The organism is Pseudomonas sp. NBRC 100443, assembly GCF_030268185.1.
In the GTDB taxonomy this organism is placed as follows: Bacteria; Pseudomonadota; Gammaproteobacteria; order Pseudomonadales; family Pseudomonadaceae; genus Pseudomonas; species Pseudomonas citronellolis.
Genome location: NZ_BSQE01000014.1, coordinates 111,325 through 166,568 on the forward strand (window position 1 = coordinate 111,325; position 55,244 = coordinate 166,568).

51 protein-coding genes and 1 pseudogene (2 of these 52 only partly in view) are annotated in these 55,244 nt (G+C 67.1%); 17 read left to right on the forward strand and 35 right to left on the reverse strand.

The annotated features are described in order from the left end of the window. The 5 genes and pseudogenes from QSJ95_RS33025 to xdhA all read right to left on the reverse strand — a co-directional run. A protein-coding gene (locus QSJ95_RS33025) for a methyl-accepting chemotaxis protein (RefSeq protein ID WP_371857803.1) crosses the window boundary here: on the reverse strand, positions 1-219 show its 5' end (the start). It extends 519 nt beyond the left edge of the window; 219 of the gene's 738 nt are visible here — the first part of the coding sequence; the start codon lies at positions 217-219; its stop codon lies beyond the left edge, outside the window. Between the two features lie 129 nt (positions 220-348). Next, positions 349-1,410, reverse strand: a pseudogene (locus QSJ95_RS33030) (HAMP domain-containing protein); the annotation flags it as partial. A 228-nt stretch (positions 1,411-1,638) separates the two neighbouring features. After that, complete coding sequence (gene xdhC / locus QSJ95_RS19045; RefSeq protein WP_285644560.1) at positions 1,639-2,475, reverse strand: xanthine dehydrogenase accessory protein XdhC; 837 nt, start codon at positions 2,473-2,475, stop codon at positions 1,639-1,641. Next, entirely contained in the window at positions 2,472-4,976 is a 2,505-nt protein-coding gene (gene xdhB, locus QSJ95_RS19050) for a xanthine dehydrogenase molybdopterin binding subunit (RefSeq protein WP_285644562.1), read from the reverse strand. Before xdhB ends, xdhC begins: the two co-directional genes overlap by 4 nt. Further along, positions 4,969-6,393: a xanthine dehydrogenase small subunit gene (xdhA, locus tag QSJ95_RS19055; RefSeq protein ID WP_285644564.1), complete on the reverse strand. Its 1,425-nt coding sequence runs from the start codon at positions 6,391-6,393 to the stop codon at positions 4,969-4,971. The genes xdhB and xdhA overlap by 8 nt, the downstream gene beginning before the upstream one ends. Before the next feature lie 714 nt (positions 6,394-7,107). Between xdhA and ahpC the strand changes: the two genes are divergently transcribed. Further along, entirely contained in the window at positions 7,108-7,671 is a 564-nt protein-coding gene (gene ahpC, locus QSJ95_RS19060; RefSeq protein WP_009614349.1) for an alkyl hydroperoxide reductase subunit C, read from the forward strand. Between the two features lie 276 nt (positions 7,672-7,947). Next, positions 7,948-9,513 carry an alkyl hydroperoxide reductase subunit F gene (gene ahpF / locus QSJ95_RS19065; protein WP_285644565.1) on the forward strand — a complete coding sequence of 522 codons (1,566 nt, stop codon included), beginning with the start codon at positions 7,948-7,950 and terminating at the stop codon, positions 9,511-9,513. Positions 9,514-9,931: 418 nt separating this feature from the next. Here ahpF and cls read toward each other — a convergent pair whose 3' ends face one another. The 11 genes from cls to choX form a co-directional block, all read right to left on the reverse strand. Next, positions 9,932-11,356: a cardiolipin synthase gene (cls, locus tag QSJ95_RS19070; RefSeq protein WP_009614345.1), complete on the reverse strand. Its 1,425-nt coding sequence runs from the start codon at positions 11,354-11,356 to the stop codon at positions 9,932-9,934. A 549-nt stretch (positions 11,357-11,905) separates the two neighbouring features. Further along, positions 11,906-12,154 carry a hypothetical protein gene (locus QSJ95_RS19075; RefSeq protein WP_009614343.1) on the reverse strand — a complete coding sequence of 83 codons (249 nt, stop codon included), beginning with the start codon at positions 12,152-12,154 and terminating at the stop codon, positions 11,906-11,908. A gap of 135 nt (positions 12,155-12,289) precedes the next feature. Further along, positions 12,290-13,117 (reverse strand): iron uptake system protein EfeO, encoded by an 828-nt coding sequence (efeO, locus tag QSJ95_RS19080; RefSeq protein ID WP_285644567.1) that lies wholly within the window; start codon positions 13,115-13,117, stop codon positions 12,290-12,292. Positions 13,118-13,146: 29 nt separating this feature from the next. Further along, entirely contained in the window at positions 13,147-14,427 is a 1,281-nt protein-coding gene (gene efeB / locus QSJ95_RS19085; protein WP_269962004.1) for an iron uptake transporter deferrochelatase/peroxidase subunit, read from the reverse strand. Positions 14,428-14,442: 15 nt separating this feature from the next. After that, positions 14,443-15,630, reverse strand: a complete 1,188-nt coding sequence (gene efeO / locus QSJ95_RS19090) for an iron uptake system protein EfeO (protein ID WP_285644570.1) — start codon at positions 15,628-15,630, stop codon at positions 14,443-14,445. Beyond that, on the reverse strand, positions 15,627-16,457 hold the full coding sequence (gene efeU / locus QSJ95_RS19095; protein ID WP_043270199.1) for an iron uptake transporter permease EfeU: 831 nt from the start codon (positions 16,455-16,457) through the stop codon (positions 15,627-15,629). Before efeU ends, efeO (QSJ95_RS19090) begins: the two co-directional genes overlap by 4 nt. 630 nt (positions 16,458-17,087) lie before the next feature. Beyond that, the gene (locus tag QSJ95_RS19100; protein WP_285644573.1) at positions 17,088-18,017 is read right to left on the reverse strand and encodes an alpha/beta hydrolase; all 930 of its coding nucleotides are present in this window, start codon (positions 18,015-18,017) and stop codon (positions 17,088-17,090) included. A 2-nt stretch (positions 18,018-18,019) separates the two neighbouring features. Beyond that, positions 18,020-18,490: a thioesterase family protein gene (locus QSJ95_RS19105; RefSeq protein ID WP_043270204.1), complete on the reverse strand. Its 471-nt coding sequence runs from the start codon at positions 18,488-18,490 to the stop codon at positions 18,020-18,022. An 86-nt stretch (positions 18,491-18,576) separates the two neighbouring features. Next, the gene (locus QSJ95_RS19110) at positions 18,577-19,542 is read right to left on the reverse strand and encodes an L-carnitine dehydrogenase (RefSeq protein WP_285644575.1); all 966 of its coding nucleotides are present in this window, start codon (positions 19,540-19,542) and stop codon (positions 18,577-18,579) included. Between the two features lie 109 nt (positions 19,543-19,651). Then, positions 19,652-20,539: a 3-dehydrocarnitine:acetyl-CoA trimethylamine transferase CdhC gene (cdhC, locus tag QSJ95_RS19115; RefSeq protein WP_276214243.1), complete on the reverse strand. Its 888-nt coding sequence runs from the start codon at positions 20,537-20,539 to the stop codon at positions 19,652-19,654. 75 nt (positions 20,540-20,614) lie between these two features. Then, positions 20,615-21,553, reverse strand: a complete 939-nt coding sequence (gene choX, locus QSJ95_RS19120; protein ID WP_061563151.1) for a choline ABC transporter substrate-binding protein — start codon at positions 21,551-21,553, stop codon at positions 20,615-20,617. Positions 21,554-21,763: 210 nt separating this feature from the next. Here choX and QSJ95_RS19125 point away from each other — a divergent pair, with 210 nt between their 5' ends. Together QSJ95_RS19125 and QSJ95_RS19130 are read left to right on the forward strand one after the other, a co-directional pair. After that, entirely contained in the window at positions 21,764-22,753 is a 990-nt protein-coding gene (locus QSJ95_RS19125) for a GlxA family transcriptional regulator (protein ID WP_285644579.1), read from the forward strand. A gap of 273 nt (positions 22,754-23,026) precedes the next feature. Further along, entirely contained in the window at positions 23,027-23,497 is a 471-nt protein-coding gene (locus QSJ95_RS19130; RefSeq protein ID WP_269962009.1) for a nuclear transport factor 2 family protein, read from the forward strand. Positions 23,498-23,542: 45 nt separating this feature from the next. Here the strand turns inward: QSJ95_RS19130 and QSJ95_RS19135 are convergent, their stop codons facing one another. The 3 genes from QSJ95_RS19135 to QSJ95_RS19145 all read right to left on the reverse strand — a co-directional run bounded on the left by QSJ95_RS19135 (position 23,543) and on the right by QSJ95_RS19145 (position 26,247). Then, positions 23,543-24,376: an ABC transporter ATP-binding protein gene (locus QSJ95_RS19135; RefSeq protein ID WP_285644581.1), complete on the reverse strand. Its 834-nt coding sequence runs from the start codon at positions 24,374-24,376 to the stop codon at positions 23,543-23,545. Further along, a complete protein-coding gene (locus QSJ95_RS19140) occupies positions 24,364-25,170 on the reverse strand; it encodes an ABC transporter permease (RefSeq protein WP_061563149.1) in 807 nt (268 codons plus the stop codon). The genes QSJ95_RS19135 and QSJ95_RS19140 overlap by 13 nt, the downstream gene beginning before the upstream one ends. A 93-nt stretch (positions 25,171-25,263) precedes the next feature. After that, positions 25,264-26,247 (reverse strand): ABC transporter substrate-binding protein, encoded by a 984-nt coding sequence (locus tag QSJ95_RS19145; protein WP_285644584.1) that lies wholly within the window; start codon positions 26,245-26,247, stop codon positions 25,264-25,266. A 546-nt stretch (positions 26,248-26,793) separates the two neighbouring features. Between QSJ95_RS19145 and QSJ95_RS19150 the strand changes: the two genes are divergently transcribed. The 3 genes from QSJ95_RS19150 to QSJ95_RS19160 all read left to right on the forward strand — a co-directional run bounded on the left by QSJ95_RS19150 (position 26,794) and on the right by QSJ95_RS19160 (position 29,093). Next, positions 26,794-27,498, forward strand: a complete 705-nt coding sequence (locus tag QSJ95_RS19150) for a sulfotransferase family 2 domain-containing protein (RefSeq protein ID WP_285644585.1) — start codon at positions 26,794-26,796, stop codon at positions 27,496-27,498. Continuing rightward, complete coding sequence (gene cysC / locus QSJ95_RS19155) at positions 27,491-28,102, forward strand: adenylyl-sulfate kinase (RefSeq protein WP_285644587.1); 612 nt, start codon at positions 27,491-27,493, stop codon at positions 28,100-28,102. Before QSJ95_RS19150 ends, cysC begins: the two co-directional genes overlap by 8 nt. A 73-nt stretch (positions 28,103-28,175) precedes the next feature. Then, complete coding sequence (locus QSJ95_RS19160) at positions 28,176-29,093, forward strand: AEC family transporter (protein ID WP_043316008.1); 918 nt, start codon at positions 28,176-28,178, stop codon at positions 29,091-29,093. Between the two features lie 343 nt (positions 29,094-29,436). Here QSJ95_RS19160 and QSJ95_RS19165 read toward each other — a convergent pair whose 3' ends face one another. After that, positions 29,437-30,273 (reverse strand): outer membrane protein OmpK, encoded by an 837-nt coding sequence (locus QSJ95_RS19165; RefSeq protein ID WP_009614309.1) that lies wholly within the window; start codon positions 30,271-30,273, stop codon positions 29,437-29,439. A 455-nt stretch (positions 30,274-30,728) separates the two neighbouring features. Further along, positions 30,729-32,345, reverse strand: coding sequence for a gamma-glutamyltransferase family protein (locus QSJ95_RS19170; RefSeq protein WP_285644592.1), 1,617 nt, complete (start codon positions 32,343-32,345; stop codon positions 30,729-30,731). Positions 32,346-32,422: 77 nt separating this feature from the next. Between QSJ95_RS19170 and QSJ95_RS19175 the strand changes: the two genes are divergently transcribed. From QSJ95_RS19175 to QSJ95_RS19200, 6 genes are all read left to right on the forward strand, one after another. Continuing rightward, positions 32,423-33,220 (forward strand): AraC family transcriptional regulator, encoded by a 798-nt coding sequence (locus QSJ95_RS19175; RefSeq protein WP_024128863.1) that lies wholly within the window; start codon positions 32,423-32,425, stop codon positions 33,218-33,220. 537 nt (positions 33,221-33,757) lie between these two features. Further along, positions 33,758-35,065, forward strand: coding sequence for an MFS transporter (locus tag QSJ95_RS19180; protein WP_009614303.1), 1,308 nt, complete (start codon positions 33,758-33,760; stop codon positions 35,063-35,065). A gap of 197 nt (positions 35,066-35,262) precedes the next feature. After that, positions 35,263-35,886 (forward strand): ABC transporter ATP-binding protein, encoded by a 624-nt coding sequence (locus QSJ95_RS19185; RefSeq protein WP_285644595.1) that lies wholly within the window; start codon positions 35,263-35,265, stop codon positions 35,884-35,886. Further along, positions 35,883-36,683, forward strand: a complete 801-nt coding sequence (locus QSJ95_RS19190; RefSeq protein WP_285644597.1) for an ABC transporter permease — start codon at positions 35,883-35,885, stop codon at positions 36,681-36,683. The genes QSJ95_RS19185 and QSJ95_RS19190 overlap by 4 nt, the downstream gene beginning before the upstream one ends. 41 nt (positions 36,684-36,724) lie before the next feature. Next, complete coding sequence (locus QSJ95_RS19195) at positions 36,725-37,408, forward strand: SDR family oxidoreductase (RefSeq protein WP_285644598.1); 684 nt, start codon at positions 36,725-36,727, stop codon at positions 37,406-37,408. 155 nt (positions 37,409-37,563) lie between these two features. Next, positions 37,564-38,916, forward strand: a complete 1,353-nt coding sequence (locus QSJ95_RS19200) for an 8-oxoguanine deaminase (RefSeq protein WP_285644599.1) — start codon at positions 37,564-37,566, stop codon at positions 38,914-38,916. Between the two features lie 397 nt (positions 38,917-39,313). Here QSJ95_RS19200 and argE read toward each other — a convergent pair whose 3' ends face one another. The 6 genes from argE to QSJ95_RS19230 all read right to left on the reverse strand — a co-directional run bounded on the left by argE (position 39,314) and on the right by QSJ95_RS19230 (position 45,040). Beyond that, complete coding sequence (gene argE / locus QSJ95_RS19205; protein ID WP_285644600.1) at positions 39,314-40,465, reverse strand: acetylornithine deacetylase; 1,152 nt, start codon at positions 40,463-40,465, stop codon at positions 39,314-39,316. Positions 40,466-40,529: 64 nt separating this feature from the next. Next, a complete protein-coding gene (locus QSJ95_RS19210) occupies positions 40,530-41,204 on the reverse strand; it encodes a DUF1028 domain-containing protein (RefSeq protein ID WP_285644601.1) in 675 nt (224 codons plus the stop codon). 10 nt (positions 41,205-41,214) lie between these two features. Continuing rightward, the gene (locus tag QSJ95_RS19215; protein ID WP_043270240.1) at positions 41,215-41,637 is read right to left on the reverse strand and encodes a RidA family protein; all 423 of its coding nucleotides are present in this window, start codon (positions 41,635-41,637) and stop codon (positions 41,215-41,217) included. 3 nt (positions 41,638-41,640) lie between these two features. Then, the gene (locus tag QSJ95_RS19220; RefSeq protein ID WP_052267767.1) at positions 41,641-42,990 is read right to left on the reverse strand and encodes a flavin-containing monooxygenase; all 1,350 of its coding nucleotides are present in this window, start codon (positions 42,988-42,990) and stop codon (positions 41,641-41,643) included. 235 nt (positions 42,991-43,225) lie between these two features. Further along, positions 43,226-43,915 carry an NYN domain-containing protein gene (locus QSJ95_RS19225; RefSeq protein WP_058071608.1) on the reverse strand — a complete coding sequence of 230 codons (690 nt, stop codon included), beginning with the start codon at positions 43,913-43,915 and terminating at the stop codon, positions 43,226-43,228. Positions 43,916-44,119: 204 nt separating this feature from the next. Further along, positions 44,120-45,040 carry a LysR family transcriptional regulator gene (locus tag QSJ95_RS19230; RefSeq protein ID WP_009614289.1) on the reverse strand — a complete coding sequence of 307 codons (921 nt, stop codon included), beginning with the start codon at positions 45,038-45,040 and terminating at the stop codon, positions 44,120-44,122. A gap of 137 nt (positions 45,041-45,177) precedes the next feature. Between QSJ95_RS19230 and aptA the strand changes: the two genes are divergently transcribed. The 3 genes from aptA to QSJ95_RS19245 all read left to right on the forward strand — a co-directional run bounded on the left by aptA (position 45,178) and on the right by QSJ95_RS19245 (position 48,491). Further along, positions 45,178-46,524 carry an omega-aminotransferase AptA gene (gene aptA, locus QSJ95_RS19235; protein WP_285644602.1) on the forward strand — a complete coding sequence of 449 codons (1,347 nt, stop codon included), beginning with the start codon at positions 45,178-45,180 and terminating at the stop codon, positions 46,522-46,524. After that, positions 46,525-46,818, forward strand: coding sequence for a cupin domain-containing protein (locus tag QSJ95_RS19240; RefSeq protein ID WP_069862934.1), 294 nt, complete (start codon positions 46,525-46,527; stop codon positions 46,816-46,818). Between the two features lie 176 nt (positions 46,819-46,994). Further along, a complete protein-coding gene (locus QSJ95_RS19245) occupies positions 46,995-48,491 on the forward strand; it encodes a CoA-acylating methylmalonate-semialdehyde dehydrogenase (RefSeq protein ID WP_058071610.1) in 1,497 nt (498 codons plus the stop codon). Between the two features lie 63 nt (positions 48,492-48,554). Here QSJ95_RS19245 and QSJ95_RS19250 read toward each other — a convergent pair whose 3' ends face one another. From QSJ95_RS19250 to QSJ95_RS19265, 4 genes are all read right to left on the reverse strand, one after another. Beyond that, entirely contained in the window at positions 48,555-48,701 is a 147-nt protein-coding gene (locus tag QSJ95_RS19250) for a hypothetical protein (RefSeq protein ID WP_285644605.1), read from the reverse strand. Then, complete coding sequence (locus QSJ95_RS19255; RefSeq protein WP_285644606.1) at positions 48,698-50,179, reverse strand: anti-phage dCTP deaminase; 1,482 nt, start codon at positions 50,177-50,179, stop codon at positions 48,698-48,700. The genes QSJ95_RS19250 and QSJ95_RS19255 overlap by 4 nt, the downstream gene beginning before the upstream one ends. Positions 50,180-50,261: 82 nt before the next feature. Beyond that, a complete protein-coding gene (locus QSJ95_RS19260) occupies positions 50,262-50,729 on the reverse strand; it encodes a BRO-N domain-containing protein (protein WP_285644607.1) in 468 nt (155 codons plus the stop codon). Positions 50,730-51,105: 376 nt separating this feature from the next. After that, the gene (locus QSJ95_RS19265) at positions 51,106-51,546 is read right to left on the reverse strand and encodes an RDD family protein (protein WP_161796254.1); all 441 of its coding nucleotides are present in this window, start codon (positions 51,544-51,546) and stop codon (positions 51,106-51,108) included. 473 nt (positions 51,547-52,019) lie between these two features. Here QSJ95_RS19265 and QSJ95_RS19270 point away from each other — a divergent pair, with 473 nt between their 5' ends. Beyond that, a complete protein-coding gene (locus tag QSJ95_RS19270; RefSeq protein WP_285644608.1) occupies positions 52,020-52,301 on the forward strand; it encodes a helix-turn-helix domain-containing protein in 282 nt (93 codons plus the stop codon). Positions 52,302-52,351: 50 nt separating this feature from the next. Here the strand turns inward: QSJ95_RS19270 and QSJ95_RS19275 are convergent, their stop codons facing one another. The 4 genes from QSJ95_RS19275 to gbcB form a co-directional block, all read right to left on the reverse strand. Continuing rightward, entirely contained in the window at positions 52,352-52,672 is a 321-nt protein-coding gene (locus QSJ95_RS19275; RefSeq protein ID WP_285644609.1) for a DUF2845 domain-containing protein, read from the reverse strand. A gap of 64 nt (positions 52,673-52,736) precedes the next feature. Beyond that, a complete protein-coding gene (locus QSJ95_RS19280) occupies positions 52,737-53,519 on the reverse strand; it encodes an NYN domain-containing protein (RefSeq protein ID WP_249918357.1) in 783 nt (260 codons plus the stop codon). A 60-nt stretch (positions 53,520-53,579) separates the two neighbouring features. Further along, entirely contained in the window at positions 53,580-54,866 is a 1,287-nt protein-coding gene (locus tag QSJ95_RS19285) for an NAD(P)/FAD-dependent oxidoreductase (protein WP_285644613.1), read from the reverse strand. Between the two features lie 315 nt (positions 54,867-55,181). After that, a protein-coding gene (gene gbcB, locus QSJ95_RS19290) for a glycine betaine monooxygenase reductase subunit (RefSeq protein WP_009614271.1) crosses the window boundary here: on the reverse strand, positions 55,182-55,244 show its final stretch. Its footprint extends 1,041 nt past the window's final position; the window shows 63 of its 1,104 coding nt (coding positions 1,042-1,104); its start codon lies beyond the right edge, outside the window; it ends in the stop codon at positions 55,182-55,184.

The window sequence follows — 55,244 nt, forward strand, 5'->3', positions numbered from 1 at the left end:
CGCCACCTGGGCTGCGAGGTCGCCCACGGCCTCCGCGGCCTGGCCGATCTCGGCGGACATGCGCTCGCCATGCTGCAGCGCGCCGCCCACCACCTGGCGCGCCTGGCCGGCTTCGCCGCGGGCCTGCTGCGAGGCGCTGGCGGCCTGCTCGGCGTTGCGCGCTATCTCCTGCACGGTGCTGCCCATTTCGTTCACCGCCGTGGCCACCATGTCGGTCATCTCCTGCTGACGGCTGGAGCGTTCGGCGGTGTTATCCACAACCCGCGCCACCTCGGCCACGCTGCGTTGCAGTTGCTCGCTGGTGGCCAGCACCGCGCCGATCAGCTGGCGCTGGCCTTCGAGGAAGCGGTTGAAGCCGCGGGCCAGGTCGCCCAGCTCGTCGGCGCGGGCATCGTCCAGGCGGCGGGTCAGGTCGCCGCCGCCGGCGCCGATGTCCAGCAGCGCCGTGGTCACCTGGCGGATCGGCCGCACCAGGCCGCGGGCCAGCAATACCACCAGGCCCAGGCAGAGCAGCGCCACCGCCGCGCCGGCCAGGCCGGACAGGCGCAGGGCCTGGCGTGCGTCGGCGTAGACCTCGGCCTCCGGCACCTCGCTGACCAGCGTCCAGCCCAGGTCGCGCAGCGGCAGGCTGGCGGCCAGGTAGGTTTCGCCGTCGCGCTCGAAGCGGCTGCTCTGGAAGCCCGGATGGCCGAGCAGCGCTTGCGCCGCGTCGCTGCCCACCAGGTCGGCCAGAGCCTTGCCGCGGGCCCGGGCCGGGTCGGGGTGGATCTGCACCTGGCCGTCGTTCTTCACCAGGTACACGCGGCCGGACTGGCCGAAGCGGAAGTCGCGGATCAGCCTGGACAGCTCGTCCATGCGCAGGCCCAGGCCGGCGATGCCCAGCAGCTTGCCGTCGCGCTCGACGCGGCGGTCGATGAACAGCGTGAGTTCGCCGCTGCCGACGTCGGTGTCGATGTTCAGCACCTGCGGCCGGCCGCTGTCGACGAAGCGGAAGTACCAGGCGTCCTGCGGGTTGTCGCGGGACAGGGTGCGTTCCTTGCCCTTGTCGCTGTAGTAGGCGTCGCTGGCCTGGCTGGCGATGAGCGCGGCGAAGGCCCGCTGCGAAGTGCGGATGCCGCCCAGGTAGCGGACGAAATCGGCCTGCCGCGCCGGGTCCTCGCCGGCGGCCAGCCAGTCCTGCACCAGGCTGTTGTCGGCGATGCCGGCGGCGGCGGTGAGCGGGCCGGTGAGCTGGCGCTCGAAGTCGTTGGCGATGGCCTGGATGCTCGCCGGCAGCGCCTGTTCGAGCAGGTAGCGCTCGCTCAGGCGGTTGACCAGCACGGCATAGAGGCCGAGCACGATGAGCAGGCTGAGCAGCAGGGCGCTGCCCATGCTGAGGATGAGTTGGATCTGGATGCTGCGAAGGCGCATGTTCTTGTTGTCCTCTTGGCACGCGGCGAATCCGTTCGCGGTGGGAGACGGGCGTAGGGAAGGGGCCGAAGGGGTTATCGGCGGGTACGGGGAAAACTGTTGTCCCGTCGGTCAGGTTTTTTGGGGTTGGGTGGGGTGGCCGATGCGCGGAGCCCGGAGCATCCCGGACAGACGCTTCGAGGCCGAATCCGGGGCGTGCCTGGGGTCGAGGTCAAACGGCGAGTCGCCCTACGTGTGGTTTGCCTCGCTGCACAGGGCTTTCCACTCGACGCCGCTGCGCGTGGTGCGCGGCGGGGCGTCCTGGTGGTAGCGGGCGATGATCTGGGCGGCCACGGCGATGGCCACTTCCAGCGGGCGCTTGCCGGGCAACCCGGGCAGGCCGATGGGGCAGTGCAGGGATTCGATGGCGGCTGTGGAAAAGCCGCGCTGCTCCAGGCGCATGCGGAAGCGCTGGGCCTTGGTGCGCGAGCCGATCATGCCGAGGAAGCCGGCGTCGCCGCGCTTGAGCACGGCCTCGGCGAGAGCGTAGTCCAGCGGGTGGTTGTGGGTCATGATCAGGTAGTAGCTGCCCGGCGCGGCTTTATCCACAGCCTCCAGCGGTTCGTCCAGCAGGCTGCAGCGCACCCCTGTGGGTAACTCGGCGGGGAATTCCGCGGCGCGGCTGTCCACCCATTCCAGACGCAGCGGCAGCCCGGCCAGCAGCGGCGCCAGGGCGCGGCCGACGTGCCCGGCGCCGAACAGCAGCACCTGCGGCCCGCGCACCGCGAAGCATTCGAACAGCAGGCTGGCGCGGCCGCCGCAGCACTGGCCCAGGCGTGCGCCGAGGGGGAAGTGTTCCAGGCTCTGCGCGTCCTTGCCGGCCAGCAGCAACTGGCGGGCGTGCTCGGTGGCGGCCAGTTCCAGGTGACCGCCGCCGATGGTGTCGTAGCAGGCGTCGGCGGTGACCAGCATCTTGCAGCCGGCCTCGCGCGGGGTGGAGCCCTGCACGCCGATGACGGTGACCAGCACGTAGGGCTCGGCGCCGTCGCGCAGGCGGGCGATGGCGTCCATCCAGGTGGGGGTCATGGGGTGGGCTCCTGGGGGGCTTGTTCGGTGTGTGCGGGGAGATTGGGAGTTTTCCTGTTATCCACAGTGTCCGGCTGACTCCGTTGCTGAGCCCCGCTCAGGACGGTCCCCTCTCCCTCCGGGAGAGGGCTAGGGTGAGGGCATGCCGCGTCTTCCAGCGAACTATCCACAGCCCACCCCTTCAACGCCTCGCACGCCCACAACACCCGCTCCGGCGTAGCCGGCGTATCCAGCGCCGGGCTCACCCGGTAGTCCGCCAGGCTGGCGATGGCGTCGCGCAGGGCCGACCACACCGAGATGGCCAGCATGAACGGCGGCTCGCCCACGGCCTTGGACAGGTACACGCTGTCCTCTTCGTTGGGCCGGTCGAACAGCGCCACGCGGAAGTCTTCCGGCACGTCGCTCACCGCCGGGATCTTGTAGGTTGCCGGCCCCGTGGTGAGCAGGCGGCCCTTGGCGTCCCACTTCAGTTCCTCGCTGGTCAGCCAGCCCATGCCCTGGACGAAGCCGCCCTCGATCTGGCCGATGTCGACGGCCGGGTTCAGGCTGCGGCCCACGTCGTGGAGGATGTCCACCCGCAGCAGACGGTATTCGCCGGTCAGGCTGTCCACTTCCACCTCGGACACCGCCGCGCCGTAGGCGAAGTAGAAGAACGGCCGGCCCTGGCCGGTCTCGCGGTCGTAGTGGATCTTCGGCGTGCGGTAGAAGCCGGTGGCGGACAGCTGCACCCGCGCGAAGTAGGCGGCCTGCACCACCTCGGCGAAGTCCAGCGCCTTGTCCCGGACCTGCACCTGGCCGTGGGCGAAGCGCACTTCCTGGGGCGTCACGCCCTCGCGCGCGGCGAGGAATTCCGCCAGCCGCGCCTTCAGCGTGCGGGCCGCGTCGCGGGCGGCCATGCCGTTCAGGTCGGTGCCGCTGGAGGCCGCGGTGGGCGAGGTGTTGGGCACCTTGTCGGTGCGCGTGGCGGTGATGCTCACGCGCTCCAGCGGCACCTGGAATTCCTCGGCGACGATCTGCGCCACCTTGGTGTTCAGGCCCTGGCCCATCTCGGTGCCGCCATGGTTCAGCTGGATGCTGCCGTCGGTGTACAGGTGGATGAGCGCGCCGGCCTGGTTCAGGTGCTGGGCGGTGAAGCTGATGCCGAACTTCACCGGCGTCAGCGCCAGGCCGCGCTTGAGTATTGGGCTGCCTGCATTGGAGGCAGTGATGGCGGCGCGGCGGGCGCGATAGTCGCTGCTGGCTTCCAGGCGTTCGATCAGCTCGCCCAGCAGGTTGTGTTCCACGCGCTGGTGGTAGGGCGTGAGGTCGCGGCCGCTGCCGCCGTAGAGGTTGAGCTTGCGCACGTCCAGCGGGTCCTGGCCGACGGCGCGGGCGATGTCGTCCATGGCGCGTTCGATCAGCATCATCCCCTGGGGCCCGCCGAAGCCGCGGAAGGCGGTGTGCGAAACGATGTTGGTGAAGCTGCGGTAGCCGGCCACGGCCACGTCGGGGATGAAGTAGGCGTTGTCGGCGTGGAACATGGCGCGGTCGACGATGGCGTCGGAGAGGTCCGGCGAGTGGCCGCAGTCGCCCACCACTTCCAGATGCGCGGCGAGCAGCCGGCCCTCGGCGTCGAAGCCCACGCGGTAGCGGTTGTGGAAGGGGTGGCGCTTGCCGGTGGCGCGCATGTCGTCGGCGCGCGGCAGGCGCAGCTTCACCGCGCACCCGGTCTTGCGCGCCAGCAGCGCGGCCAGGCAGGCCCAGGGCGCGGCCTGGGTTTCCTTGCCGCCGAAGCCGCCGCCCATGCGCCGCACTTCCACGGTGACCTTGGCCAGGGGGATGGCCAGCACCTCGGCCACCAGCTTCTGCACCTCGCTGGGGTGCTGGCTGGAGGTGAACACGAACATGCCGCCGTCGTCCGTGGGCTGCGCCATGGACACCTGGCCTTCGAGGTAGAAGTGCTCCTGGCCGCCGACGAACTGGCTGGCCTGCAGCACGTAGGGCGCGGCGGCCAGGCCGTGCTCGGCGTCGCCGCGGCGCATGAAGTGCGGCGGGCGCACGAAGCGTTCCTCGGCCTTGGCCCGCAGCGGGTCCAGCAGCGGCTGTTCCTCGGCGTATTCCACCTTGGCCAGGCGCACGGCGCGGCGGGCCTGCAGCTGGGTTTGCGCGGCCACGGCGAACAGCGCCTGGCCGTGGTACTTCACCCGTTCGCCGGCCAGCAGCGGGTCGCCGGGGAACACCGGGCCGATGTCGGTGTGGCCGGGCACGTCGTCCAGGGTCAGCACGGCGACCACGCCGGGGGCCTTGCGCACAGCCTCCAGGTCCAGCTTGTGGATAACCCCGCAGGCGATGTCCGTGAGGCCGACGGCGGCGTGCAGCAGCTCGCGCGGTTCCTTGATGTCGTCGACGTAGCGCGCCGCGCCGCTGACGTGCAGCTCGGCGCTGTCGTGGGGCCGGGCCTGGCCGGCGCTGCGGGTTTCGCTGGCGCCGCCGTTGGCGGCCAGGGGAGGCAGGCTACGCATGGCGCACCTCCGCAGGGGTTGCCGTGTAATCCACTAATGCGCGTTGCAGCAGGTTCTGCGCCACCTTCAGGCGATAGGCGGCGCTGGCGCGCAGGTCGTCGATGGGCTGGAAGTCTTCGGCCAGGGCGGCCTGGGCCGCGGCCACGGCGGCGGCGTCGAACGCCCGGCCGCTCAGCGCGGCCTCGCTGCGGCGGCCGCGCAGCGGGGTGGCGGCCATGCCGCCGCAGGCCAGGCGCGCCTCGCGCACCAGGCCCTGGTCGTCGAAGTCCAGGCGCAGGGCCAGGCACACGGCGGAAATGTCGTCGTCGCGGCGCTTGGAGACTTTGTCCACACGGAACAGCTGGCCTTCCCTCAACCTGGGGATAACTATCGCCTCGATGTATTCGCCCGGCTGCAGCACGCTCTGCCGGTAGCCGGTGAAGAAGCCATCGATGGGCACCTCGCGCACCTGGCCGGCGCGGCGCAGGCGCAGCCGCGCATCCAGGGCCAGCAGCACCGGCGGCATGTCGCCGATGGGCGAGGCGTTGGCGATGTTGCCGCCGAGGCTGCCGCGCTGGCGGATCTGCAGCGAACCCAGGCGTTCCAGCAGCTCGGGCACGCCGGGGAAGGCGCGCAGCGCGTCCGTGCAGTCGGCATAGGGCCGCGCGGCGCCGATCAGCAGGTGATCGGGGTATTCCTCCAGGCGGCGCAGCTCGGCCACGCGCTCCAGGTGGATCAACTGCGGGAAGCGCTTCAGCGCCTGGGTCGCTTCCAGGGCCAGGTCGGTGGCGCCGGCCACCAGGCGCGCCTGTGGATAGTTCATCAACAGGGTGTCCAGCTCTTCCAGCGTGATGGGCAGCCAGGCGTGCTGTTCGCCGTGGTCCAGGCTGGCGCCGGCGGGCAGGGCGCGCAGGCGTTCGGCGGTGGCGCGTTCGGCGTCGCTGAAGCGATCCCCGTGCGCGTCGCCGGCGATGCGCCTGGCGGCTTCGAGGATCGGCCGGTAGCCGGTGCAGCGGCACAGGTTGCCGGAAAGGGCCGTCAGCGCGCTCTCGCGGTCGTGGGCGCAGGCCGCGTGGCGCCAGGCGAACAGCGACATGACGATGCCCGGGGTGCAGAAGCCGCACTGCGCGCCGTGGCAGTCCACCATGGCCTGCTGCACCGGGTGCAGGCGTTCGCCTTCGGCGAGACTTTCCACCGTCAGCAGCTGGCGCCCGTGCAGCGAGCCCAGCGGGGTGATGCAGGCGTTCACCGCCCGGTAGCGCAGGCCGTCGCCGTCGGGCTCGGCGAGCACCAGGGTGCAGGCGCCGCAGTCGCCGGAGGCGCAGCCTTCCTTGGTGCCGGTGCGCCCCAGTTGGGTGCGCAGGTAGTCGAGCAGGCTCGTTTCCGGCGCCAGGCCGTCCACCTGGCGCAGCTCGTCGTCGAGCAGGAACTGGATCATGCGTAACCTCGCTGGAGCGCGCTCGCGGCGCCTGCCGGGGGCGGGCCTGACGCGGCGGCAAAGCTGTCCATATGGTCAGGTAATGCACGAACTCTGCCAGCCGAAAGGGCCGGCTCCATAAGCAAAGCATAGGCTTGCGGCGCTTTTTGACCAGCTGGCCAGGAAACTGCTTCGGCCCCCGCCACTGGTGAAGCCCGCCCATGCCCACAGCCCCTGGCGGCCGTGCTTACAGGCCTCAGGCGGAGCGCTGCGGTGTGAACGCTTTTCGTAGGATGGGTTGAGCTTGCGAAACCCATGCGGTTGCGGCGATGGGTATCGCTTCGCTCAACGCCATCCTACGACGGTGCATAGGTCATGGCCCGCACCGGCATCTCCGCTGCGGCTGATGGCTTACGGGCTGCCGTTGGTCGGGAAGATGCTCTTCGCCCAGGATGTGCTGGTCTACCTCGTTCGCGCGGTTAGCCCCGGTGTCCCTGGGGCAGCCGTGGAAGGCCGGGCACCGAGCTGTCACGAGGCGGTCGTGTCGGTTGTGCAGGATGGAGGATGGCATCGCTCATCGATAGCGGTGCTCTTCCTTTTATAAGTCCGCTGATAGAGAAAGCCAATTTGTTTGATGGCCTAAATCAATGGGCCATCCGGGCTAATAGTGGATAATCTTGCCCACGTCGAATTTCATAACCAATTCGATCAACCCATCTCTACGAGGAATGCCGAATGAACCTGATCAACACCCAAGTCCAACCGTTCAAGGTCAACGCCTTCCACAACGGCAAGTTCATCGAAGTCACCGAGCAGTCCCTGAAGGGCAAGTGGTCGGTCCTGATCTTCATGCCGGCAGCCTTCACCTTCAACTGCCCGACCGAGATCGAAGACGCCGCCAACAACTACGCCGCCTTCCGCGACGCTGGCGCCGAAGTCTACATCGTCACCACCGACACCCACTTCTCCCACAAGGTCTGGCACGAGACCTCCCCGGCCGTGGGCAAGGCCCAGTTCCCGCTGATCGGCGACCCGACCCACCAGCTGACCAACGCCTTCGGCGTGCACATCCCGGAAGAAGGCCTGGCCCTGCGCGGCACCTTCGTGATCAACCCGGAAGGCGTCATCAAGACCGTCGAGATCCACAGCAACGAGATCGCCCGTGACGTGTCCGAGACCCTGCGCAAGCTGAAAGCCGCCCAGTACACCGCCGCTCACCCGGGCGAAGTCTGCCCGGCCAAGTGGAAAGAAGGCGAGAAGACCCTGGCTCCCTCCCTGGACCTGGTCGGCAAGATCTAAAAACGGCCGGGAGGCTGTTGCGCAGCGCTGATGCTGCGTTGCGAGCAGGTGGGGCCGCCTAGGACGGGCTTGTCATTTACAGCTCGTAAACTCCGCGCCCGCGCCTGGTCGCGCCTTGCCTGAGCGCTTGCTCACGACGTCTCCCAATCCGTTTTGCGCAATACCCCGAGGGTGCCTGCCGGCACCCTTCCTACCCCAAGCCCAAAGCGTGCCGTAGGGCGGGCCAGCGTGCCTGCCGGGGAACCCTTTTGCCCGAATTTCGTAGGAGCTGAATTCATGTTGGACGCCAATCTTAAGACCCAGTTGAAGGCCTACCTGGAAAAGGTCACCCAGCCGTTCGAGATAGTCGCGTCCCTCGATGACAGCGACAAATCCCGCGAGCTGAGCGAACTGCTGCACGACATCGTCGGCCTGACCGACAAGATCACCCTGCGCGAAGACGGCAGCGACGAACGCAAGCCGTCCTTCTCGCTGAACCGCCCGGGTGCGGACATCGGCCTGCGTTTCGCCGGTATCCCCATGGGCCACGAATTCACCTCCCTGGTGCTGGCCCTCCTGCAGGTCGGCGGCCACCCGTCCAAGCTCGAGGCCGAAGTCATCGAGCAGGTCAAGGGCATCCAGGGCCGGTTCGAGTTCGAAACCTACTTCTCGCTGTCCTGCCAGAACTGCCCGGACGTGGTCCAGGCGCTGAACCTGATGGCGGTGCTCAACCCCAACATCCGCCACGTCGCCATCGACGGCGCGCTGTTCCAGGACGAGGTGGAAAAGCGCCAGATCATGTCGGTGCCGAGCATCTACCTGAACGGCGAAGTCTTCGGCGCGGGCCGCATGGGCGTGGAAGAAATCCTCGCCAAGATCGACACCGGCGCCGCCGCCCGCGAAGCTGAGAAGCTGGCCGCCAAGGCAGCCTTCGATGTACTGGTGGTGGGCGGTGGCCCGGCCGGCGCCTCGGCGGCCATCTACGCCGCGCGTAAAGGCATCCGCACCGGCGTCGCCGCCGAGCGCTTCGGCGGCCAGGTGCTGGACACCATGGCCATCGAGAACTTCATCTCGGTAAAAGAGACCGAAGGCCCGAAACTGGCCCGCGCGCTGGAAGAGCACGTGAAGCAGTACGAGGTCGACATCATGAACCTGCAGCGCGCCAGCGCGCTGGTCCCGGCGAAGAACGCCGGCGAGCTGCACGAAGTGAAGTTCGAGGGCGGCGGCAGCCTCAAGGCCAAGACCGTGATCCTGGCCACCGGCGCCCGCTGGCGCGAGATGGGCGTGCCCGGCGAGCAGGAATACAAGGCCAAGGGCGTGTGCTTCTGCCCGCACTGCGACGGCCCGCTGTTCAAGGGCAAGCGCGTGGCGGTGATCGGTGGCGGCAACTCCGGCGTCGAGGCGGCCATCGACCTGGCCGGCATCGTCGCCCACGTGACCCTGCTGGAGTTCGACAGCAAGCTGCGCGCCGACGCCGTGCTGCAACGCAAGCTGTACAGCCTGCCGAATGTGGACGTGATCACCAGCGCGCTGACCAGCGAAGTGAAGGGCGACGGCCAGAAAGTCACCGGCCTGGTCTACAAGGACCGCAACTCGGAAGAGTTCAAGTCGGTGGAGCTGGAGGGCATCTTCGTGCAGATCGGCCTGCTGCCGAACACCGAGTGGCTCAAGGGCAGCGTCGAGCTGACCCCGCGCGGCGAGATCATCGTCGATGCGCGCGGCGAGACTTCGCTGCCGGGTATCTTCGCCGCCGGTGACGTGACTACGGTGCCGTACAAGCAGATCGTGATTGCGGTGGGCGAGGGGGCGAAGGCTTCGTTGTCGGCCTTCGATCACCTGATCCGTAGTTCTGCGCCGGCCTGATGACCTTGCGCTAGTAGAAGCGCCCGGCTCACTTGAGTGAGCTGGGCGTTTTTCTTTGTGGGTGTTTTGTCTGGGGTCGATGGTGTTCGGGGGTGTGTTCCCTCTCCCCAGCCCTCGGCTGCGCGCCCCGCCCTGAAGGGAGAGGGGGCTTGTCCGTGCCGAGAGGGGATTTGCTGTCAGCCGGGTGCTCGGTGCAGGCCGGCTAACGCCGAAGTGTCAGCGCGCTCCGAACGGTCCCCTCTCCCTTCAGGGAGAGGGTTAGGGAGAGGGCAGCGGCATCCCCGCCACACCAGAAACCACCGGCGAACACCTTCTCCTCGTAGGAGCGAGCTTGCTCGCGAACGGCTTGGCACCGGGGCCCGCCAGGTTCGCGAGCAAGCGTGCTCCTACGAAAAGCCTCCAGTCCAGCCCGCAAGCATCAAAGAATCGGCGAAACCAACCGCGCCACCCGCATCCCCAGCTGCTGCAACTGCCCGCTGCGCTCCGTGCCCAGCTCCACCGCCTGCTCGAAATCCGCCAGCAGCATGCTCTCCACGTCGCGGGCGAAGGCTTCGTCCACCGTCACCAGCATGATCTCGAAGTTCAGCCGGAACGAGCGGTTGTCCAGGTTGGCGCTGCCCACCGCGGCGCAGTCGTGGTCCACCAGCACCACCTTCTGGTGCAGGAAGCCCGGCTGGTAGCGGTACACCTTCACCCCGGCGCGCACCGCGTCCTGGGCGTAGAGGCTGGAGGCGGCGTAGACGGTGCGGTGGTCCGGGCGCGAGGGCAGCAGGATGCGCACGTCCACGCCGCGCAGCGCGGCCAGGCGCAGGGCCGAGCTGACCGCCTCGTCGGGGATGAAGTACGGGGTGGTTATCCACACCCTTTCGCTGGCCGCGTTGATCATCTCGACGAAGAACAGCGAGCAGGTTTCCTGCTTGTCCGCCGGGCCGCTGGCCAGCACCTGGCAGATCACCCCCTGCTCGTCGTAGCTGTCCGGCAGCAGCAGGGTGGGCAGGGCGTGGGTGGCCCAGAACCAGTCCTCGGCGAAGCACTCCTGCAGGCAGGCCACGGCCGGGCCGCGCAGTTCCACGTGGGTGTCGCGCCAGGGCGACAGCGGCGGCTTCTCGCCCAGGTATTCGACGCCGACGTTGTGCCCGCCGACGAAGCCGCGCAGGCCGTCGACCACCACCACCTTGCGGTGGTTGCGGAAGTTCAGCTGGAAGCGGTTGATCGCCCCGTGGCCGGTGCTGAAGGCCTGCACCTGCACGCCGCCGGCGCGCAGGCGCTCGACGTAGCGCCCGGGCAGGCCGTGGCTGCCGATGGCGTCGTAGAGCAGGAAGACTTCCACGCCGTTGGCCGCGCGCTCCAGCAGCAGCTGCGCCAGGCGCTGGCCGAGGGCGTCGTCGCGGACGATGAAGAACTGCACCAGCACCACCTGCCTGGCCTGGGCGATGGCCTCGAAGATGGCGTCGAAGGTGGCCTTGCCGTTGACCAGCAGGCGCACGTGGTTGTTCGCCAGGGTCGGCATGCGCGCCAGCGCGGTCAGGGCCTTGAGCGCCTTGTAGTTCTCCGACTGGCTTGCCGTAAGGGCCTCTTCCACCCAGGGCCGCCAGTCCAGCTCGGCGGCGGCCAGGTGCATCTCCTCGTTGGCCTGGCGCCGCGCGCCTATGTAGGCGTCGAAGCGGCTGCGGCCGAACACCAGGTAGGGCAGCAGGGTGAGCAGCGGCATGAACACCAGGGAAATGGCCCAGGCGATGGCGCCCTGCGCGGTGCGCACGGTGAGCACCGCGTGGACGGCGGCGACCACGCCGAGGATCTGGATGGCCACCAGGAAATGGGCGATGTAGGCGGAGTAATGCATGCGCGCGAACGAGTCCTTCTGCCGTGCGTGTTAGCGCAGCTTAGCCTCGCTCGGGGGGCCGCGGCCATCCCGGCAGTTCGCCACGCCAGGTTTCGTAGGCCTTGCCCAGGCGCAGCGAGCTCATGGGGGACTCCGGTAGGGAACCATGGCACGACCCTGGCCTATTGCGGGGAAAAGCGGCGTAGGGCGGATAACGCTCCGCGTTATCCGCCGTTTTGCCTTGGTCGACGAACGGGGGATTCAACTGGGCGGCGGGCTAGGTGATTTGGGAGAAGCCGGTGGTTTGGGGTGTTCTGGCCCACCCGTTGCCCTCTCCCCAGCCCTCTCCCTGAAGGGAGAGGGGGCTTGTTCGTGCCGAGAGGAGGAAGGGTTTCAGCTGGAAACCACAGAGCTGCCGGCTAACGCCGAAACATCAGCATCTGCCCAACGGTCCCCTCTCCCTTCAGGGAGAGGGTTAGGGAGAGGGCGCTCTTCAGGATAAGCACCGAAGCTACCGGCAGAACACCGTTCGCGAGCAAGCTCGCTACTACGAAGAGCGAAGAGAGCGAGTCAGGGCCGCGGCACCAACGCCGGCAACAGCTGCCGTGAGATCGCCTCGCGCACCGCCGGCAGCAGCGTCGCGTTGCCGCCCAGCATCTCTTCCACCAGCCGGCGCAGGGCCATGGAGCGTTCAGGGGTAAGGGCGCGCACCGCGTATTCGCAGGCCTGTTCCGCGGTGACGTCCGGCGGAACGGCGAAGCCCAGCGCCTGCAGGCGTTCGCGGAAATCGTCCTGGTCGATCAGGTCGGCGTGCATCATCGCGGAGTCCTCCATGAGGTTGGGCTTCCCCGGATTCTCGGAACAGCGCCGGCCGGGCGCAAGCACCCGGCCGGCGGAGTGTCCTTCACAGGCAAGAGCAGGTCGTTTTCCGACCGGGACGGCCCGCGACCGGCTTTAGTTCAGTCCCAGCTTGCCGCGCAGGGTCGAAAGGTCTTCCGCCAGGGTGTTGACCGGCCCGGCCAGGGCCTTGCGGTCCTTGGCGCTGAGCTTGTCGTAGGTCTGGTAGCCGCCGTCCCTGGTCTTGTACTTGGCGAGGATGCCGTCGACCGTGGCGAAGTTCTTCTCCACCTTGGCGACGAAGGCCGGGTCCTGCTTGGCCAGTTGCGGGCGGAACAGCTCGACGATCTTCTTGGCGCCGTCGACGTTGCCCTGGAAGTCGTACAGGTCGGTGTGGCTGTAGCGGTCTTCCTCGCCGCTGACCTTGGTCGCGGCCACTTCCTCCATCAGCGCGGCGGCGCCGCCGACGACTTTTTCCGGCGGGAAGGGCAGGCCTTCCACGCGCTTGCGCAGCTCGTGCACGTCGGCCATCAGCTTGTCGGCCAGCGGGCCGAGGCCCTCGGTGCTGTTCTTGGTGAACAGGCCGTACTCGATGCGGTGGAAGCCGGTGAAGTCCGGGGCGTCGACCTTCTTCTCGTGGTCGTCCTCGCGGGAGTCGATGGCGCTGTCCAGGTCGCTGAACAGCTCGGCCACCGGTTCGATCGACTCATAGAACACGCGGGTCGGCGCGTAGAGCTTCTTCGCCGTGGCCAGGTCGCCCTGCTTCACCGCGTCGGTGAACTGCTGGGTGCGCTTGACCAGCTCGTCGAGGTTGTCGGTGACGTAGAGCTTGTAGTCGGCGATGGGGCCGACCAGGTCCAGCGGCGAGCCGGTGGCGGCGAAGGTGGCCAGCGGCGCGGCGAGCAGGCCGAGGCTGAACAGCAGGGCGAGGGAGGTGCGTTTCATGTCCGATGGCTCCAGTGCGTTGTCGTCGTTCAGGCCAGCAGGCTGCGGCCGAGGAAGTCGTCCGGCCCGGTGACCCCCGGCAGGACGAAGAAGTAGCCGCCGCCTTGCGGTTTCAGGTATTCCTCCAGCGGCTCGCCGTTCAGGCGCGTCTGCACGGCGATGAAGCCGCGCGCCAGGTCCGCCTGGTAGCAGATGAACAGCAGGCCCATGTCCAGCTGGCCGTTGCTGGCCGCGCCGTTGGAGTAGTTGAACGGCCGGCGCAGGATGAGGTTGGCCTGGCTCTGCGCGGTGCGCGGGTTGGCCAGGCGGATGTGGGCGTCCAGCGGCGTGCGCTTGCCCTCGGCGTCGCGGGCGTAGTCCGGCACGTCGGTTTCCACCCGGCCGTCGTGGGGCGCGCCGCTGGCCTTGATCCGGCCGATGATGCTTTCCTGCTCCTGCAGCGGGGTGCGGTCCCAGCGTTCGACGAAGTTGCGGATGATGCGCACCGCCTGGTAGCTGCCGCCCGCCGCCCAGGCCGGCTCGCCGCTGCCGGGCTGCACCCAGACGATGCGGCGCATGGCCGCCTCGTCGCTGGAGTCGGGGTTGGCCGAGCCGTCGCGGAAGCCCAGGAAGTTGCGCGCGCTCTCGGTGGGCTGGCCGGGGCGGCTGGGCTGCACCGGCACGCTGCCTTCCTGTTTCCAGCGCACCAGCAGCAGGTCCGGGGTGTTCTTCACGATGTCGCGCAGGGCGTGGATGTTGGTGTCCGGGGTGTTGGCGCAGAACTGCAGGCACAGGTCGCCGTGGCAGCGCGCCGGGTCCAGGGCGTCGTTGGGGAAGCCGGCCATGGGTTGCAGGTGGCGTGGCTTGCGCGCCGCCAGGCCGAAGCGCTCGTCGAACAGCGAATCGCCCACGGAGACGGTGACGGTCAGGTTGTCCGGGATCACCACCGGGCCGAGGATGCCCGAGTCCAGCGGCGGCAGCTTGGGGTCGACCTGCTGCACCGCCCCGCCGGCCATGAGGAAGCGGATGCGCTCGTCGAGCACCCGGAACAGCCGCTCCAGGCCGGCGCGGTCGCTGGCCAGCACGTCGAAGGCGACGATCATCCCGGCCGCCGGGCGCGGCGTGACGATGCCCGGCTGGTGGCGGCCGAACCAGGCGTTGCGCTCCTGGGTGCGTTCGCTGGCCGGCGCGTGGGTGACGGCCGCGGTGTCGGCGGCCCGCGCCGGGCCCGCCAGGCTGGCGCCGGCCAGGGCCACGCCGGCGGCGCCGAGGCCGAGCAGCACGCGGCGGCGTTGGGCGTTGGCGGGGCTGTCGTCGTCGTTACGGTGCATCGGTACTTCCTCGGATCAGGGTTGGGCCAGGCCCAGGGCCGGCGCCATGGCGTCCAGCGCCTCGGCCAGGCGGGTGGCCGCGGCGGCCAGCTGCTGGCGCTGGGCGGCCGTGACCTGGTCGTAGGGCCTGCCGGCCAGTTGCGCGAGGCCGGTGTCGAGCGCCGCGGCGGCGGCGTCCAGGCGCGCGGGCAGTTCGGCGGCCTTGCGTTGCAGCAGCGGGCGCAGCAGGTCGATGACCTTGCGCGCGCCCTCCAGGTTGGCGGCGAAACCGGCCAGGTCGCTGTGGCTGTAGCGTTCCTCGTCGCCGTTCACGCGTTGCTCGGCCAGGTTGCGCAGCAGCCGCGCGGCGTTGCCGGAGAGCTGTTCGGGCGGCAGCGACTGGGCCATGAGGGCGTCCTTCAGGGTGGCGACGTCGGCCTGCAGTTGCGTGGCGACCGGCGCCAGGCCGGCGGTCGAGTCCTGGGCGAACAGGCCGTACTCGATGCGGTGGAAGCCGCCGAAGGCCGGGTCTTGCTCGCGCTGCTCGAAGGCGTCGGCGCGTGGGGCGATGCGGTTGTCCAGCTCGGCCAGGCGCTGGGCGCTGGCGGCGATGCGCTGGTAGGCGGCGCGGCCTTCCAGGTAGTGCGTGCGCGCGGCGCCGAGGTCGTTGGCCGCCAGGGCCTGACGCAGGGCGTCCAGGGCGCGTTGCAGCTGGCGCAGCTGGCCGGCCAGGTAGACGCGGTATTCGGCCAGCGGGGCGACGAAGTCCAGCAGCGGCGAGCGCGCCTGCCGGGCGGCGCTGGCGGCCGCGCTGGGGGTGACGTGCAGGCTGCCGTGGGGGTTGCTGAGCAGGCCGCAGGTGACCTGGTAGTCGCCGGGGGCGAGGTAGGCCGAGAGCGACTGGCTCATGCCCGGGGCGATGTTCTCGCGTTCCTCCACCACCATCACGCCGTCGAGGATTTCCCACTCCACCGCGCGGTCGGAGCGGTTGAGGATGCGGAAGCGCGCCTGCCCGGCCGGCACGCTCAGGGCGTTGGGCTGGCAGCCGTGGGGCAGCACCGTGACCTGCACTTCGTCGTTTTCCACCCTGGCCTGGTGGGCGTGGCGCGCGGCGTAGTAGAAGGCCGCCGCGGCGAGCACGGCCAGGGCCGCCGAGGCCGCCACCGCGGCGTTGAGCAGCAGGCGGCGGGCGCCCACCGGCGGCTGGGGTTCCGGCAGGCTCATTCGGCGGTGCTCCGGGCAGGGGCCGCGGGGCGCGGCGGCAGGAAGAACAGCGTCAGGCTCAGCGCCAGGTAGGCCAGCCAGGCGCCGAGGGTGCTCAGGGTGGGGCTCTGCTGGTAGCCGAACAGCCCGGCCAGCAGCGAGCCCAGGGCGCCGTCCTCGGGCAGGCTGGCGCCGCTGTCCCACAGGGGCGCCTGCAGCAGGTTCCAGACCCCGGCCTCGTGCAGCGAGCGCACCGCGTTGGCGAGGATGCCGGCGGCCACCACCAGGATGAACAGCCCGGTCCAGCGGAAGAAGCGCGCCAGGTTCAGGCGCACGCCGCCGCTGTAGATGCCGTAGCCCAGGGCCACCGCCAGCGCCAGGCCGAGCAGCGCCCCCAGCGGCGCGCCGGGGCCGTCGCTCTGCTGGAACACGGCGAGCAGGAAGAACACCGTCTCCAGGCCCTCGCGGGCCACGGCGAGGAACACCATGGCGATCAGCGCATAACCCTGGTGGCGGGAGTGGAAGGCCTGGTCCAGCGCGGCCTGCAGCTCGCCCTTGATGGAGCGCGCCATCTTGCGCATCCAGAACACCATGGAGGTGAGGATGGCCACCGCGGCCAGGCCCACCAGGGCCTCGAACAGTTCCTGCTGCTTCTGCGGGAACTCGGCGCTGGCCAGCTCCAGCCCGGCGCCGACGAACAGCGCCAGGGCGGCGGCGAGGAACACCCCGATCCACACCGCCGGCATCCAGTGCGCGCGCCCGGTGCGGCGCAGGTAGCTGGCGATGATGCCGACGATGAGCGCGGCCTCCATGCCCTCGCGGAGCATGATCAGGAAGGGGACCAGCATGGTTTCACCTGGGGCAGGGCCGCGCGGCGCAGGGGGCGGCGGCGGCTGAGAATGCAAACAAGAAGGATTCTCGATGTCGTCGCCTTAAGGATTGCTTAAGGGGCCGTGCCTAGTTTCGTTGCCTGTCCGCGGCGGATACGCGCACGTCGTTTTCGGCAAACCCGAAGTTGGCGAAGCAGCCACACTGGAGCCATACCGCTGCGGTCGATACCGAAGTAGGTGCTTGTCACACTGGGAGCCTTGACGGCTCGCTTTCGTCCCCTGTCGCGCGTCGGGCGCGGCGGGGGATTTTTTTTGTTCGTTCTGGTTGGCTTTTCGTAGGAGCGAGCTTGCTCGCGAACCAGGTCTCCCGGTGGTACTGGCGCGCTGGGTTGACTCCGCTCCCTCTCCCCAACCCTCTCCCTGAAGGGAGAGGGGGCTTGTCCGTGCCGAGAGAAGTGATGGTTTCAGCCGGAAACCTTCGGTGTTGCCGGCTGACTCCAGAACACCCGATTCTGCCCAACGGTCCCCTCTCCCTTCAGGGAGAGGGTTAGGGAGAGGGCGTTCTTCAGGATCTGCACCGAACCTGACCGGCAGAACTCCGTTCGCGAGCAAGCTCGCTCCTACGAAAAGCGGAAAAACCGCCTGCGCTCAATCCAGGCGCCGGGCCAGCGCCTCGAACAGTGCCTCGTACAACCTATCCACCTCCGCCAGTTCCCGCGCCCGCAAGCAGCCATGGACCAACCCCGGCCCGGGAAAATAGTCTACCTCCACCCCATCCCTGCGCAGCCGCTCGGCATAGCGCCGCCCGTCATCCCGCAACGGATCGAACTCGGCCACACCCACGAACGCCGGTGCCAACCCAGCGAAATCATGGGCCCGCAAAGGCAAGGCAAGAGGCCGATGCCGTTGCAATGGATCAGGCAAATAGGCATCGATGCACACCCGCATGTCGGCAGCGGACAATAACGGCGCATCCGCACACTCGACTCGCGAATCCGTAGCTTCGTCACCCAGCGCCGGATAGACCAGCGCCTGAACCCGCGGCTGCGGCTCGCCCGCGTCGCGCAGGGCCAGGCACAGGGCGGCGGCCAGGTTGCCGCCGGCGCTGTCGCCGGCTACCGCCAGACGGGTGCGGTCGAGGGGTTCGTCCAGCGCGCCGTCGCGCAGGGCGCGCCAGGCTGCCAGGCTGTCCTGCAGGGCGGCGGGGAAGGGGTGTTCCGGGGCCAGCCGGTAGTCCACAGCTACCACCAGCAGGCCCAGGCGGGCGGCCAGTTCGGCGCAGAAGAAGGCGTGGGAGTCGAGGTCGCCGAGCATCCAGCCGCCGCCGTGGAGGAACAGCAGCGCCGCCCAGCCCGTTGCCGGCGGTGTGCCCGCCGGGCGGAACAGGCGCAGCGGCGGCAGGCCGGCCAGGGCCAGGTCGCTCACCCGCAGGCCCGGCGGGCGCAGCGGGGTGAAGGCAGCGGCCATGCGCGAGTAGGCCTTGCGCTGCGCCGCCAGGGACGGATCGGCGCTGGCGAAAGCGCGGGTGCGCGCGACGAAGTCCGCCATGCCGGCGGACAGCGGGTACTCGCGCGCCATGCTCAGCCCGGCAGGCCGATCACCCGGCCGACGTGCGCCGGCCGCGGCAGGGCGCGGTGCGCCTCGGCCAGGGCCAGCACGCGCTCCAGCACCACGCCCTCGAAGGGCGCCGAGCGCGGGCCGTCCAGGCTCACGTGCAGCAGCATCTGTTCGCTGGCCGCCAGCGGTTCGTCCTCGCCGGGGCGGTGCAGCGTGTGGTGCACGTGCAGGCGCTTGCGGTCGTGGGCCAGCAGCTGGGTGCGCACTTCCACCGGCTCGCCCTGCTTCACCTCGTGCAGGTAGTTCAGGTGCACCTCCAGGGTGAACAGCGAGTGGCCGCTGGCCTCGCGGCCGGCGCTGTCCAGGCCCAGATGGTCCATCAGGGCGTCGGTGGCGTAGCTGAAGATCAGCAGGTAGTAGGCGTCGCGCAGGTGGCCGTTGTAGTCGGTCCACTCGGCCAGTACCGGGGTTTCGTAGGTTTTCAGGGTGGGCATGGGTGCGCTTCCGACAGAGCCCCTCTCCCCAGCCCTCTCCCGCAAGCGGGAGAGGGGGCGGTTCGGAGTGGGCGGATAGTCCGAGGTTAATCCACGAAGGCGAAGCCGTGGCGGGCCTTGGTGTCCTTGATGGCGCCGAGCACTGCCAGCAGGCAGTCGTCGCGGTAGCGTTCCAGCTCGGCGATGCTGCGCTTGCCCTGCTGCTCGGTGGTGCCTTCGACCACCTTGTCGATCAGCGATTCGGTCAGTTCCGGCGCCGGCAGGTAGGTCCAGGGCAGTTGCAGGGCCGGGCCGAACTGGGCCATGAAGTGGCGCATCCCGGCGTTGCCGCCGGCCAGGGTGTAGGTCAGGAAGGTGCCCATGAACGACCAGCGCAGGCCGGCGCCGAAGCGGATGGCGTCGTCGATCTCGCCGGTGCTGGCGACGCCGTCGTTGACCAGGTGCAGGGCCTCGCGCCAGAGCGCTTCGAGCAGGCGGTCGGCGATGAAGCCGGGGACTTCCTTGCGCACGTGCAGCGGGCGCATGCCCAGGCTGCGGTAGACCGCGATGGCCGCCTGGATGGCCGCCGGGTCGGTCTTCTGCCCGCCCACCACTTCCACCAGCGGCAGCAGGTACACCGGGTTGAACGGGTGGCCGACCACGCAGCGCCCGGGGTGCGTGGCGTCGGCGTAGAACTCGCTGGGCAGCAGGCCCGAGGTGCTGGAGCCGATCAGCGCGTTGGGCTTGGCGGCGGCGCTGATCTTCGCGTGCAGCTCGCACTTCAGGTCCAGGCGCTCGGGGGCGCTTTCCTGGATGAAGTCGGCGTCGCGCACGCATTCCTCGATGGTGTCGACGAACTTCAGGCGTTCCTGGGACGCGCCGGGCACCAGCCCGGCTTTCTGCAGCGCCGGCCAGGCGTTGGCCACGCGCTGGCGCAGGGCGGCCTCGGCGCCCGGCGCCGGGTCCCAGGCGACCACGTCGAGGCCGTGGGCCAGGGCGCGGGCGATCCAGCCGCTGCCGATGACGCCGCTGCCGAGGGCGGCGAAGGTCTTGATTTCGGTGATGTAGGACATGAAGGGCTCCAGCGGGAAAGGGGGATGGCCCGTAGGAGCGAGCTTGCTCGCGAACGGCTCCGCAGAGGACCCGGTTCGCGAGCAAGCTCGCTCCTACGAAAAGCGGGTTTCAGGGGCGGGGCTTGAGGTTCATCTTCTTGCGCCCCTCGGCCGGGGTCAGGGCGCGGCCGCCGAGGCGTTCGATGATCTCGATGGCGCGTTCCACCAGGCTGCCGTTGCTGGCGTGCACGCCGCGGTCCAGCCAGATGTTGTCTTCCAGGCCCACCCGCACGTTGCCGCCCAGCAGCATGGCCTGGGCGACCATGGGCATCTGCGAGCGGCCGATGCCGAAGCCGGCCCAGGTGATGCCTTCGGGGATGTTGTCGGCCATGGCCTTCATGGTGGTGGTGTCGGCCGGCGCGCCCCAGGGGATGCCCAGGCAGATCTGGATCAGCGGGTCTTCCAGCAGGCCTTCCTTGAGCATCTGTTTGGCGAACCACAGGTGGCCGGTGTCGAAGATTTCCAGCTCGGCCTTCACCCCCAGTTCGGTGATGCGCTTGGCGCCGGCGCGCAGCTGGGCCGGGGTGGAGACGTAGATGAAGTCGCCGTCGCCGAAGTTCAGGGTGCCGCAGTCCAGGGTGCAGATCTCCGGCAGCAGCGCCTCGACGTGGGCCAGGCGCTCCAGCGGGCCGACCAGGTCGGTGCCGGCGCCGAATTCCAGGGGCTGCTCGCCCTTGCCGATCTCCAGGTCGCCGCCCATGCCGGCGGTGAGGTTAATGATGACGTCGGTGTCGCTCTCGCGGATGCGCTCCACCACTTCGCGGTAGAGGTTCACGTCGCGGCTGGGCTTGCCGGTCTGCGGGTCGCGCACGTGGCAGTGGGCCACGGTGGCGCCGGCCTTGGCCGCCTCGATGGCGGCGGCGGCGATTTCCTTGGGGGTGACGGGGATGGCCGGGTGCTTGCCGACGGTGTCGCCGGCGCCGGTCACCGCGCAGGTGACTATGACTTCATGGTTCACGGTGGCTGTCCTTTCTTCAGGCGTACGGGGGCCCTGCGCGGCGGGCACGCCGCGCAAGGGTGGGGCGTTGTTGGCTTATTTCAGGCTGGCGACGAAGGCGGGTTCGGCCGGCTTGCCGTCGAAGGTGGTCACCCCGTCGAGCCAGGCCTTGAGCTGGTCGGGATGGGCCTTGAGCCAGGCGCGGGCGGCGTCCAGCGGCTGGCTGCGGTCGAGGATGGGTTCCATCACCTGGCTGACTTCCTGGCTGCTGAAGCGCAGGTTGTGCAGCAGCTTGGCGACGTTGCCGCACTGCGCCTGGTAGCCGGCGGCGGTCATGATGGAGACGGTGGCGGCGCCTTCGTTGGGGCCGAACACGTCGTCGCTGCCGGTGAGGTATTTCATGTCGATCTGCAGGTTCATCGGGTGCGGTTTCCAGCCGAAGAACACCACCCACTGCTGGCGCTTGATGGCGCGCTTGACCGCGGTGAGCATGCCGGCCTCGCTGGACTCGACGACCTGGAAGCCCTTCAGGCCGAACTTGTCCTTGGCGATCATGTCCGCGGTGATGCGGTTGGAGCCGCTGCCCGGCTCGATCAGGTAGATCTTGTTGTCCAGCTTGTCGCGGAATTTGGCGATGTCGGCGAAGGTCTTCAGGCCGCCGTCGTAGACGTAGGTGGGCACCGCGTAGGTGGACTGCGCGTCGCCCAGGGTGGCCGGGGTGATGACTTCGATCTGCTGCTTGTCCAGGTAGGGCTTGGCCACCGGCTGCATGGTCGGCTGCCAGTAGCCGAGGAAGACGTCGAGCTGCTTGTCGGCCATGCCGGCCAGGATGATCTGCTGCGAGGCGCTGGTCTGCTTGACCTTGTAGCCCAGGCCGTCGAGCAGGGCCTCGGCCACGGCGCTGCTGGCCACCACGTCGGTCCAGTTCACCGAGCCCATGCGCACGTTCTGGCACGACGCCGGCTCGGCGGCCCAGGCGCTGCTGACCAGGGTGAACAGCGCGGCGCAGGCGCCCGCTTTGATCGATAGCTTCATGACTTCTCCTCAAGGCCTTTGCGGCAATGGTTATCGTTGTTGTGTCATGGCCCCGCGCGGCGGTGGCTGGTGTTCAAATTACGCACGGCCTGCGACGGAAAATCGCACTCCGGCGACCTGCACTTGCACGCTGGCGACCTCGGCCATTGCCAGGGCCGGGCAAATGCTCCATACCAACGGATCGCCGCTCCGAATCGCCTGGATGACGCCATGTCGAACGACTTCTGGTTCCTCCTGCTGCCCGGTTTTTCCCTGATGGGGTTCATCTCCGCCGTGGAGCCGCTGCGCGTCGCCAACCGCTTCCGCGGCGGGCTCTACCGCTGGCACCTGCTGAGCGTCGACGGCGGCCCGGTGCTGGCCAGCAGCGGCATGTCGATGAACGCCGACGGCGCCCTGCAGGGCCTGGGCCGCGGCGACACGCTGTTCGTGGTGGCCGGCTTCGATCCGCTGCAGGCCTGCACCCCGGCGCTGCTGCACTGGCTGCGCCGCCTCGACCGCGAAGGCGTGACCCTCGGCGGCATCGACACCGGCAGCTTCGTCCTCGCCGAGGCCGGGCTGCTCGACCGCCATCGCTGCACGCTGCACTGGGAGGCGCTGGACGCCTTCCGGGAGACTTATCCACAGCTGCAGGCGACCCAGGAGCTGTTCGAGATCGACGGCTCGCGCATCACCTCCGCCGGCGGCACAGCCTCCATCGATCTGATGCTCGACCTGATCGCCCGCGCCCAGGGCCCGGAGCTGGCGGTGCAGGTGTCCGAGCAGTTCGTGGTCGGGCGCATCCGCACCCGCCAGGACCACCAGCGCCTGCAACTGGCGACGCGCTACGGGGTGACCAACAAGAAGCTGATCCAGGTGCTGGGCGAGATGGAAAGGCACACCGAGCCGCCGCTCTCCACCCTGGACCTGGCCGAGCGCATCCAGGTCACCCGCCGCCAGTTGGAGCGCCTGTTCCGCCTGCATCTGAACGACACGCCGTCGAACTTCTACCTCGGCTTGCGCCTGGACAAGGCCCGGCAGTTGTTGCGGCAGACGGAGATGAGCGTGCTGGAGGTGGGGCTGGCCTGTGGGTTCGAGTCGCCTTCGTATCTGTCGCGGAGTTATCGGGCCAGGTTCGGGGTTTGTCCGCGGGAGGATCGGGGGGTGTTTGTGGGTGGGGCTTCGGTGGGGGCTTCGAGCCCCTCTCCCCAGCCCTCTCCCTGAAGGGAGAGGGGGCAGTCCGTGCCGAGAGGAGGAATGGTTTCAGCCGGAAATTACGGTGCCAGCCGGCTAACGCCGAAATACCCAAGCACTCCGAACGGTCCCCTCTCCCTTCAGGGAGAGGGTTAGGGAGAGGGAACGGAGTCCACCCAAGGCCCACGCAACCACCGACGAACACCACCCATCATCTTGGCAACATCCGTGGGATGCCTGTCATTCCTCCAAACCCACCCCAGGCGCACCATGACCAGAACCCCCACCCCAGGAGCCCCCATCATGAGCGAAGCCCGCCCACCCCTGCCGCCCTTCACCCGCGAGACCGCCATCCAGAAGGTGCGCGCCGCCGAGGATGGCTGGAACAGCCGCGACCCGCAGCGCGTGTCCCTGGCCTACAGCCCGGACAGCACCTGGCGCAACCGCTCCACTTTCATCCGCGGCCGCGTGCAGATCGTCGAATTTCTCACCGGCAAGTGGCGCCGCGAACTGGACTACCGGCTGATCAAGGAACTCTGGGCCTTCACCGGCGAGCGCATCGCCGTGCGCTTCGCCTACGAGTGGCACGACGACTCGGGCAACTGGTTCCGTTCCTACGGCAACGAGAACTGGGCCTTCGACGAGCAGGGCCTGATGGTCGAGCGCCACGCCAGCATCAACGACCTGCCCATAACCGAGGACGAGCGCCTGTTCCGCTGGCCCCTGGGCCGGCGTCCGGACGATCACCCGTCGCTGAGCGACCTGGGGCTGTGAACCGGCCGCGGGAGCGAGGCGGGCACCGCGCCCCCGCGGTGGGCTTCAGTGCGCTTCTTCCAGGTCGTCGTGGAGCAGCCCGAGGATTTCGCGCTTCATCTCGATGAACGGGCGGTCCATCACCATGTCCAGCGAGCGCGGGCGCTCGATGGGCACGTCGAGGATGCGCTTGATGCGCCCCGGGCGGGCGCCCATGACGTAGACGCGGTCGCCCAGCAGGATGGCTTCGTCGATGTCGTGGGTGACGAACACCACGGTCTTCTTGCTGTGGTCCCACACGCGCAGCAGCAGCTTCTGCATCTGCATGCGCGTCTGGCTGTCGAGGGCGCCGAAGGGCTCGTCCATCAGCAGAATCTGCGGGTCGTTGGCCAGCGCGCGGGCGATGGCCACGCGCTGCATCATGCCGCCGGAGAGCTGCTTGGGGTAGTTGCCGGCGAAGTTGGCCAGGCCCACCTCGTTGAGGTAGTAGTCGACGATCTCCTTGCGCTCGGCGGCCGGCAGACTGCGGCGCTTCAGGCCGAACTCGACGTTCTCGCGCACGGTCAGCCAGGGGAACAGGGTGTAGCTCTGGAACACCATGCCGCGGTCGGCGCCGGGGCCGTCGACGCGCTGGCCGCCGACGTAGATGTCGCCCTCGGTGGGCTCGGACAGCCCGGCGGTGAGGTACAGCAGGCTCGACTTGCCGCAGCCGGAGGGGCCGACGATCACCGCGAACTGCTGGTCCGGCACCTCGAAGGAGACCTTCTCCAGCGCGGCGAAGGTACCGCCCTCGGGGGTGCGGTAGCGCAGGCTGACCTGGTCCACGCGCAGCCGCGCCGGCTGCGCCCCTTGTGCGGCCGGTGCCGCGTCGTTGCGTTGCATGGCTGCTACTGCGCCCATGAGGCCACCTTCAGTCGGAGGATGCGGAAGAGTTGGTCGGTGATCAGCCCGAGCAGGCCGATGATGGCGATGGCCAGGAAGATCACGTCCACCTGGAAGCCGCGCATGGCCTTCAGGCTGATGTAGCCCAGGCCGCTGGAGGCGGCGACCAGCTCGGCCACCACCAGGTAGGTCCAGGCCCAGCCCATGGTCACCCGCAGGGTGTCCAGCACGCCGGGCAGCGAGGCCGGGCCGAGCACGTGCAGCACCACGTCGCGGCGGGTGCAGCCCAGGGTGTAGGAGGCGTTGACCAGGTCCTTGGCGACGCCGCGGGAGACGTCGGCGATCATCACCAGCTGCTGGAAGAACACGCCGAAGATGATCACCGTGACGCGCTGCTCGATGCCGATGCCGATCCACAGGATGAACAGCGGCACGAAGGAGGTCACCGGCAGGTAGCGGATGAAGTTCACCAGCGGTTCGAGGAAGGCCTGGACGATGCGGAAGCTGCCCATCAGCAGGCCCAGGGGCACGGCCACCAGGGACGAGACCAGGAAGCCGATCATCACCACTTCGACGCTGGCCAGCACGTGGGTGCCCAGGGTGCCGTCGCGGCCCAGGCGCACGGCGGCGTCCAGCACCGCGCCGGGGCTGGGCAGGAACATCGCCGGCACCACGCCGCCGTAGGAGAGCAGGGCCCAGAGGCCGAACACCAGCAGCCAGCACAGGGCGCTGGCGGACCACACCAGGCGCACCGGCAGCTCGACCTTGGGCGTCAGGCAGCGGCTGAGCCAGGATTTATTCGGACGTGACATCGCGGATTACCTCCATGCGGACGGCCGCAAGCCTTCCGCCAGGATGTTCGTGGAACGAAGGATGGGAAGGGGCGGGCGCGCGGCCCGCCGGGTTCACTGGGCGACGAAGCGGGTGTCCACCAGGTCGTCGTAGCTGACCTGGAAGGTCTTGCCCTGCAGCTGCGTCCAGGTCTCGTTGGCCAGGCCGATGATGTCCTTGATATCGCCGGCCTTGCCGGGGGCGCCGAGGAGCTTCTCGCTCATGGCCTGGTCATAGAAGCGCACGCCCTTGGCCGCCTCGGCCAGGTCCTTGGGGTCGGACAGGTAGCCGCCGACGCCCTTGGCCATGATGGCGTAGGCCTCCTGCGGGTGCTCCTTGGTGTACTGCACGGCCTTGTACAGGCCCTTGACCAGGGCCTTGACGTCGTCGGGCTGCTTGTCGATGACGTCGCAGTTCAGCGCCACCACGTCGACGATCACCCCGGGGGTGCTGGTGCTGTCCACCAGCACCTTGCCCTGCTGCTTCTGGCGCACCATCGACAGGTGCGGCTCCCAGGTCACCGCGGCGGGGATGCGCCCGGCGATGAAGGCGGTGGCGGCATCGTCGGCGGTCATGTTCTGCACCTTGATGTCGCTCATGCTCATGCCGGCGTTCTTCAGCAGGTACGACAGCCAGAACTGCGACACCGAGCCTTCGTTGACCGCTACTTCCCGGCCCTTGAGCTGGGCCAGGCTGGTGACGTCCTTGCCCACCAGCACGCCGTCGCCGCCATGGCTGTCGTCCAGCGCGGCCACGGCCTTGAAGCAGAACTGCGGGCGGTACTTGAGGATTTCGTCGATGGTCGAGGCGGAGCCGGAGAGTTTCCCGGAGGCCTGGGCGGCCATGTACATCGCCGCTTCCTCGATGGGGGTGAGCTGCAGGTCCAGGCCCTGCTCCTTGAAGTAGCCCAGGTCGCGGGCCAGGTACAGGGTGCCGTAGCCGACCCAGGTGGTATGGCCGATGGACAGGGTGCCGGCCTGGGCCGTCGCGGCGGCGCCGGCGAACAGCCCGGCGAGGGCGAGGGGACGGGTGAAACGCGCAAGCAAGGACTTGTTCATGAAGCACTCCCACAGCCTGTTGGGCTTGTTATTGGATAACTGCGGCAGTGGCCAGGTGGCCGGAGGTTTCACAGCGAAGCGGAACGTGCGCGGCGATGGGCTCTGTGGCCCCTGGGCCCGAAAGGCGGGCGGCACGTGACAGGGCGGATGGTGGCGGAAGCGGGAGGCTCGGAAAATTATTAAATATGTCGTTGCGACATAAGAAAAAGCTGCCTTTCGCCGCCGGGGCCCGGGCTTGCCGCGTTCGTGGCGCCTCGACCGGCGGCGGGCTGCCAGTCACTTCCTCAGGGATTTCCCACGCTTTGTGCATCCTTTTCGCCGTGGGCGCCGCGCCGGGCCGGGAATAGACTCCCCCGGCCGTCGGAAACCGCCCCGGATGGACCTACAAGCCACAAGGCCCATGTCGCCGTGTATCGGAAACCTTACCTTCTTGACCAACACGGAATAATCGCCAGACACGGGCCTGTTAAGGTTTCCTTAAGGCCGGGGCCCTCCCGCCGTCCAAGGAAAACCACCGGAGCGACCCTCCGGCGTTCGAGAGTCCCCATGCTGCAACGCTACTTCTGGAAGCTGCTGCCCAAGGTCCAGCGCAACTTCCTGCTCAGCCGCCTGCCGGTGCAGGAACGCCAGATCGTCAACAAGGCGATGTCCGGCAACGCCCATTTCCCCGCGTATTTCCGCGAGCGCCGCTGCCTGTTCGTGCACGTGCCCAAGTGCGCCGGCAGCAGCCTCTGCGCGGCGCTGTTCGACGGCGGGCGCCCCGGCCACCTGCCGCTGTACTGGTACGAGCAGCAGTTCCCCGGCGAATACGCCGAAAGCTTCAAGTTCAGCTTCGTCCGCGACCCGCTGGAACGCGCCTACTCGGCCTATGCCTACCTGCGCGGCAACCAGCTGCCGCAGCGCGACCGGGCGGCGCACCAGCTGGTCTGCCAGTACCGCGACTTCGACGACTTCGTCGACCGCTGGCTGCACCCGGACAACCTCCAGCGCCAGCTGCATTTCGTGCCGCAGGTGGCCTTCCTCTGCGATTCCCTCGGCCACCTGGGGCTGGACTTCATCGGCCGCCAGGAGAACCTGGAAGCGGACTTCCAGACGCTGTGCGAGCACCTGGGCATCAGCGGCCAGCTGCCCCACCTGAACGCCTCGCGGCAGCGCCAGGCCGGCCCGGCCCGGGACTTCTGCAGCACTCGCACGCGGCGCCTGGTGCGCCGCGCCTATCAACGCGACTACCAACTGCTTGGCTATGAGTGACCTCAAAGTACCCCTGTTCCCCGTCACCGGCAGCGTGCGCCGCGAAGCCCGCGCCGCGCTCAAGGGCCAGCGCCCCTGCTGCATCTGGCTGACCGGCCTGTCCGGCTCGGGCAAGTCGAGCCTGGCCAACGCCCTGGAGCTGGCCCTGCACCGCGAGCGCGTGCACAGCTTTCTGCTCGATGGCGACCAGGTCCGCGGCGGCCTGTGCAGCGACCTGGACATGAGCCCCGAGGGCCGCCGCGAGAACATCCGCCGCCTGGCCCATGCCGCGCGGCTGATGACCGAGGCCGGGCTGGTGGTGATAGTCGCCGCCATTTCGCCGTTCCGCGCCGAGCGCGATGCCGCCCGCGCGCTGTTCCCGGCTGACGAGTTCCTCAGCGTGTATCTCAGCACGCCGTTGCGGACCTGCGCCGAGCGCGACCCCAAGGGCCTGTACAAGGCCGCCCGGGAAGGCCGCCTGCGCAACTTCACCGGCATCGACAGCCCCTACGAGCCGCCGCTGGACGCCGACTTCGAAGTGGACGCCACCGACACCTCCACCGACGAGGCCTGCCGTAGGCTTCTCGGGCTGGTCCTGCATCGCTGCCGCCCCGGTCCGGCCTGAGCTCCGGGCCCGGCTTGCCGTCGCCGCGCGCGGCTGGGCAAGATGGGCGCCCAACCACCGCCGCGGGGTATCCGTGTCCGTTCTCTTCGAGGCCCTCTGGCCGCTCTTCGCGCTTATCGTCGGCGGCTACCTGCTGCGCCGCCGCGGCTTCCCCGGCGAGGCCTTCTGGCCGGCGGCCGAACGCCTGAACTACTTCATCCTGTTCCCCGCGCTGCTGTTCGCCAGCCTGGCCAAGGCGCCGCTGCGCGACCCGGGGCTGGGCCGCCTGGCCCTGGCGGTGGCCCTGGGCCTGGGCGGCGCCTGGCTGGCGCTGCTGGCCAGCCGGCGCCTGCGCGCCTGGAGCGCGGCACGCTTCGGCGCCATCGCCCAGGGTGTGCTGCGCTTCAACACCTACCTGGGCCTGGCCGCGGTGGGCAGCCTGTACGGCAAGGAAGGCCTGACCCTGGCGGCGCTGATGCTGGCGCTGATGGTGCCGACGGTGAACCTGATGTCGGTCTGGGCGCTGACCGCCGAACGCGGCATCAGCGCCCGCGCGCTGCTGCTGCCGATCCTCAGGAACCCGCTGATCCTCGCCTGCGCCGCCGGCGCCCTGGTCAACCTGGCCGGCCTGGAACTGGGCGGCGGCAGCGCCCGGCTGTTCGACCTGCTGGCGGTGGCCAGCCTGCCGCTGGGCCTGCTCTGCGTGGGCGCGGCGCTGCAACCGAAGGAACTGCGCGCGGAACTGCCGGTGCTGCTGGGCAGCTGCGCCACGCGCCTGCTGGCGATGCCCGCCCTGGCCTTCGCCTGCGCCCAACTGCTCGGCCTGGCGCCGCTGGAGTCGGCGGTGTTCGTGCTGTTCTTCGCCCTGCCAACGGCGCCCACGGCCTATGTGCTGACGCGGCAGTTGGGTGGGGACAGTCACCTGATGGCGGGGATCATCACGCTGCAGACGTTGCTGGCGGGGGGGAGCCTGTTGCTGGTGATGGGAGTGGTGCAGGCGCTGGCGGGGTGACGCTGTGGGGGCTTCTCGTAGGAGCGAGCTCGCTCGCGAACAGCGTTTCCCGGTGGCCTCGGTGTTGCAGTTTGACTCCGCAACCCTCTCCCCAGCCCTCGGCTGCGCGCCCCGCCCTGAAGGGAGAGGGGGCTTGTCCGTGCCGAGAGGAGTAATGGTTTCAGCCGGAAACCTGCGGTGTTGCCGGCTGACTCCAGAACACCCAAGCACTCCGAACGGTCCCCTCTCCCTTCAGGGAGAGGGTTAGGGAGAGGGCGCTCTTCAGGCCAGGCACCGAAGCCATCTGGAAACACCGTTCGCGAGCAAGCTCGCTCCTACAGAACAGAAAAGCGCCCAGCCCCAATCAGAAGTGGTACTTCACCAACAAACTGGTGGTGTTCTGGTCGGTGGTGAAGAACTGCGAATCCTTGATCCCGTACTTATCGGACCAGTAGTCGTACTCCACGCCCACGTACAGGTGCTTGGCCTCGTAGCCCATGGCCTTGCCCAGGTCGTACTTGATCTGCGGGTTGAAGTGCAGGTTGGCGTGGTAGTCGCTCTGGCCGCGTTCGCTGGCGCTGGCGCTCTTGTTGTTGACCACCCAGTCCATGAAGCCGTCGAAGAGGATGTCGGAGTTGCCCACCGGGATGGTCACGGCCCAGGCCGGTGTGATCTGCCAGGCGCCGGAGGGTACGCGGTTGCCGTCGGGCTTGCGGTAGTAGAAGTTCAGCTGGAAGTAGTCGAAGCCGGGCAGGGCCAGGTCGAAGCCCGGGCCGATCAGGTAGGCCTCGGTGTCGCCTTCGCCGAATTCGTAGGTGGTGGCCAGCAGCACGTCCTTGATCGGGCCCAGCGACAGGTCGGCGCCGGTGATCTTGCCGAACGACAGGCGCGGGCTGAACTCGCCGTAGTAGGTGTTCTTGCCGTTCTGGCTGTCTTCCTTGCCGTTGTAGTTGATCTGGTCGACGAAGAACCAGATGTCGCCCCAGGTCCAGGCGCTCGCGCTCTCGAAGGTGAAGGTCTGCTGGATCGGCGGGTTGACCTTGAAGTTCTTGCCCCACAGGTAGGTCAGGCTTTCGTTGTGCCAGATCAGCGGGCCGTCGTTGCTGGCCGGCGCGGGGGTGAGGTCTTCGCCGCCGGCCATGGCCTGGCCGGTAGCCAGCAGCCCGCCGGCGAGCAGCAGGGATGCGAGGGTGCGAGTCATGTGGTGCTCCTAGGTTTTGAAGTGCTGCGATCTAGTTGGAATTCTGAACCTGTCCACTCGGTCAGGCTTGGCCTGCCGAGGCAAGATCGGGGCCAACGCCGGGCGCGGGCCGGGTTTTCTTCTGTGTTTTGGGAAAAGCCATGCTTTTTCATGGGCCTGCGTCGCGGCCGGCGAAGGCCTGGGATCGGGCAAAAACCTGACTCCCGGGACAGGTCGTGCCTTCGCACAGGGCAGCGCAGCGTGCCGAAGCGCCATTTTGGCGAGCATGGGCAGGGCTATTGAATACATATTTGCTTTGAGTTGAATGGAATCAATTCAAAATATGTATACAAATTTGCTGTGAAGAATCTACACAAGCGCCCCGGCGGCCACCTTGCGGGCGGCCGCGGCCTTTCCGGGCGCGGATGATGCCAGAGCCGCGCCGCGCAAGCACCTCCGCCGGCCCGGCGGCGGTCTCACCAGGCGGCGATCTGCCCGTCGGTGCGCGGCTCGGTGCCGCCGCAGAGCACGCCGCTGCGCGGGGCGCGCAGGATGATCTGGCCACGCCCGTAGCTGCTCAGGTCGTGGGCCACTTCCACGTGGTGGCCGCGGCGGGTGAGCACCGCCGCCAGGCTGCGCGGCGCGCCGTGCTCGATGCCGATGCGCTTGTCGCCCAGCCACTGCCAGCGCGGGGCGTCCAGCGCGGCCTGGGGGTTGAGGCCGAAGTCCACCAGGTTCATCACCATCTGCACGTGGCCCTGGGGCTGCATGTAGGCGCCCATCACGCCGAACGGCCCCAGGGGCACGCCGCCCTTGCTGAGGAAGCCGGGGATGATGGTGTGGAAGGTCTTCTTGCCCGGGGCCAGGGCGTTGACGTGCGCGGCGTCGAGGCTGAACTCGGCGCCGCGGTTCTGCAGGGCGATGCCGGTGCCGGGCACCACCACGCCGGAGCCGAAGCCGTGGTAGTTGCTCTGGATGAACGACACCAGGTTGCCCTCGCCGTCGGCCGTGGCGAGGTACACGGTGCCGCCGGCGCGCGGCTTGCCCGGGTGCGGTTCCAGGGCGCGCTCGCCGATCAGCGCACGGCGGCTGGCGGCGTAGTCGTCGCTGAGCAGGTCGGCGACGCTGAAGCGCATGGCGTCCGGCTGGCCGATGTAGGCGCGGCCGTCGGCGTAGGCCAGCTTCATGGCCTCTAGCTGGCGGTGCCAGGTGTCCGGGCTGTCGCGCTCGCCGAATTCGAAGCCCTTGAGGATGTTCAAGGCCATCAGCGCCACCAGGCCCTGGCCGGCCGGGGGGATTTCCCAGACGTCGTAGCCGCGGTAGTTCAGTGCAATGGGCTCGACCCACTGGGCGCGGTAGCCGGCCAGGTCGGCCTCGTCCAGGTAGCCGCCGCTGGCCCGGGCGTGGGCGGCGATGCGCTGGGCCAGGGCGCCGCGGTAGAAGCTCTCGCAGCGGCTTTGCGCCAGTTCGCGCAAGGTCTGCGCCTGGCCGGGGTTGCGGAAGATTTCCCCGGCGCGCGGGGCGCGGCCGTCGATGAGGAATTCGTCGAACCAGGCCGCCAGTTCCGGATGCGCGTCGCGCACCCCGCGGAACTTGTCCAGGCCGCTCTGCCAGAGGCCGGCGATCACCGGCGAGACCGGAAAGCCCTGCTCGGCCAGCTCGATGGCCGGGGCCAGCAGTTCGGCGAAGCTCAGCCGGCCGAAGCGCGCCGACAGCTCGGCCCAGGCCGCCGGGCAGCCCGGCACTGTCACCGGCGTCCAGCCATACAGCGGCATGCGCGTGTGGCCGGCGCCGCGCAGCGTGCCGATGTCCAGCGCCCCGGGCGCGTAGCCGGCGGCGTCCAGGCCGTGCAGCTTGTCCTTGACCCACACCAGGGCGAAGGCGTCGCCGCCGATGCCGCAGCCGGTGGGCTCCACCACCGTCAGCGCCGCCGCCGTGGCCACCGCGGCGTCCACCGCGTTGCCGCCGCGCTTGAGCATGTCCAGCCCGACCTGCGCCGCCAGCGGCTGCGAGGTGGCCACCATGCCGCGCCGGGCATACACCAGCGAGCGTTGCGAAGCGTAGGGATATTCCTGGGCGGAGAAATTCAGCATGGGCGGGCTCCGTTGACGGCTTGAGGCGGCAGGGTAGCCCTGCCAGACTCTGTCGACTAGCGATACAAAGCCAAAGCATAGCGATGAACGGACAGCACCCCCATCTGCAACGCGCGATTCCCACGCTCGACGACCTGCCGCGGCCGGTCTACGCGCGCGCCGAAAGCCTGCGCGCCGGTTCCTGGACCGGCCGCCACCACCACGCCTGGGTGCAACTGTCCTACGCCATCAGCGGGGTGCTCGGCGTGCACACCGCCGAGGGCAGCTTCTTCGCCCCGCCGCAGCGGGCCATCTGGATACCGGCGTACCTGGAGCACGAGGTGGTCACCTCCGGCCGCGCGGAGATGCGCAGCCTGTACCTGAGCGCCGAGGCCTGCGCCTGGGCGGAGCCGCGCTGCCGGGTGCTGGAGGTGACGCCGCTGGCCCGCGAGCTGATCAAGAGCTTCTGCGAGCTGCCGGTGGATTATCCACAGGGCGACAGCCCCGAGCAGCGCCTGGTGAACGTGCTGCTGGACCAGCTGCGTACCCTGCCGGAAGTCGCCTTCTCCCTGCCCATGCCCCAGGAGCCGCGGCTGCTGCAGCTGTGCCAGGCGCTGATCGAACAACCCAGCACCAGCCTCACCCTGGGCGACTGGGCGCAACGCCTGGGCACCTCGGAAAAAACCCTCTCGCGCCTGTTCCAGCGCGAGACCGGCATGAGCTTCCGCCTCTGGCGCCAGCGCCAGCGGCTGCTGGGTTCGCTGGGTGTGCTGGAGGATGGTGCCAGCGTGACCGCTGCGGCGCTGGATTGTGGCTATGACTCCACTTCGGCTTACATAGCTGCGTTCAAGGGGTTGTTCGGCTTTACGCCGGGGGAGTTGTTCAAGCAGCGTTGAGCCGCTGCGGTCTGCGCTTCCTGTAGGAGCGAGCTTGCTCGCGAACGGCGTTTCCAGGCGGCCTCGGTGTTTTGGTTTGACTCCGCAACCCTCTCCCCAGCCCTCTCCCTGAAGGGAGAGGGGGTTTGTCCGTGCCGAGAGGAGGTGTGGTTTCATCCTGATGCCCGCGGAGTAGCCGGCTAACGCCGAAACATCAGCGCACGCCGAACGGTCCCCTCTCCCTTCAGGGAGAGGGTTAGGGAGAGGGCGCTCTTCAGGACAAACACCGAAGCCCCGGCAGACCACCATTCGCGAGCCATCTCGCCCCAACGAAAAGCCACTCCAAATAAGCGGATTTCCGCTCACCCACCCCCGCCCATCGGCATCCAACCGCCTGCCCACACCGTACGAAAACCCCGTAATCCCTTGCCCCACGCGGCTTTGCGCCCTTGGCACGTTGCCTGCTATCGCCCTCCACACTGCGCCGCACCTCGTGGCGCGCCGGTGCCGGTTTCGTGGTCCGCGCACCCGACGACAACAACGACAAGAGGATTACCCATGGATAGCGCAAGCGCCGTCTCCGCTTCTGCCGCGCCCCGTACGACCTCCCAGCGCATCAAGTCGATCTTCAGCGGCTCGGTGGGCAACCTGGTGGAGTGGTACGACTGGTACGTCTACGCCGCCTTCTCCCTGTATTTCGCCAAGGCCTTCTTCCCCCAGGGCGACATGACCGCCCAGCTGCTCAACACCGCCGCGATCTTCGCCGTGGGCTTCCTGATGCGCCCGATCGGCGGCTGGCTGATGGGCATCTACGCCGACCGCAAGGGCCGCAAGGCCGCGCTGCTGGCCTCGGTGCTGCTGATGTGCTTCGGCTCGCTGATCATCGCCCTGACCCCCAGCTACGAGACCATCGGCGTCGGCGCGCCCATCCTGCTGGTGCTCGCGCGCCTGCTGCAGGGCCTGTCGGTCGGCGGCGAGTACGGCACCTCGGCCACCTACCTCAGCGAGATGGCCAACAAGGAACAACGCGGCTTCTTCTCCAGCTTCCAGTACGTGACGCTGATCTCCGGCCAGCTCATCGCCCTGGCGGTGCTGATCGTGCTGCAGCAGACCCTGACCGTGGAGCAGTTGGAAAGCTGGGGCTGGCGCGTGCCCTTCTTCATCGGCGCGCTGTGCGCGGTGACCGCCATGTTCCTGCGCCGCGGCATGGAAGAGACCGAGTCCTTCGCGAAGAAGAAGGAAGAGCCCAAGGAAAGCCTGATGCGCACCCTGCTGCGCCATCCCAAGGAAGTCCTCACCGTGGTCGGCCTGACCATGGGCGGCACCCTGGCCTTCTACACCTACACCACGTACATGCAGAAGTACCTGGTAAACACCGTGGGCATGAGCAAGACCGACTCGACCATGATCTCGGCCGCCACCCTGTTCCTGTTCATGCTGCTGCAGCCCATCGTCGGCGCGCTGTCGGACAAGATCGGCCGGCGCCCCATCCTGATCGCCTTCGGCGTGCTGGGCACCGTCTTCACCTACCCGATCCTCAGCACCCTGCACAGCATCGACACCTGGTGGGGCGCGTTCTTCCTGATCATGGCGGCGCTGGTGATCGTCAGCGGCTACACCTCGATCAACGCCGTGGTGAAGGCCGAGCTGTTCCCCACCGAGATCCGCGCCCTGGGCGTGGGCCTGCCCTACGCGCTGACCGTGTCCATCTTCGGCGGCACCGCCGAGTACGTGGCGCTGTGGTTCAAGAGCATCGGCATGGAGAGCGGCTTCTACTGGTACGTCACCGGCTGCATCGCCTGCTCGCTGCTGGTCTACGTGACCATGAAGGACACCCGGACGCATTCGAAGATCACTACCGACTGATAGGGGCGCGTGCCCTGGCCCCGGGGTTGCTCCGGGGCGTTTTATTCGCGAGGCCCGGCATTTGCTGGGCCTCGTCGTTTTCGGGTCGCCTGGGTTGGGCTTATGGGGGGCGGGGAGATGGGTGAAGCGGCGGATAACCGCGAACGGTTATACGCCCTACGTTATGCTCGGCGACTTGGCGTTGACGAAGCGAGTTCATGAGCCTTTTGGATATTCCCTTTGGGCCTCTGCGGGCCTGCGGCTTGCGCGGGGCGCTGAGCGGGCCGTTCGACCTTGACCTGGCGCCTGGCCGCTGCAGCGTGCTCAGCGGCCCCTCGGGCATCGGCAAGAGCCTGTTGCTGCGCATGCTCGCCGACCTCGACCCCAACCAGGGCCAGGTCAGCCTGGCCGGGGTGGCGCGCGAGCGTATGCCGGCCAGCGCCTGGCGGCGGCTGGTCACCTATGTGGCGGCGGAATCCGGCTGGTGGGAGGAGGGCGTCGCCGCGCACTTCGCCGACCTCGACGCCGCGCGGGCGCTGCTGCCGCGGGTGCGTCTCGACCCGGCGCTGCTGCAGGCGCGGGTGGCGCAGTTGTCCACAGGCGAGCGCCAGCGCCTGGCCCTGCTGCGCGCGGTGGTGCAGCGACCGCGCTTCCTGCTGCTGGACGAACCCACGGCGGCGCTGGACGCGGCCAGCCGCGAGGGTGTCGAGCAACTGCTGCAGGCACTGAAGGCCGAAGGCCTGGGCCTGCTGGTGGTCAGCCACGATGCCGGGCAGGCGCGGCGCCTGGCGGATGTCCACCTGCAGCTCGACGAACATGGCCTGGGCGAGGTGCAGCCATGACGCCGCTGCCGCTCGGCCTGCCGGAACTGGCCCTGGCGGCGCTGCTGATAGTGGCCGCCGCCGGGCTGTCCTGGGCGCTGCGCCTGGGCCTGCAGCGCACCCTGCTGGTCTGCGCCGTGCGCCTGGTGGTGCAACTGGTGCTGGTGGGGCTGTTCCTGCGCCAGGTGTTCGCCCTGTCCTCGCCCTGGCTGACCGCCGGGGTGGTGCTGGCGATGCTCGCCGCGGCCAGCTTCGAGGTTGGTTCGCGACAACGTCGCCGGCTGGCCGGCTTCTGGCACCTGGGCATCGGCGGCAGCAGCGTCGGCATCGCCACCCTGGGCATCGCCCTCTTCGCCCTGGCCGGCAGCCTGCGGCCGCAGCCGTGGTACGACGCGCGGCACGCCATCCCGCTGGTGGGCATCATCCTCGGCACGGCGATGAACGCCGCCAGCCTGGCGCTGAACCAGGTGTTCGCCAGCGTCACCCGCGAGCGCGCCGCCATCGAGGCGCGCCTGGCCCTGGGCGCCGACCGCTATACCGCGCTTGGCGGGGTGCTGCGCCGCGCGCTCTACACCGGCTTGATCCCCACCCTGAACCAGATGGCCGCCGCCGGCATCATCACCCTGCCGGGGATCATGACCGGGCAGATCCTCGCCGGCATGGACCCGCTGGACGCCGCGCGCTACCAGATCCTGCTGATGTTCCTGCTGGTCGGCGCCGGCTTCGCCGCGGCCCTGGGCGCCGTGTACCTGTCGGCCTGGCGGCTCACCGACGAGCGCGACCGCCTGCGCCTGGACCGCCTGCGCGGCGAGGATTGAGCGGGTATGCTGGGGCTTTTCCATCCCGAGGGGAGAGCCCCATGAGCACTGCCAATTCCGCCCTGATCATCGGCGCCTCCCGCGGCCTCGGCCTGGGCCTGGTGAACCAGCTGCTGGCGCGCGGCTGGGAGGTCACCGCCACCGTGCGCGACGCCGCCAACGCCGGTGTGCTGGACAGCCTGCCGGTGCGCGTCGAGTCCCTGGTGCTGGACGACGCGGCCTCCCAGGACCGCCTTGCAGCGGCCCTGGCCGGGCAGCGCTTCGACCTGGTCTACATCAACGCCGGCATCTACGGCCCGCCGCACCAGTCGGCGCTGGACGCCAGCCTGGCCGAGGTGGGCGAGCTGTTCATGGTCAACGCCGTGGCCCCGCTGCGCCTGGCCGAGCGCCTGCTGCCGCTGCTGGAGCCGCAGCGCGGAGTGCTGGCCTTCATGACCTCGGAACTGGGCAGCGTGGCCGGCAACGAATCCGGCGGCATGGGCCTGTACCGGGCGAGCAAGGCGGCGCTGAACTCGCTGACCCGCAGCCTGGTCGCCGGGCTGGGCGAAACCGGCCTGACGGTGCTCAACCTGCACCCCGGCTGGGTACGCACCGACATGGGCGGCGAGGCCGCGCCGCTGGACGTGGAAACCAGCGCCGCCGGGCTCATCGACCAGGTCGAGGCCTACGCCGGGCGCGGCGGCCAGCATTACCTGGACTACCAGGGGACGACGATCGACTGGTGACGGATGCCGGCGGCGGCGTTACCATGCGCCGACGCCTGACCTGCGGGTCAAGGCGCACCTGGATCAGCAGACAGGGTGAACACTGAGCTGGCTTCCCGTACAACCGGGAGCCGGCTCGCCTCGGGCGGCGGCTCCGCAACCCGGAGGATTCACCCATGTCATCCCCCCGCCTGTGGCTGCGCAATCCCCTCGCCATCTTCACCGCCAACGGCCTCGACGCCCGTGGCGGCCTGGTCGTGCAGGACGGCCGCATCGTCGAACTGCTCGCCCTTGGCCAGCAACCCTCGCAGCCCTGCGAGCAGGTGTTCGACGCTAGCCAGCACGTGCTGCTGCCCGGCCTGATCAACACCCACCACCACTTCTACCAGACCCTCACCCGCGCCTGGGCGCCGGTGGTCAACCAGCCGCTGTTCCCCTGGCTGAAGACCCTCTACCCGGTGTGGGCGCGGCTGACCCCGGAGCAGCTGGCGCTGGCCACCAAGGTGGCCCTGGCCGAACTGCTGCTGTCCGGCTGCACCACCGCGGCGGACCACCACTACCTGTTCCCCGACGGCCTGGAACAAGCCATCGACGTGCAGGCCGGGGTGGTCGCCGAACTGGGCATGCGCGCCATGCTCACCCGCGGCTCCATGAGCCTGGGCGAGGCCGATGGCGGTTTGCCGCCGCAGCAGACGGTGCAGCGCGCCGAGGACATCCTCGCCGACAGCGAACGGCTGATCCGCGACTACCACCAGCGCGGCGACGGCGCCCAGGTGCAGATCGCTCTGGCGCCCTGCTCGCCGTTCTCGGTGACCCCGGAAATCATGCGCGCCAGCGCCGAGCTGGCCGAGCACCACGACGTGCGTCTGCACACCCACCTGGCCGAGACCCTCGACGAAGAAGACTTCTGCCTGCAGCGCTTCGGCCAGCGCACCGTGGACTACCTCGACAGCGTCGGCTGGCTCGGCCCGCGCACCTGGCTGGCCCACGGCATCCACTTCAACGACGAGGAAATAAAGCGCCTGGGCGAAGCCGGCACCGGCATCTGCCACTGCCCCAGCTCGAACATGCGCCTGGCCTCGGGCATCTGCCCCACCGTGGCGCTGGAAGCCGCCGGCGCGCCGGTGGGCATCGGCGTGGACGGCTCGGCCTCCAACGATGCCTCGAACATGATCCTCGAAGCGCGCCAGGCCCTGTACATCCAGCGCCTGTGCTACGGTGCGGAAGAGATCACCCCGGAGCGGGCGTTGGGTTGGGCTACCAAAGGGTCGGCGAAGCTGCTGGGCCGCAGCGACATCGGCGAGCTGGCGCCGGGCAAGCAGGCGGACCTGGCGTTGTTCAAGCTGGATGAGCTGCGGTTTTCCGGGAGCCATGATCCGATTTCGGCGCTGTTGCTGTGTGGGGCGGACAGGGCGGACAGGGTGATGGTCGGGGGGAGTTGGCGGGTGGTGGATGGCGAGGTGGAGGGCCTGGACCTGAAGGGCCTGATCGCTGCGCACACCCAGGCAGCACGGAAGCTGATCGGCTGACTGGCTTTTCGTAGGAGCGAGCTTGCTCGCGAACGAGGCCAACCGGGGGTGCGGTGCATGCCCTGAAGAGCCCCTCTCCCCAGCCCTCGGCTGCGCGCCCCGCCCTGAAGGGAGAGGGGGCTAGTCCGTGCCGAGAAGAGGAATGGTTTCAGCCGGAAACCTTCGGCGTTGCCGGCTAACTCCAGAACACCCTGCCCTGCCCAACGGCTCCTCTTCCTTGAGAGAGAGGGGGCCTGTCCGTGCCGAGAGGTGGCATGGTCTCAGCCTGAGACTTTCGGCGTTGCCGGCTAACTCCTATACATCCGCGTCTGCCCAACGGTCCCCTCTCCCTTCAGGGAGAGGGTTAGGGAGAGGGCGCTCTCAAACCCGCGCACCAACCCACCCAGCAAGACACCAATCAAGCCTTCATCCACTCCACTAACCGCCCCAACATCCCATCACAAGCCGCCAACTGCTCCACACTGACAAACTCATCCGGCTTGTGCCCCTGATCCATGCTCCCCGGCCCGCACACCACGGTCGGAATGCCCGCCTGGTCGAACAACCCGCCCTCGGTACCAAAGGCCACCGTGGAAAACTCATCCGAGCCACTGAGCCGCGCCAGCAGCTGCGCCACCTCGCTCTGCGGATCGGTAGCCAGCGCCGGGTAGGCCGACAGCTCGCTGAAGCGGATGTCCGCCTCCGCCTTCACCGAGCGCATCTTCGGCAGCAGCTCGGTTTCGGCGTAGTCACGCAGTTGCTCGGCGACCTGCTGCGGGTCGTCGCTGGGCAGGGCGCGGACCTCGAAGTCGAACTGGCATTCGGCCGGGACTATGTTCAGCGCGCGGCCGCCGCCGATCACCCCGGTCTGCACCGTGGAGTAGGGCGGGTCGAAGCGCGGGTCGTGGCGTTCCGGCGCGGCCAGGCGGGTGCCGATCTCGCCCAGGTGGTTGATCAGCTTCGCCGCGTATTCGATGGCGTTCACCCCCTGCGGGGCGTAGGCCGAGTGGCAGGCTGCGCCGTGCACCTGGCAGCGCATGGCCAGCTTGCCCTTGTGCCCGAGCACCGGCTTGAGCTCGGTGGGCTCGCCGATGATGCAGGCGATCGGCTTGTGCTCGCGGCGTTCCAGGTCCGCCAGCAGCGAACGCACGCCCAGGCAGCCGACTTCCTCGTCGTAGGAGAAGGCCAGGTGCAGCGGCACGCGCAAAGGCTGGGCGAGGAAGGCCGGCACGGCGGCCAGCACGCAGGCGATGTAGCCCTTCATGTCGGCCGTGCCGCGGCCGTACAGGCGGCCGTCGTTCTCGGTCAGCTCGAAGGGCGGGACGCTCCAGTTCTGGCCGTCCACCGGCACCACGTCGGTATGCCCGGACAGGCACACGCCGCCGCGGTCGCGCGGGCCGAGGGTGGCGAACAGGTTGGCCTTGCCGCCGGCCTCGTCGAAGAACAGCTCGGCCTCCACGCCCAGGCCGGCGAGGTAGTCCTGGATGTACTTGATCAGCGCCAGGTTGGAATTGCGGCTGACGGTGTCGAAGGCGATCAGCCTGGCGAGGATGTCACGGCTGGAAAGCATGCAATGTCTCCGTAGGATGGGTTAGCCGCGAAGCGGCGTAACCCATCGATTGGCGTCGATGCGCTTACTCGTCGCCGGGCACGCCGTAGCTCGGCGCCTTGGTCGGGTCCAGCGCGCGGGTGATGTAGTCCTGCATCTGCGGCTTGTAGGCTACCCAGAGTTTTTCCAGTTCGTCGATCGGCGCCTCGTCGGCCCAGTCCACGCGCAGGTCCACCATCGGCCAGACCAGGTCGCCCACCACCTTCAGCGCCGCCGAATGCACCGGCCCGGCTTCGCCGCCGGCGGCCATTGCCGCCTGCATCGCCGCCAGCAGGCGTTCGGCCAGGCAGCCGTCGGCGGCCTCGAAGGCCCTGGTCATGGCTTCGATCACCGCGGTGGACGACAGCAGGTTGCCCGCCGCCACGCAGTTTTCGCCGGCCACTGCGTGGTTCACGCCCAGCGCCTCGCTACCGGTGAACAGCGCCACCTGGCCGTGCTGGTTGATGACCGTCACCTGGCGGTACTCGCTGTAGCCGTTGCTGGACAGCGCCTGGTCCAGCGCGGCGGCCGGCGCCAGGCCCGCTTCCAGGCGGTCGAGGATCTGCGGGCCCAGGGCCGGCAGAGTCACGTTCTGCGTGGCCACCGCGCCGACGCCGGCGCGCACCCAGGGGCAGCGCGCGCCGACGGCGATGCTCGACGAGCTGATGGCGATGCCCAGCTGGCCGGTTTCGGCGCAACGGCCGACGATGGAGAAGGTCATGGGCCGCTCCTTATTGTTCCCAGTCGTCCGGAATCACCGCGATCACGTCGATCTCCATCAGCCACTGCGGCTGGCCCAGGGCCGAGACCACCAGGCCGGTGGAGATCGGGAACACGCCCTTGAGCCACTTGCCGACCACCTGGTAGACCGGCTCGCGGTAGCGCGGGTCGATGATGTAGGTGGTGGTCTTGACGATGTGCGACAGGTCGCTGCCGGCTTCTTCCAGCAGCTGCTTGACGTTCTTCATCGCCTGCTCGGCCTGGGCCGCCGGGTCGCCCAGGCCCACCAGGTTGCCGTTGAAGTCGGTGCCGACCTGGCCGCGCACGTATACGGTGTTGCCGGCGCGCACGGCCTGGCAGAGGTCGTTGTCCAGGGACTGGTTCGGGTAGGTGTCCTTGGTGTTGAACATGCGGATGCGGGTGTGGGTAGGCATCACTTACTCCCAGGAAGCGGCTTTTTTGGCTTGCGATTCGGCGGAGGCCTCGCGCTGCGAGGCGTCCTGGTATTCGACGTATTTGCGTTGCGTGGCGATGTGCCCGGCGATGTGCTTGGCGTCGTGCCACACGCCCCAGATGAACGACGAGCCCCGGCGCGACAGCCACGGCAGGCCGACGAAGTACACGCCCGGCTCGCGCGACACGCCGCGCTGGTGCTTGGGCTTGCCCTTGTCGTCGAAGGCGTCCACCTGCAGCCAGTCGAAGTCCACGGCGTAGCCGGTGGCCCAGATGATCGAGGTGATGCCGGCGGCGGCCAGGTCCAGCTCCAGGATCGGGTTGCGGATGCACTCGGCGTCCGGGTAGACGCGGCGCGCTTCGGGTTCTTCCGGCAGGTCCAGGCCGTTGCGTTCGATGTAGGCGTCGGCGGCGTCGAGCAGGTCGAGGTAGTTCTGGTCGCCGGCCTGCAGGTTCTTCACCAGGTCTTCCTGGAAGCTCACCTTGCCGTCGGCAAAGGCCTTGGTCAGGCCGACCAGGGTGATGCCCTCGTTGGCCAGGCGGCGGAAGTCGATGGTCTCGCCGCCACGGGCGCCGCTCACGGCGATGGTCACGTGCTCGCGGCCGGGCTGCACTTCCTCGGCGTCCCACAGGCCGAGCACGCCCAGCCACCAGACGAAGTCGCGGTTGCGGTAGGAGCGCGGCGGGCGGTCATGGGCGCCTACCGAGAGGAACACCCGCTTGCCGGCGCGGTTCAGCTCGTCGGCGATCTGCACGCCGGAGGAGCCGGCACCCACCACCAGCACGGCGCCTTCGGGCAGCTGCTGCGGGTTGTAGTACTGGGCCGAGTGGATCTGCTGGATGCGCTCGTCCTTCGGCGCGATGGCCGGGATCACCGGGCGCTGGAACGGGCCGGTGGCGGAGACGATGCGCAGGGCTTGAAGGGTGCCTTCGGAGGTTTCCACGGTGAAGCCGGGGCGGCCTTCGTTGCGGGTCACCTTCTTCACTTCCACGCCGGTGCGGATGGGCGCGTTGAACTGCTTGGCGTAGGCGACGAAGTAGTCCGCCACCTGCTCCTTGTGCGGGAACTCGTCGGGGCCGACGGGGAATTCCATGTTCGGGAAGCGGTCGTGCCAGGCCGGGCCGTTGGCCACCAGCGAATCCCAGCGGCCGGTGCGCCAGGCTTCGGCGATGCGGCTCTTCTCCAGCACGATGTGCGGCACGCCCTGGGCGGTCAGGTGCTCGCTCATGGCCACGCCGGCCTGCCCGGCGCCCACCACGAGGGTGTCGGTTTCAATGCCATCGAGCGATTTGCCGGCGGGCTTGCCGAAGGCGGTCTGGTTCGGATCGGCCATGGGGTGACTCCTCGGACTCTGATCGTTGTTGTTCTGCGGTCGCGACTGTCCACCGCGTGTTGGCCGCATTCTGTTCAGACCCGGGCATTAGCGAAATTATGATTTTTGTAGTCGCAGGCTAGGGAAAAGCTGTGGGCCCGCGAGCCACGGGCCGCGCGGGGCGACGGGGAGGGGGTATAGGTTTTTGCGTGGCAGGGAAGATAAAACGTATGGGGTGATGTGGTATGCGCTTGGGTTACCAGTAATCCGGTTTGCAGGCCGGGCGCTTACGCGTTGGCACCCGGGGAGGAAATTGGTGCGCTCGCAATTCTTCGGTCGTGATGGTGCGACGCGTCCAGTGCGCATACTCAAGGAGCGATCCAGGGGGCTCACGCTTGATGCCTTCGCGGTGAGGAAGGATCACGCCTATCCGCAATTGCGGAAAATCCTCCCGTAAGGCCCGCAGGGCCGGCGTCATGTCCGTATCGGCCGACACCAGAACTATCTGCTCGATTCGCTCTTCTGCTGCGGAACTGGTCTGCCGCGCCGCCAGGCGGTACATGCTGATGGCCAGATGGACGTCGGTTTCCTTTTCTTCCAATTGCCAGATATCGACCAGGTCCGCCCGGGACGCGGGTGTTTTTCTGTCGATGAACCGTGGCGCTCGCCCGGGCTCCAGGCGGTGCCGCCCGACGAAGACCTCCACACCACGGACTTTCAGGGCACGGATGTAGGTGTCCTGCGCCTGCTTGGAAAGGACGCCGCGTGATGCCAGGTCCGGCTTCACCCCTGCGGTGAAGTAATTGACCGCCACCATCCGGGCAACGGGATCCTGTACTCGCAGTACATGCTCGAGCAGACCAGGAAGGTCGAGCCACTTGAATGCGGTGCCGGCAAGCAGGCCATAGAAGAGGTTATAGCCGTCGACGAAGAAGGCTGTTCTCACGAATTTCCAATCCCTAGAAACGAAAAAACCGGCCAGTTGGCCGGTTTCTTCACCCCAACGGCCAGCGAACTGAATCGCTGCGTACGGGGTTGAGTCGTAAAAAGGATGCTAGGGAGGCGGGGATCTGATGTCAACCGAATTCAGTTGACAAAAAATACCTAGGACCTGCCTGTCGTGGCTAGGCCGTTTCGTACGTTGCCAGGTCTACCGGCTCTCCGCCACCGCCTCCAGGAACCGCTCCAGCACCAGGTTCGGCCGCCGTCCCTTGCGCGTCACCACCGTCAGCGGGATGTCGTAGTGGAAGCGCTCCGGGCGCAGCGCGCGCATGCGGCCCTGGGCCACCCAGTCGGCGGCGTAGTGGTCGGGCAGGTAGCCGATGTAGCTGCCGGTGAGGATCAGGAAGGCCATGCCCTCGCGGTCCGAGGCGTTGGCGCTGGCGTTCAGCTCCTGGTGGCGCTCCTGGGCCTCGGCGGGGATGCGGTAGCTGGGCGCCACCGCGTCGCAGGCGTGGATCTCCGCCACCGTGATGCCCGCGTCCTCGCGCTCGAACAGCGGGTGCTCGCGGCTGCAGAACAGCAGCGACCGTTCGTCGTACAGCGGCGAGTACTCCAGCCCCGACAGCGGGCTGATGAGCGGCACCACGCCTATATGCAGGCGGCCGTCGAGCACGCCCAGCTCGATCTCGTTGGGCGTAGTCATGCCGATGTTGATGCGCACTCCCGGGCCGCTCGCCTTGAGCGCGCGCAGGGCGTGGGTGATGCGCATCTGCGGCAGGGTCACCAGGTTGTTGATGATGCCGATGTTCAGCTCGCCGCGCAGGTGCTGGTGCAGCTCGTTGACCTCGGCGCGGAAGCCCTCCAGCGCCGCCAGCAGCGACTGGGTGGCGCGGTACACCTCGCGGCCTTCGTCGGTCAGCGCGAAGCCGGCGCGGCCGCGCTGGCACAGGCGCATGCCCAGGCGCTTCTCCAGGTCGCCCATGTGCAGGCTGATGGCCGAGCGGCTGATGCCCAGGGTGCTTTCCGCGGCGGAAAAGCTGCCGCACTCGACTATGGTCTTGAAGATGCGCAGCAGGCGGATTTCGAAGTCGCTGACCTGGCCCAGGGACGGGCTGCGGGTTTTCGCCATTTTTGTTTTACCGAATCGAAACTGAACGTGAGAAGAATAGGCTTTAACTCACGTTAAGTCAGGCCCAATCTTGAGCCATCGCAGCAGGCGTGACGCGGCCTGCGCGCCCAACAAGACAGTCGTCGAGGACGAGCTCCATGAACCAGCAAGTGAACGTAGCGCCGTCGGCCGCCGCCGACCTGAACCTGAAGGCCCACTGGATGCCCTTCAGCGCCAACCGCAACTTCCACAAGGACCCGCGCATCATCGTGGCCGCCGAGGGCAGCTGGCTGGTGGACGACAAGGGCCGGCGCATCTACGACAGCCTGTCCGGCCTGTGGACCTGCGGCGCCGGTCACTCGCGCAAGGAAATCGCCGACGCGGTGGCCAAGCAGATCGGCACCCTCGACTACTCCCCGGGCTTCCAGTACGGCCACCCGCTGTCCTTCCAACTGGCCGAGAAGATCGCCCAGATGACCCCCGGCACCCTCGACCACGTGTTCTTCACCGGCTCCGGTTCCGAGTGCGCCGACACCTCGATCAAGATGGCCCGCGCCTACTGGCGCATCAAGGGCCAGGCGCAGAAGACCAAGCTGATCGGCCGCGCCCGTGGCTACCACGGCGTGAACGTCGCCGGCACCGCCCTGGGCGGCATCGGCGGCAACCGCAAGATGTTCGGCCCGCTGATGGACGTCGACCACCTGCCGCACACCCTGCAGCCGGGCATGGCCTTCACCAGGGGCGCCGCCGAGACCGGCGGCGTCGAGCTGGCCAACGAACTGCTGAAGCTGATCGAGCTGCACGACGCCTCGAACATCGCCGCGGTGATCGTCGAGCCGATGTCCGGCTCCGCCGGCGTGATCGTGCCGCCGAAGGGCTACCTGCAGCGCCTGCGGGAAATCTGCGACGCCAACAACATCCTGCTGATCTTCGACGAAGTCATCACCGCCTTCGGCCGCATGGGCAAGGCCACCGGCGCCGAATACTTCGGCGTGACCCCGGACATCATGAACGTCGCCAAGCAGGTCACCAACGGCGCCGTGCCCATGGGCGCGGTGATCGCCAGCAGCGAAATCTACGACACCTTCATGAACCAGAACCTGCCGGAATACGCGGTGGAGTTCGGCCACGGCTACACCTACTCCGCGCACCCGGTCGCCTGCGCCGCCGGCATCGCCGCGCTGGACCTGCTGCAGAAGGAAAACCTGATCCAGCAGTCCGCCGAGCTGGCGCCGCACTTCGAAAAAGCCCTGCACGGCCTCAAGGGCACGAAGAACGTCATCGACATCCGCAACTGCGGCCTGGCCGGCGCCATCCAGATCGCCGCCCGCGACGGCGACGCCATCGTCCGCCCGTTCGAAGCCAGCATGAAGCTGTGGAAGGAAGGCTTCTACGTGCGCTTCGGCGGCGACACCCTGCAGTTCGGGCCGACCTTCAACGCCAAGCCCGAAGACCTCGACCGCCTGTTCGACGCGGTCGGCGAAGCCCTCAACGGGGTGGCGTAAGTGAGCGAGCGTCCCAAGGCCGTGCCGACGGTGCAGATCGACAACGACAAGGTCCTGGTCACCGAGTGGCGCTTCGCCCCGGGAGCGGAGACCGGCTGGCACCGCCACGGCATGGAGTACGTGGTGGTCCCGGTGACCAACGGCGAACTGCTGCTGGAAACCCCCGAAGGCGAGCGGCGCGCGCCGCTGGTCCTGGGCCAGAGCTACACCCGCCAGATCGGCACCGAGCACAACGTGATCAACCCGTGCGACCACGAAGTGGCCTTCATCGAGATCGAGCTCAAGCAACACTGAGCCCGCGGGCCCGCGCGTAGGCATGCCGGTTCGGCCGGGCTTACCCTGGCCGTCCCGGCGCCCTCCGCGGCCCACCCAACACACCGAACAATCCCCTCTCCCTTCAGGGAGAGGGTTAGGGAGAGGGGCTCTTACGCTCCTCCTCCAAACCCCACTCAGCGAGAAGAGACAAGACGATGACCATCATCAAGCACCTGATCGGCGGCGAGCTGATCGCCGACACCGGCCGCACCGCCGACGTCTTCAACCCGTCCACCGGCGAGGCCGTGCGCAAGGTGCCGCTGGCCGACCGCGAAACCATGCAGCAGGCCATCGACGCCGCCAAGGCCGCCTTCCCGGCCTGGCGCAACACCCCGCCGGCCAAGCGCGCCCAGGTGCTGTTCCGCTTCAAGCAACTGCTTGAAGCCAACGAAGAGCGCATCGTCAAACTGATCAGCGAAGAACACGGCAAGACCATCGAAGACGCCGCCGGTGAACTCAAGCGCGGCATCGAGAACGTCGAATACGCCACCGCCGCCCCGGAAATCCTCAAGGGCGAGTACAGCCGCAACGTTGGCCCGAACATCGACGCCTGGAGCGACTTCCAGCCCATCGGCGTGGTCGCCGGCATTACCCCGTTCAACTTCCCGGCCATGGTGCCGCTGTGGATGTACCCGCTGGCCATCGCCTGCGGCAACACCTTCATCCTCAAGCCGTCCGAGCGTGACCCCAGCTCCACCCTGCTGATCGCCGAACTGTTCCACGAAGCCGGCCTGCCCAAAGGCGTGCTGAACGTGGTGCACGGCGACAAGGGCGCGGTGGACGCGCTGATCGAGGCCCCGGAAGTGAAGGCCCTGAGCTTCGTCGGCTCGACCCCGATCGCCGAGTACATCTACAGCGAAGGCACCAAGCGCGGCAAGCGCGTGCAGGCCCTGGGCGGCGCCAAGAACCACGCCGTGCTGATGCCCGACGCCGACCTGGACAACGCCGTCAGCGCGCTGATGGGCGCCGCCTACGGCTCCTGCGGCGAGCGCTGCATGGCCATCTCGGTAGCCGTGTGCGTGGGCGACCAGATCGCCGACGCCCTGGTGCAGAAGCTGGTTCCGCAGATCAAGGGCCTGAAGATCGGCGCCGGCACTTCCTGCGGCCTGGACATGGGCCCGCTGGTCACCGGCGCTGCCCGCGACAAGGTCACCGGCTACATCGACACCGGCGTGGCCCAAGGTGCCGAGCTGGTAGTGGACGGCCGCGGCTACAAGGTCGCCGGCCATGAGAACGGCTTCTTCCTCGGCGGCACCCTGTTCGACCGCGTGACCCCGGAAATGACCATCTACAAGGAAGAAATCTTCGGCCCGGTCCTGTGCATCGTCCGCGTGAACAGCCTGGAAGAAGCCATGCAGCTGATCAACGACCACGAATACGGCAATGGCACCTGCATCTTCACCCGCGACGGCGAAGCCGCCCGCCTGTTCTGCGACGAGATCGAAGTGGGCATGGTCGGCGTCAACGTCCCGCTGCCGGTCCCGGTGGCCTACCACAGCTTCGGCGGCTGGAAGCGCTCCCTGTTCGGCGACCTCCACGCCTACGGCCCGGACGGCGTGCGCTTCTACACCAAGCGCAAGGCCATCACCCAGCGCTGGCCGCAGCGCAAGAGCCACGAGGCGGCGCAGTTCGCTTTCCCCAGCAATAGCTGAGGTGGCGTGAGGTAAGGGAAAGGCCGGTCGATTGACCGGCCTTTTTCTTAGATATAAATTTTATTAGCTGCTCTTTTCTTTTGCATCTTTTTTGAATTTCTGATCTTCAGCTGAGTTTAAAACTTGAGCTTTGGTCAGTTGATAGTCGCGTTTCCATGCAGGCCATTGCTCAGCGATTTTTTTTGCCTTGTCAAAGTCATCTCTTTTCATTTGGCCTCCTGTGCTTCCATCTCGGTGATACTAGCTAGTTCGTTTACGAGGATTATTTCGGCGTCTAAGTACGAAAGTGGCCTCATGGGAACACGAAGTTCAGCGTCGCGTCTAGCCCAACTTATGACATTTCCCTTGTCTTTTCTTTTGATCTTTCTTCCGCTACTTAAGTTCATGGAGAATAAATCTACAAATTTTCTAGGGCCTATTCCGACAAAAGGTTCAAATTTAACTTTTGTCTGCTTCGCCTTGTTTGCCTTGCTTGAGCTTTCAGCATCAATAGAGTCGTCATGTAGCATGGTTGCATAGCTTTTGGGATAGGGCTCTACATACTTAACTCTTGAAATTCCTGCTGCAACAATATGTTTTGCACAGTTGTGACATGGATAGGTCGTAGTATACAGAGTGGCGCCCTTTACCGAAACTCCATTCCGACCAGCTGACAAAATGGCCTCCATTTCAGCATGAACTGCTCGGCCATATTCAGTTATGTCTAGAAGGCCTGTATCTTTAAGCGCATGTCTTCCATTTTCAATTAGTTCTTCGTCTGATAGTTCTTCGTTGCCAGGAAGTTTTTTCATGATTTTAATTATAATTTTCTGCTTTTCAGCTTCATTGAAATCTTTTCCAAGCCTGTAGTCCCTTTTGTCCTCTGCATCAGGCCAATAGAGTCCACCACCAAATTTTGGCACATCATTAGCTCCAGTCGAGACAATGTCGCCGGATGTACTGGAAATTACCGCTCCAACTTGCCTGGATAAATCGGCAGATCGCAATGATGCCGCATATGCCATGAACATGGCATACTCTTCAGCAGTTGGGGGTGTTAGTGGGTTTGAGAATAATAAATTTAGGATTCTAGAAAGCTGGTCAGATAGTCGCTCGGCGTCATCGGTAGTGACGAAAGCATCAGCCATTTGGAAAACATCTCGAGTCCTCTGTCCATGATCTGCGGACTCTTTATCATCTCTGCTTATAAGTCGATCTAGTTCTTCTTTAGGAATACCCTTGAGGTTCTCAAGATATCTCTTTCTGTTTTCGATACTAGAGGAGACTCCGATCAAGAAAAAACCATCCCCATAGACATTTCGTAGTGTTTCGACTTCGTCAGGATTTTTTAGTGATCTTATTAAATGAACATTTCGAAATAGAGGGGCGGTGGATGTTACGTCCTTTTCGCGAAGTTTGTATATGGCGTCAATGGCTAAGAGTGCGTAAAAATCATCTCGGTTGTATTTCTCTCTTAGTAACTTCCCATTGTTCATTCCATTATCTAGCCGTTCAAGTTCAGACGCCCCTTCTCGTAATGGATCACCATAGGAATTTCCTAGCTTGCTAAGATGAATTAGATTGATTTTATAGTTGAATTGTTTGAATAGTGATTCGATCCTGTTGTGGACGTCGTCTAGATTAATTCCTACGGGAGAAACTATTCCAATCACTAGTTCGCAGTTTGCAGAATGTTCATGTATATCCATTTTTGTTTTCCTTTAACTGCTCCTGCATGCTCTGACTGTAATTAGCTTAAGTTTTTCTGGTTTGTCAATAAAGATTCATAACCTATTGATTTTCATTGGTTATATTTCTGATGGTCTGAGGTATGCCTTCCAGCGCTACCCAAAGCTCTCCCTGCCATTCAAGTAAAACCAATTGCCGAGCCTGCCAACTCATCACTATTCGCTTTGGAGCAGCGTTACTTAAGGAGTGCTGGTCGCGCAGATGAGGAATAACTTCCCGAGTCAGCCAGGTGTCCAGATGCTGGCTCTCCGGGTGGCCGAAACGCACTAGGGCCTTATAGAGCCCGGCTTCGCTGAGGACGTCCACGGCTTCTTCGCTGCCGGTTTCGTATTGCAGACGGATGCGCCGGGTTTCGTGGGGCAGAACACGGTGCTGGAAGGTGTGGGGATGGCGGATGCCCAGGAGACGGGCGAGGTCGTAGGACGCGAACCAAGGCTGGTTGTCGATCATCACCGTGCGCAGGGGGCGGCCGTGGCGAGTGAAGAAGGTGGGGGTGTATTCGTCATGCATGGTGAGACTCCTATCAGCTATCTAAGAGCTGCCACCTGGTGTCGCCAAACGGAAGGTGGCAGACCGCGCGGGGTTGGCGAACCGGCTGATAGGACCCGGCAGACCCGAAGGTCTCCCCGCGCGATCCGCCGTTAAGCATTGCAGAGTTTCTGCAATCGTGCGGGAGCCTGCAAAAACGTTCGCTGTTTTCACAGACGCCATCTGGCGCCATCGCGCCCATCAGAACCCGGGTCGCCAAACCCGATCACGACTTCAGCCGTGACCGGTGCAGGATAGGGAGCGGCCCTTGGCCGGGATACGGCGATATTTCCGATGTGCGTGTAGGAGTAAGCTTGCTCGCGAATGAGGGCCCCGGTGACAGGGGGCGTTCGTTCGCTTATTGCCCGGGTTGTGCCCTGATTTCTGCGGAGATGGCCAAAAGATCTCGACGAGGAATCACATAGGTACGAGCCAGCATGTCGCCAAGACGCTGACAGCGTGCGGAATAGACGAAGATTACTGTGGCGACCAGGGGGCCGAGTAGGAAAGGGTTGGTTTCCAGTAATCGACAGAAATTACGCACCAGGCTTTGAATGAGTGTTGGTGGCTCGCCGTTCGGGCCTATGACAACAAGTCGGAACAACCACTTTCCTGGCGTGCGTCCCTTCAACAGCCATTCCGTCAGGGGAAAGTAAAGCAGCATCCAGGCCACACTCAGCGTGAAGGGCCGCTTCAGTATATCGATGCAGGCCATGCCGCCGGCGATTGCCAGGATGTCGAACGTATAGGCCAGGCCTCGGAGGGCGAGCAGCTTGTTTCTTGAGACTTGGCGATCCAAAAACAATATCTCCGCAAATAAATATTGAGGGTGTGCAGCAGATTCAGAGGTATGTCGAGTGCTGCACCGTTGGGAAAGTAAGCGAAAGGCCTTCCTCTGGTTTGTCAGTCTGCACGGTGTCTTCCGTTGCGCAATGTACTGCAGTTGAGGGCTTTGGTTGGAAGGTCTCTTCCATCCCATGCATGGGCTTAGTGGAACTCAGTGCCGATCAGCATCAATGCCTTGGCGCTAGTATATCGGGGCTTCTTTCCCTCTCCACGGCCTTCTAGGGGGCCGTTCGGAGTCGCTTGGAGCGCTCGTAGCCATGGCAGGCACATGGCATATAGGACGCATTTAGAGTGAACTCCTACTGAGGCGTCGGAATGGCCCGGTAGTCTCTCCCTATTCAGTTATGAAAATCCTCATGGGCTTGAGGATTAACGAATATCTACTTAGTCCAACCCATGAATCCTCAAGAACGTGAGGATTTCCCAATGAACGTCAAGATCGACTCTCCCGCCGCCCTTGGCCTGCTGGTGCGCGCCAGCCGAAAGGCCATGAACCTGCGCCAGGATGATGCCGCCGGTAGCATCGGCGTGAGCGAGAACTTCCTCGGCAAGGTCGAGCGCGGTTCGGCGCGCGTGCAGTGGGGCAAGCTGTTCCAGGTGCTGCAGGAGTTGGGATTGGAGCTGTCCGTTGAGGTGCCGGAGCACTATGCGGAGCCCACGCGACACCATCTGCAGCAGCTTGTTCACAAGGCTGATGGTGTGGGCTGAGGACTGGTTCGCGAGCAAGCTCGCTCCTACAGAGCGAAAAGCAGTGGGGTTCAGCGGAACTCGGTGCCGATCAGCATCAGGATGCCTTCGCGGAAGCGCAGTACGCGGGTGGCGCCGTTCTGTGGGGGATAGGTCCAGACTTCGAAGGTCGGCCCGCCGGGGATGAATTTGCCATCCGGGCCGCGGCGGGGTGGGAGGGGGCCTATCACTTCGCGTTTTGCCGGCGCGCCGCACTTTTCCAGCACCGCGTCCATCTTGTCGCCTTCGTTGATCAGTTGCGTGCCGCAGCGCAGCGTCGAGGCCTGGGCGCTGGTGCTCAGGGCCAGGCCGAGCAGCAGGGCGGCGAAGAGGCTGCGGGGTAGGGCGGTCATGGTTTTCCTCCTCGATGACCGCCCTAGCATACCGGCTCGCTCCGGCCCGGGCCTTTGACGCGGCTCACTTGCGCACGTTGCGCGCGTACAGGTCCTTGCCGCCGCTGTTGCTGCCGCCGCGGGCCTGGAGTTCGAAGCGCTTGGGGTGGCCCTTGATCAGGTCGCTGAGTTTCTTGAAGCCGTACAGCCGTGGGTCGAAGGCGGGGCGCAGTTTGCTGATGTTCTGGCCGAGGGCGCCGAGCTGCACCCAGTCTTCCTCGTCGTCGGCGATGTCGTCGAGCACCTTGGCGATGAAGTCCAGCGGCACGCGCTGGGGCTTGGGCTTGGCGGCGGGGGCCTTGGGTTCCTGGGGCTGGCCGGTTTCGGCCGGCTCCGCCGGGGTCACCGGGTCGGCGCGGAGGATTTCGGTGTAGATGAATTTGTCGCAGGCGCGCACGAAGGGGTCGGGCGTCTTGCTCTCGCCGAAGCCGTAGACCATCAGGCCTTCCTCGCGCAGGCGGGCGGCCAGGCGGGTGAAGTCGCTGTCGCTGGAGACCAGGCAGAAGCCGTCGAAGCGGCGGGTGTAGAGCAGGTCCATGGCGTCGATGATCAGCGCGCTGTCGGTGGCGTTCTTGCCCTTGGTGTAGGCGAACTGCTGGATCGGCTGGATGGAGTGGTCGAGCAGCACCTGCTTCCACTTGCCCAGTTGCGGCTGCGTCCAGTCGCCGTAGATGCGCTTGACGCTGGCCACGCCGTACTTGGCGATTTCCTCGAACAGGCCTTCGACGATGGCGGCGGGGGCGTTGTCGGCGTCGATCAGCACGGCCAGGTGCGTCTGCTGGCGGTTGGGGGTGGTCTTGATTGCCATGGGGGCTCCGATCTGGAAATTTGCATCGACCTTAGACCGGCAGCGCTCCGGGCACCAGCCCTAGCCGTTGAGACGGCGGCTGTCGAAGGCGTCGCGGGCCTCGTAGGCGCTGTAGGTGGCCTGGGCGGCGAGCAGGCCGGCGAGGCCGAAGGCGTGGGTCAGGCCGAAGCGGGCGAAGCCGGGCGGCACCGCCCTGGCGCCGCTGATGGCGTCGGCGAGCACTTCGCCGGCCACGGTGGTCGGCGCCATGCCGTGGCCGCCGAAGCCGATGGCGTGCCAGATGCCGGCTTCGTCCTGGCCGATCTGCGCCATCTGGTGGCGACCGTAGCTCATCAGGCCGCCCCAGGCGTAGTCCACCTTTACGTCGGCCAGCTGTGGATAAACCAGCGTCAGGTCGCGCTTGAGCAGGGCGGCGATGGCCTCCGGGCCGCGGTCGAGGATGGAGATGCGCCCGCCCCAGAGGATGCGGCCGTCGGCCAGCGGGCGGTAGTAGTCGAAGGCGAAGCGGGTGTCGTAGACCGCGGCCTGGCAGGCGATGGCGTCCTGCAGGTGCTCGCCCAGGGGCTCGGTGGCGATGACGTAGGTGGCGATGGGCAGCACCGCGCGTTCGATGGGCCGGTACAGGCCGCGGGCGTAGCCGCCGCCGCAGAACACCACCTGTTCGGCGTGCACTTCGCCGCCGGCGGTGCGCACGACGAAGTGGCCGTCGCGTTTTTCGATGCCCAGGGCTGGCGAGCCTTCGTGGATGCGCACGCCCAGGCCGGCGGCGGCGCGGGCCACGCCGCGCACGTATTTCAGCGGGTGGAAGTGGAAGGCGTTGCGTTCCAGCAGGCCGCCGAAGTAGCGCTCGGTCTTGAGCTGTTCGCGGAGCGCGCCGGGGGCGATGGGTTCCCAATCCACGCCGTAGGCTTCCTTCATCAGGCGCCGGGGCTTTTCCAGGCGCGAGGGGTCGTTGAACCAGTTGGCGAGGATCACGCCCTGGTCCACCAGGTCGCAGTCGATGGCGTACTGGCGCGCGCGTTGGCGGATCAGGTCCACCGCTTCGAGGGTCAGGTGGTAGAGCCGCCGCGCCTGCTCGGCGCCGAGGGTGGCGAGCAGGTCGGCGTTGCCCAGGCTGTAGCCGCCGAAGACGAAGCCGCCGTTGCGGCCCGAGGCGCCGTAGCCCACGTAGTGCGATTCCAGCAGCGCCACGTCGGTGATGCCGCGCTCGGCCAGGCCCAGGGCGGTGTTGAGGCCGGCCAGGCCACCGCCGAGGATGCACACGCGGGTATCGAGGCGGCCGGTCTGGGTGGGGTAGGTCGGCTTTGCGGAGGTGGCTTCGTAGTAGGTTTGGGTGAAGGTGGGCATGGCGGACTCGTCCCTTGAGCTGTTGAACGAGTGTTTAGCCTTGGGGCGGGGAGGGCAATTGAAAAATCTTCGGGTTGGGATTCCTTGGGGGACTGGAGTGCAAGGGGTTTAGAGCGCCCTCTCCCCAACCCTCTCCCTGAAGGGAGAGGGGGCTTGTCAGTGCCGAGAAAGGATTTGGTATCAGCCGGGTGCTCGGTACAAGCCGGCTAACGCTGAAATATCAAAACACGCCGAACGGTCCCCTCTCCCTTCAGGGAGAGGGTTAGGGAGAGGGAGCGGGCTCGAACCATCGCACCGCGGCCTACCCGAGCGCACTCAATACTCGATCACCACATCCCCCTTCGGCACGCTGCAGCACGACAGGATGTAGCCCTCGGC

What these genes read in the sequence shown, in the direction of transcription:
- xdhC (WP_285644560.1), bottom strand. Translation starts at nt 2,475, where the DNA reads ATGACCCCCACCTGGATGGACGCCATCGCCCGCCTGCGCGACGGCGCC.
- xdhB (WP_285644562.1), bottom strand. Translation starts at nt 4,976, where the DNA reads ATGCGTAGCCTGCCTCCCCTGGCCGCCAACGGCGGCGCCAGCGAAACC.
- xdhA (WP_285644564.1), bottom strand. Translation starts at nt 6,393, where the DNA reads ATGATCCAGTTCCTGCTCGACGACGAGCTGCGCCAGGTGGACGGCCTG.
- ahpC (WP_009614349.1), top strand. Translation starts at nt 7,108, where the DNA reads ATGAACCTGATCAACACCCAAGTCCAACCGTTCAAGGTCAACGCCTTC.
- ahpF (WP_285644565.1), top strand. Translation starts at nt 7,948, where the DNA reads ATGTTGGACGCCAATCTTAAGACCCAGTTGAAGGCCTACCTGGAAAAG.
- cls (WP_009614345.1), bottom strand. Translation starts at nt 11,356, where the DNA reads ATGCATTACTCCGCCTACATCGCCCATTTCCTGGTGGCCATCCAGATC.
- QSJ95_RS19075 (WP_009614343.1), bottom strand. Translation starts at nt 12,154, where the DNA reads ATGATGCACGCCGACCTGATCGACCAGGACGATTTCCGCGAACGCCTG.
- efeO (WP_285644567.1), bottom strand. Translation starts at nt 13,117, where the DNA reads ATGAAACGCACCTCCCTCGCCCTGCTGTTCAGCCTCGGCCTGCTCGCC.
- efeB (WP_269962004.1), bottom strand. Translation starts at nt 14,427, where the DNA reads ATGCACCGTAACGACGACGACAGCCCCGCCAACGCCCAACGCCGCCGC.
- efeO (WP_285644570.1), bottom strand. Translation starts at nt 15,630, where the DNA reads ATGAGCCTGCCGGAACCCCAGCCGCCGGTGGGCGCCCGCCGCCTGCTG.
- efeU (WP_043270199.1), bottom strand. Translation starts at nt 16,457, where the DNA reads ATGCTGGTCCCCTTCCTGATCATGCTCCGCGAGGGCATGGAGGCCGCG.
- QSJ95_RS19100 (WP_285644573.1), bottom strand. Translation starts at nt 18,017, where the DNA reads ATGGCGCGCGAGTACCCGCTGTCCGCCGGCATGGCGGACTTCGTCGCG.
- QSJ95_RS19105 (WP_043270204.1), bottom strand. Translation starts at nt 18,490, where the DNA reads ATGCCCACCCTGAAAACCTACGAAACCCCGGTACTGGCCGAGTGGACC.
- QSJ95_RS19110 (WP_285644575.1), bottom strand. Translation starts at nt 19,542, where the DNA reads ATGTCCTACATCACCGAAATCAAGACCTTCGCCGCCCTCGGCAGCGGC.
- choX (WP_061563151.1), bottom strand. Translation starts at nt 21,553, where the DNA reads ATGAAGCTATCGATCAAAGCGGGCGCCTGCGCCGCGCTGTTCACCCTG.
- QSJ95_RS19125 (WP_285644579.1), top strand. Translation starts at nt 21,764, where the DNA reads ATGTCGAACGACTTCTGGTTCCTCCTGCTGCCCGGTTTTTCCCTGATG.
- QSJ95_RS19130 (WP_269962009.1), top strand. Translation starts at nt 23,027, where the DNA reads ATGAGCGAAGCCCGCCCACCCCTGCCGCCCTTCACCCGCGAGACCGCC.
- QSJ95_RS19135 (WP_285644581.1), bottom strand. Translation starts at nt 24,376, where the DNA reads ATGGGCGCAGTAGCAGCCATGCAACGCAACGACGCGGCACCGGCCGCA.
- QSJ95_RS19140 (WP_061563149.1), bottom strand. Translation starts at nt 25,170, where the DNA reads ATGTCACGTCCGAATAAATCCTGGCTCAGCCGCTGCCTGACGCCCAAG.
- QSJ95_RS19145 (WP_285644584.1), bottom strand. Translation starts at nt 26,247, where the DNA reads ATGAACAAGTCCTTGCTTGCGCGTTTCACCCGTCCCCTCGCCCTCGCC.
- QSJ95_RS19150 (WP_285644585.1), top strand. Translation starts at nt 26,794, where the DNA reads ATGCTGCAACGCTACTTCTGGAAGCTGCTGCCCAAGGTCCAGCGCAAC.
- cysC (WP_285644587.1), top strand. Translation starts at nt 27,491, where the DNA reads ATGAGTGACCTCAAAGTACCCCTGTTCCCCGTCACCGGCAGCGTGCGC.
- QSJ95_RS19165 (WP_009614309.1), bottom strand. Translation starts at nt 30,273, where the DNA reads ATGACTCGCACCCTCGCATCCCTGCTGCTCGCCGGCGGGCTGCTGGCT.
- QSJ95_RS19170 (WP_285644592.1), bottom strand. Translation starts at nt 32,345, where the DNA reads ATGCTGAATTTCTCCGCCCAGGAATATCCCTACGCTTCGCAACGCTCG.
- QSJ95_RS19180 (WP_009614303.1), top strand. Translation starts at nt 33,758, where the DNA reads ATGGATAGCGCAAGCGCCGTCTCCGCTTCTGCCGCGCCCCGTACGACC.
- QSJ95_RS19185 (WP_285644595.1), top strand. Translation starts at nt 35,263, where the DNA reads ATGAGCCTTTTGGATATTCCCTTTGGGCCTCTGCGGGCCTGCGGCTTG.
- QSJ95_RS19190 (WP_285644597.1), top strand. Translation starts at nt 35,883, where the DNA reads ATGACGCCGCTGCCGCTCGGCCTGCCGGAACTGGCCCTGGCGGCGCTG.
- QSJ95_RS19195 (WP_285644598.1), top strand. Translation starts at nt 36,725, where the DNA reads ATGAGCACTGCCAATTCCGCCCTGATCATCGGCGCCTCCCGCGGCCTC.
- QSJ95_RS19200 (WP_285644599.1), top strand. Translation starts at nt 37,564, where the DNA reads ATGTCATCCCCCCGCCTGTGGCTGCGCAATCCCCTCGCCATCTTCACC.
- argE (WP_285644600.1), bottom strand. Translation starts at nt 40,465, where the DNA reads ATGCTTTCCAGCCGTGACATCCTCGCCAGGCTGATCGCCTTCGACACC.
- QSJ95_RS19210 (WP_285644601.1), bottom strand. Translation starts at nt 41,204, where the DNA reads ATGACCTTCTCCATCGTCGGCCGTTGCGCCGAAACCGGCCAGCTGGGC.
- QSJ95_RS19215 (WP_043270240.1), bottom strand. Translation starts at nt 41,637, where the DNA reads ATGCCTACCCACACCCGCATCCGCATGTTCAACACCAAGGACACCTAC.
- QSJ95_RS19220 (WP_052267767.1), bottom strand. Translation starts at nt 42,990, where the DNA reads ATGGCCGATCCGAACCAGACCGCCTTCGGCAAGCCCGCCGGCAAATCG.
- QSJ95_RS19230 (WP_009614289.1), bottom strand. Translation starts at nt 45,040, where the DNA reads ATGGCGAAAACCCGCAGCCCGTCCCTGGGCCAGGTCAGCGACTTCGAA.
- aptA (WP_285644602.1), top strand. Translation starts at nt 45,178, where the DNA reads ATGAACCAGCAAGTGAACGTAGCGCCGTCGGCCGCCGCCGACCTGAAC.
- QSJ95_RS19245 (WP_058071610.1), top strand. Translation starts at nt 46,995, where the DNA reads ATGACCATCATCAAGCACCTGATCGGCGGCGAGCTGATCGCCGACACC.
- QSJ95_RS19250 (WP_285644605.1), bottom strand. Translation starts at nt 48,701, where the DNA reads ATGAAAAGAGATGACTTTGACAAGGCAAAAAAAATCGCTGAGCAATGG.
- QSJ95_RS19255 (WP_285644606.1), bottom strand. Translation starts at nt 50,179, where the DNA reads ATGGATATACATGAACATTCTGCAAACTGCGAACTAGTGATTGGAATA.
- QSJ95_RS19260 (WP_285644607.1), bottom strand. Translation starts at nt 50,729, where the DNA reads ATGCATGACGAATACACCCCCACCTTCTTCACTCGCCACGGCCGCCCC.
- QSJ95_RS19270 (WP_285644608.1), top strand. Translation starts at nt 52,020, where the DNA reads ATGAACGTCAAGATCGACTCTCCCGCCGCCCTTGGCCTGCTGGTGCGC.
- QSJ95_RS19275 (WP_285644609.1), bottom strand. Translation starts at nt 52,672, where the DNA reads ATGACCGCCCTACCCCGCAGCCTCTTCGCCGCCCTGCTGCTCGGCCTG.
- QSJ95_RS19280 (WP_249918357.1), bottom strand. Translation starts at nt 53,519, where the DNA reads ATGGCAATCAAGACCACCCCCAACCGCCAGCAGACGCACCTGGCCGTG.
- QSJ95_RS19285 (WP_285644613.1), bottom strand. Translation starts at nt 54,866, where the DNA reads ATGCCCACCTTCACCCAAACCTACTACGAAGCCACCTCCGCAAAGCCG.